We start from the raw sequence: 52,623 nt of genomic DNA, 5'->3' as shown, positions 1-52,623 counted from the left end.
CTCCCCCCCCCCCCCCCCCCCCCCCCCCCCCCCCCCCCCCCCCCCCCCCCCCCCCCCCCCCCCCCCCCCCCCCCCCCCCCCCCCCCCCCCCCCCCCCCCCCCCCCCCCCGGCTAGACGCCGGAGGGGACCAGCAGGTCGACGACGAGCGGCAGGTGGTCCGACGCCCCCGCGCCGTCGAGCACCCGCGCCCCCTTCACGGCGATGCCCCGGGTCACCCACACCTGGTCGATGCGCGTGTGCGGCGACCGCGCCGGGTGGGTCAGGCCCTCGTCGCGCTGCCAGAACCGCCAGCGGGCCTGGTCGTCGCGCTCGGCAGCCAGTTCCCAGGCGTCGGTGAAGTCCGCGCGCAGGGCCGCCAGCTCCGGGGCGTCGGGTGCGGCGTTGAGGTCGCCGACGACGACGCCGGTGGCCATCGGCTCGGTGTGCAGCGCGCGCAGCACCGCGACCTGCTCGGCGCGCTCGGCCGCCGACCGGGTGGTCAGGTGGGTGGTGGTCACCCACAGCGCGCCGCCGTCGAGCTCGACGAGCGTGCGCAGCGCGCTGCGCGGCTCCCCGGTGCCGGGCAGCGGGTGGACGTCGCTGACCAGGATCGGCAGCCGCGACAGCAGCGCGTTGCCGTACTGACGGCGGTCGTCGTCGCCGGGCCGCGGCTCGTCGATGGCCGGGCCCCAGGCCAGCTGCATGTCCAGCGCGCGCGAGAGCAGCAGCGCCTGGTCGACGTCCTCGCTGCGCTTGCCGAAGTGCCGGTCGACCTCCTGCAGGCAGATGACGTCGGCGTCGGCCGCGGCGAGCACCTTGGCCAGCCGGGGCAGGTCGTGGCGGCGGTCCTCGCCGACACCGTGGTGGGTGTTGAAGGTGACCAGGCGGACGGGGATCGGGGGCTGGTCGGGGCCGGGTGCCGGCTTCGTGCCGTGCTCCTGCTCGTGGGGATCGGTCACGCCGTCAGCCTGTCACCCCCTGCGCCCCCACCGCCGCCGGGACGGGGTCGGCCAGCGGCAGGTCGAGCACCTGCTGCAGGCACTCCTCGCCGTTCTCGCGGTGGTCGCTCACGTGCAGGACGAAGCGCGCCGAGCGGCCGTCGAGCACCAGCTCGCCGACCTGGTTGCCGAAGAACGGCCCGGCGGCCTTGGCCCACTCGACCGACGGCGGGCGCACCCGCGCGGCGCGGGCCAGCGCCTGCGTGAACCGCCGCGCCCACCGGCTCCAGCCGATGCGGAAGCCCACCCGGATGGGGTGCGGCGCCTGGTTGTGCAGCGGGGAGACGGTGAGCTGGTGCACCCGGCCGGTCAGGCCGCCGGGCTCGACCACCTCGGCGGCGTAGGCGTGGTGGACGTCGCCGGAGAGCACCACCGCGGTCGCAGGCGCCCGGCCGTGCTCGCCGCGGGCCACCGCCAGCAGCGCGGCGGCCAGCCGGTCGAAGCTGTGCCCGAACGCCGCCCAGTGCTCCAGGTCGGCGGCCTGCCGCGCCGCCTCGGCGGCCCGCCCGACCAGCCGGCCCTCGTGGCGCACCGCCAGCGCCTCGTCGACGCGCTCGATGGAGTCGATGGCGTGGGGGAGCAGCCAGGGCAGCGACGTGCCGACCAGCAGGTGCGAGACACCGTCCCGCACCGCCTGCCGCATCTGGTCCTCGATCCAGGCGAACTCGTCGTCGTCGACCATCCGGCGGGCCTGCTCGTCGAGCACCCGGCCGGCCCGGCTGTCGACCACGAGCAGCCGGGCGTCGCCCCACTGCCGGGCGTAGCTCCAGCGCACCGTCCGCGGGTCGCGGTCGGCGGCGAGGGCCATCTCGCGCAGCAGCGGCCCGGCGTCGGCGTCCTCGGGCAGTGCGCGCACCGCCTGCCAGGTCGCGTTCTCCGCCAGCTCGGCGGGGGAGAGGTTGCCCAGGTGCTGGTAGACCCAGTAGGTGGCCAGCCCGCCGGCGATCCGCTCGTCCCACCAGCCGGTGGCGGTGACCCGGCGCCGCCAGGCCGCCGAGGTGTTCCAGTCGTCGATCATCTCGTGGTCGTCGAACACCATCGACGACGGGATGGTCGACAGCAGCCAGCGCACCTGCGGGTCGGTCCAGGACTCCGCGTAGAGCCGGGTGTACTCCTCCAGGTCGCGGGTCTGGGCGTCCTCGGGCACCGCCTCGCCGCGGCGCACCCGCAGCCACGAGCGGGTCGCCGGGGTGAGCTCGTCGGCGTAGACCTGGTCGCCCAGCAGCACCAGCGCGTCGGGCCACTGGTCCTCGGGCAGCCGGGCGACCCGCTGCGCGTAGGCGTCCAGGGCGTCGGGCGGGATGCCCTCGGCGACGTCGACGGTGCTCGGTGCGGCGTACCGGCAGGAGCCGAACGCCAGCCGGAAGGGACCGGGCCGGCCGGGGGTGCGGATGCGGCTGGGCGGGAACGGCGAGCTCGACTCCGGCCACACCCGGACGCCGTCGGTGCCGTCGGTGGAGAGCCGCACCTCGTAGGGCGTGGTGCTACCCGGCTCGAGGCCCTCGACGACGACCAGCGCGTACCAGTGGCCGCCGACGCGGAAGGTCCGCGCGGTCCGGCCGAGGACGTCGACGGTGCAGGGCCGGTCGGTCTCCACCCACACCGTGGCCGACACCGGGTCGACGTGCCGCAGCAGGGGTCCGAGCAGCAGGGCGGGGGTGTCCCGGTCGGGTGGCGGCATGGGTTCAGCGTGGCCCACGGTCCGGGTTCCGCCCAGACCCGGCTGCACGGCGGCTGGGAGACTGACCGGCATGGAGTTCGTGCTGATCGCGATCGCGATCCTCCTCGTGGCCCTGGTCGCCGGGGTGAGCCTGCTGGTCGGCCGCGGCCGGCGCACCACCCGGCTCGACGACGACGCCGTCGCCGGCACGACGCTCACCCGCCCGCGCCCGCCCAGCGCCCCTCCCGCCCCGCCGGAGGACCGGCCGGCCGGCGCGACCGCCTCCGGTCAGGGCCTGGCGCCGGCCGAGCCCGACGCGGTGACGCCCGAGGCACCGCCGCCGGTCGACCTGCCCCCGGCGGTCGCCGAGCCGGACGTCGTCTTCGAGACGCCGCCGCCGTCGGCCGGCCGGCTGGTGCGGCTGCGCTCGCGGCTGGCCCGCTCGCAGTCCTCCCTGGGCCGCGGCCTGCTCACCGTGCTCGCCCGCGAGCGGCTCACCGAGGACGACTGGGAGGAGGTCGAGGAGACCCTGCTGGCCGCCGATGTCGGCGTCGCGGCCACCCAGCAGATCGTCGACCGGCTGCGCACCCAGTCGATGGTGCTCGCCACCGCGTCGCCCGCCGACCTGCGCGCGCTGCTGGTCCGCGAGCTGACCGCCGTGCTCGGGCCCGACCTGGACCGCCGGCTGGGCACCGACCGGCGCGAGGGGCGGCCCGGCGTCGTCCTGGTCGTCGGGGTCAACGGCGCGGGCAAGACGACGACGGTCGGCAAGATCGCCCGCGTGCTCGTCGGCGACGGCCGCAGCGTCGTGCTCGGGGCCGCCGACACCTTCCGCGCCGCGGCCGCCGACCAGCTCGAGACCTGGGGCGAGCGGGTCGGCGTGCTCACCGTCCGCGGCCGCGAGGGCGCCGACCCGGCGTCGGTGGCCTTCGAGGCGGTGCGCACCGGCGTCGAGGCCGAGGTCGACACCGTCGTCGTCGACACCGCAGGCCGGCTGCACACCAAGTCCGGCCTCATGGACGAGCTCGGCAAGATCAAGCGGGTCGTGGAGAAGCAGAGCCCGGTCACCGAGGTGCTGCTGGTGCTCGACGCCACCACCGGCCAGAACGGCATCGTGCAGGCGCGGGTGTTCACCTCCGCCGTCGACGTCACCGGCGTGGTGCTCACCAAGCTCGACGGCACCGCCAAGGGCGGCATCGTCGTCTCGGTGCAGCGCGAGCTGGGCATCCCGGTGAAGCTGATCGGGCTGGGGGAGGGCGCCGACGACCTCGCGCCGTTCGAGCCCGAGGCGTTCGCCGAGGGCCTGGTCGGCGCAGCCGACTGAGAGCCGGGTTCCGGTCACCTCCAGTCGCGTCGAGTGAGCAGCTGAGGTCGCCGACACGGCGTGACTCGCCGCCGGAGCCGACCGGAACTGCTCACTCGGCCCGCCCGGCCGGTCAGGGCACGGTGCGCGGGTCGAACCCGTAGGGCAGCTCCAGCCGGTGGGCGGCCAGCAGGTCGGTGTCGGCGAGCACCTCGCGGGTCGGCCCGTCGGCGACCACCACGCCGCCGTCGAGCACCACCGAGCGCGGGCACAGCTGCAGCGCGTAGGGCAGGTCGTGGGTGACCATCAGCATCGTCACCGGCAGGCTCGTGAGGACCTCGGCGAGCTCACGGCGGCCGGCCGGGTCGAGGTTGGACGACGGCTCGTCGAGCACCAGCACCTCCGGGTGCATCGACAGCACCGTGGCCACCGCGACCCGGCGGCGCTGGCCGAACGACAGGTGGTGCGGCGGGCGGTCGGCCACCCCGGCCATGCCCACCTGGTCCAGCGCCGCGGCGACCCGGGCGGCCACCTCCGGCTCGGGCAGGCCCAGGTTGCGCGGGCCGAACGCGACGTCCTCGCCGACGGTGGGCATGAACAGCTGGTCGTCGGGGTCCTGGAAGACGACGCCGACCCGCCGCCGGACCTCCCGCAGGCTGCGCCGCTCCACCGGCAGACCCGCGACGCTGACCCGGCCCCGGCCTCCGCCGAGGATGCCGTTGAGGTGCAGCACGAGCGTCGTCTTGCCGGCGCCGTTGGGGCCCAGCAGCGCCACCCGCTCGCCGCGGTCGACGCGCAGGTCGACGCCGAACAGCGCCTGGTGCCCGTCGGGGTAGGCGAAGGCCAGGTCCTCCACCAGGAGCGAGGGCTGGGGGCCGGTCACGCCCCGAGCATCCCCGTCGCCAGCACGGCCCCGGCGGACAGGGGCAGCGCCAGCCCGGTCAGCCACACCCGCGCGGGCACGGCGACCGCGGGCCCGGCGGGCAGCCGGCCGTCCCCGCCGCGCGCCAGCATCGCCAGGTGGACCCGCTCGCCGCGCTCGTAGGAGCGGACGAACAGCGCACCCGCGGTGCCGGCGACGACCCGCAGCGCACCCGGCCCCCGGCCGCGGAAGCCCCGGGACTCGCGGGCCACCCGCATGCGCCGCAGCTCGCCGGCCACGACGTCGGCGTAGCGGACCATGAACGACAGGATCTGCACCAGCACCGCCGGCAGCCGCAGCCGCTGCAGGCCGCGCACCAGGTCCTGCGGGGGAGTGGTGGCCGCGAGCACGGTGGCGGCGAGCACCGACAGCGTCGCCTTGGCCAGCAGCCCGCCGGCGGCGACCAGGCCGCTCTCCGACAGCGACAGGCCGAGCACCTCCACCCGCGGGCCGCGGGCCACCAGCGGCAGCAGCAGCGCGAAGACCACGAAGGGCACCTCGACGGCCAGCCCGCGGGCCAGCCGGGCGGCGGGCACGCGCGCCAGCGCCGCCGCGGCGAGCACCAGGACGGCGTACCCGGCGTAGGCCAGGGCCCAGGCCGGCCGCACCGGGGTGGCGACGACGACCAGCGCGAAGCCCAGCACCGCGACCAGCGAGACGTGCGCCGGCAGCCGGTGGACGACGGTGTCGCGCGCGACGTGGGCCGCGCCCAGCGGGCCGCCGTGCCCGGCACCCACGGGTCAGTCCCGGGTGCCGGAGCGGCCGCGCCGGCGCAGCAGCAGCGCGAGGCCGCCGGCGAGCGCCAGGGTGACCGCGACGCCGACGACGCCGGCCAGCCCGCCCGAGACCCGGGCGTCGTCGACCCCGGCGACGCCGTAGTCGGCCAGCGGCGAGCCGACGGCCGCGCTGTCGCGGGCCGTGTCGGCGAAGCCCGACTCACCGGCGGCCCACTCCAGGCCGTCGGGGGAGGCGCTGGCGTAGGAGCTGAGGACCCCGGCGACGAGCAGCGTCAGCAGCAGGCCGGCGAGCCAGAACGCGCGGCGGCGGTTCACCGGAGGGCCTCCTCGGCGCGCAGGCCCGGACGGGTGGCGAGGTCGGCGCTCCGGCGCAGGTGGGCGGCGCCGTGCACGAGGTCGGGCCGCACCGACAGGACCGCGCCGAGCACCGCGACGGTGATCAGCGCCTCCCCGATGCCGATGAGCAGGTGGATCCCGCCCATCGCGGCCAGCACCAGGCCGAGGGAGACGTCGGCGACCCCACCGGCGGCGAACAACGCGACGAACGCCAGCGCCGCGGCCGGCACCGACAGGAAGGCGCCCGCGCCCGCGGCGGCGAGCAGGCCGGTTCGGGTGCGCGGCAGCAGCCGCAGGAGCAGGCGGAACACCCCGTAGCCGACGCCGACGGCCACGACCGCCAGCAGGGTCACGTTGGTGCCCAGCGCGGTCAGGCCGCCGTCGGCGAACAGCAGCGCCTGGACGAGCAGCACGACGGTCATGCAGAGCACCGCCGTCCACGGGCCGACCAGCACCGCGGTCAGCGCGGCCCCCACCAGGTGGCCGCTGGTGCCGGCGCCGACCGGGAAGTTGACCATCTGGACGGCGAAGACGAAGGCCGCGGTCAGCCCGGCGAGGGGAGCGGTGCGCTCGTCGAGCTCGCGGCGGGCGCCGCGCAGGGCGACGGCGACCGCGCCGGCGGCGACGGCGCCGGTGGCCAGTGACGTGGGGGCGTCGAGATACCCGTCGGGGACGTGCACGCGGACCTCCCGGGACCGGCTGGGCGCGGGGCGGCCGGACGCCGTCCCCCGGGCACCTTATTGCAACCGAGTTGCACCTGCACCCGTCTCGCACGGGGCCGGTGCGGGCGGACCGGGGCGGGCCGCAACACGGCGGACACACGGGGGGCGGACACGCGGCGCGGAGTTCACCGTCCGGAAACGGCCGGACGACGGCTCCGGAAACACCGGCCCGGCACGGTGGTCGCCGCACCCCCCGGGCTCTCCAGCGCGCTCCGGGTCCGTCCTGTGGCCTGCCCCGTCGCACGGCCACACCACACGTCAGGAGGTTGCCGTGGACACCGGCGACACCGCCTGGGTCCTGGTCAGCGCCGCGCTGGTGCTGTTCATGACCCCCGGTCTGGCGCTCTTCTACGGCGGCATGGTCCGCGCGAAGAGCGTGCTGAACATGATGATGATGAGCTTCGGGGCACTCGCGCTGATCAGCGTGCTGTGGGTGCTCTACGGCTACTCGATCGCCTTCGGCGACGACGTGGGCGGCGGCCTGCTCGGTGACCCGACCGAGTTCTTCGGCCTGTCCTCGCTGATCGGCACCGCGGGCCTGGAGGGCGCCTTCGCCCCGGACAACCTCGTCTTCACCATCCCCTCGCTGGCGTTCGTCGCCTTCCAGGGCGTCTTCGCGATCCTCACCGTGGCGCTGATCTCGGGCGCCGTCGCCGACCGCGCCCGCTTCGGCCCGTGGATGGTCTTCGCCGGCATCTGGGCGACGCTGGTCTACTTCCCGGTCGCGCACTGGGTCTTCGCCTTCGACGGCGCCGAGTCCGAGACCGGCGGCTGGATCGCCAACGACCTGCTGGCCATCGACTTCGCCGGCGGGACCGCGGTGCACATCAACGCCGGTGCCGCCGGGCTGGCGCTGGCGCTGGTGCTGGGCCGGCGCCGCGGCTTCGGCCGGGACCCGATGCGGCCGCACAACCTGCCGCTGGTGATGATCGGCGCGGGCATCCTGTGGTTCGGCTGGATCGGCTTCAACTCCGGCTCGGCCCTGGCCGCCAACGGGCAGGCGGCCGAGGTCTTCGTCACCACGCTCGCGGCCACCGGCGCGGCCACCCTCGGCTGGCTGCTCACCGAGAAGCTGCGCGACGGGCACGCCACCTCGCTGGGCGCGGCCTCCGGCGTCGTCGCGGGTCTGGTGGCCATCACCCCGGCCTGCTCGTCGGTGACGCCCCTGGGCGCGATCGCCATCGGCCTGGTCGCCGGCGCCGTCTGCGCCCTCGCCGTGGGCCTCAAGTACCGGCTGGGGTACGACGACTCGCTCGACGTCGTCGGTGTCCACCTCGTCGGCGGCCTGTGGGGCACCCTGGCGGTGGGCCTGTTCGCCTCCGGCGCCACCACCGCCGGCGTCGACGGGCTGTTCTACGGCGGCGGGGTCGACCAGCTGTGGCGGCAGGCGCTAGGCGCGCTCGCGGTCCTGGTCTACTCGTTCGTGCTGACGCTCGTCATCGGCACCGCCATCGCGAAGCTGATGCGCTTCCGCATCACCGAGGAGGACGAGGTCGCCGGCATCGACGGCGTCGTGCACGCCGAGACCGGGTACGACCTGGCCTCCCTGGGTGGCGGCGGTGGCGGCTCGGCTCTCGCGGCCGCCGGCCAGACCCGCGCCGAGGCGCGGGGTACCGACCTCACCGACAGGAGCCGGGTGTGAAGCTCGTCACCGCCATCATCAAGCCGTTCAAGCTCGACGACGTGAAGAACGCCCTCGAGCTGATCGGGATCACCGGCCTCACGGTCAGCGAGGTCCAGGGCTTCGGCCGCCAGCGGGGTCACACCGAGGTCTACCGCGGTGCGGAGTACCAGGTCGACTTCGTGCCCAAGGTGCGCATCGAGGTCGTCGTCGGCGAGATCGAGGCCGCCCGGGTGGTCGACGCCGTCGTCGAGTCGGCCTCCACCGGCCAGATCGGCGACGGGAAGGTGTGGGTCACCACGATCGACGAGATCGTGCGGGTCCGCACCGGCGAGCGCGGCGAGGACGCGCTCTAGGGGGACCCGGGTGAGCAGCGTCGGCCGGGGTGGCGGGAGGACCGCCGTCCCGGCCGACGCCGTCCCGGCCCCGACCCACCGACCCGACAGGGGGGACCGTGCCCGACCTCGGGTCGCTGCCCGAGCTGACCCGCGCGGAGCGGGTGCAGCAGCTCGACGCCTGGCTGGGCGGCCTGCTGACCGCCGCCGTCGCCGGGACCCCGCCGTCGCGGCGGGGCCGCGGTGCGGGTGGGCGGGCAGCGACACCGCCGCGCACCGGCACCGACGGCGTCGCACTGGTGGCCGTGGGCAGCCTGGGCCGGCGGGAGCCCCCGCCGCACGGCGACCTCGACCTGGTGCTGGTGCACGACGGCCGCCCCGAGGTGGCCGCCCTCGCCGACGCCGTCTGGTACCCGATCTGGGACGCGGGCGTCCGGCTGGACCACTCGGTGCGCTCGGTGCCCGAGGCGGTCGCGGTGGCCTCCACCGACGTCAAGGCCGGCCTCGGCCTGCTCGACGCCCGCCTGGTCGCCGGGGACGCCGGCCTCGCGGCCGCGCTGCGCACCGCGACGCTGGCCAGCTGGCGGCAGTCGGCGTCCCGGCTGCTGCCGCAGCTGCGCGACCTGCGCCGCCAGCGGGCACGGCAGGTCGGTGAGCTGGCGTTCCTGCTCGAGCCCGACCTCAAGGAGGCCTACGGCGGGCTGCGCGAGGGCCAGGTGCTGCGCGCGGTCGCCGCCGCGCAGCTGGGCGACGAGCCCGCCGCGGAGGTGGAGGCGGCCTACGCCCTGCTGCTCGACGTCCGCGACGAGCTGCGCCGCCGCACCGGCCGGTCCTCCGACGTGCTGGTCCGCCAGGAGCAGCGGCCGGTCGCCGCCGCGCTCGGCTTCGGGACCGACGGCGCCGCCGACGAGGACGTGCTGCTGCGCGAGGTCAGCCTCGCCGGGCGGCGGCTGGCCTTCGTCGCCGACGACACCTGGCGGCGGGTCGAGGCGGCACTGGTCCGCCGGCCCCGTGGCCGCTACCGCCGGGTGCGCCGCGAACCGCTGGCCGAGGGGGTCGTGCGGCAGGGCGACGAGGTGGTGCTCGCCCGCGACGCCCGCCCGGCCACCGACCCGGGCCTGGCCCTGCGCGGTGCGGCCGCCGCCGCCCGGATGGACCTGCTGCTCTCGCCCTACACGCTCAAGGTGCTCGCCGTGCACTCCCCGCCGGTGCCCGAGCCGTGGCCCGCGGAGGTGCGCTGGTCGTTCCTGCGGCTGCTGGCCGCCGGCCGCCCGGCGGTCCCGGTCATCGAGCAGCTCGACCAGGAGGGCCTGCTCGGCCGGTTCCTGCCGGAGTGGGAGCAGGTGCGGTCGCTGCCCCAGCGCCATCCCTGGCACCGGTTCACCGTCGACCGGCACCTGGTGGAGGCCGCGGCGGCCGCCGCCGAGCTCACCCACGACGTCGACCGGCCCGACCTGCTGCTGGTCGCCGCGCTGCTGCACGACATCGGGAAGGGCCGGCCCGGCGACCACAGCGTCGTGGGGGAGCCCGTCGCCCGCGGCATCGCCGCCCGCATGGGCTTCGCGCCGGCCGACGTCGCCGTCGTGGGCACGCTGGTCCGCCACCACCTGCTGCTGCCCGACACCGCCACCCGCCGCGACATCGACGACCCCGCGACGATCGAGCGGGTCGCGGCCACCATCGGCGCCGACCCGCAGGTCCTGCAGCTGCTGCACGCACTCGCACAGGCCGACGGCGCGGCCACCAGCTCCTCGGCGTGGTCGCCGTGGAAGGCCCACCTGGTCGCCCAGCTGGTCGCCCGCGTGCAGGCGCACCTGGGCGGGGCGCCGGTGGCCGATCCCGACCCCGTCCTGGCCCCGACCGAGCCCACGGTCACCCAGTCCGGCGGCGACGGCGCGGTGACCGTGGGCGTCGAGGACGTCGCCGACGGCCAGCAGGTGACCATCGGGGCGCCCGACGAGCAGGGCCTGTTCAGCCGGCTCGCCGGGGTGCTGGCGCTCAACCAGCTCGACGTCCGCGCCGCGAAGGTCGACGTCACCGACGGCCGGGCGACGGCGGTGTTCGCCGTCCGCCCCCGGTTCGGGCGCGCGCCGCAGCCGGCGATCCTGGCCGACGCCGTCCGGGCCGCCCTGGAGGGGACGCTGCCGCTGGCCGAGCGGCTCCGGCAGCGCGAGGCCGACTACCGGCAGGACGCCGCCCGGTCGGCGCCTCCGCGCATCTCCTGGCACGACGCGGAGGTCAGCGGCGAGGCGACCAGCATCGTGGAGGTCCGCGCGGGCGACCGGGCCGGCCTGCTCTACCGGCTCACCGCCGCGCTGGGGTCGGAGGGGCTCGACGTCACCTCCGCCCGCATCGAGACCCTCGGTGCCGACGCCGCCGACTACTTCTACGTGAGCAACCCCGACGGGGGCCCCCTCGACCCCGGCCGGCGGGCGCGGGTCGAGGCGGCGCTGGTCGCCGCGGCGCGGGGGGCGGTCCTCGACCCGGCGTACAGCGGGGGAGCGGACACGCCGCGCTGAGGTGCGCGGGACTGTCGGTGGCCCGTGCGACCGTCGGGCTCAGTCGCGGGACGGAACGGTCCCGCCACCGACGGCGAGGGGGAGTCGACGTGCACGACCAGCAGACCTGGCCCTGCTCCACCTGCGGGGAGGACACGGTGTTCGAGCAGCCGCCGTGCGCCGACGGGCACACCGACGAGGGCGGCGAGTGCCCCGAGTGGATCTGCACCGGGTGCGGTGCCGGGTTCCTGCTCGGCGCGCTCGAGCCGGTGCTCGAGGCGGCGGTCCGCCGCGCCGCGTGACGAACGGCCATCCTTCCCCCCCACGCCCTCGCTCCGCTCGGCGCGGGTCCCTGGAGGGTGGCCGTTCCAGCACCTCACCTGAGAGCGAGGGCGACCCGGCCGGCGTCGGCGAGGGCGCCGTCGGCCACGAACGCGATCCACCCGCCGCGCAGCAGCACCGTCTCGATCAGCTCGTCCACGACATCGTCGACCACGTCGGGGTGCTCGACGTCGTCGGCGGGGACCAGGAAGTCGCCGTCCGCGCTGAGCCGGGCGGCGAGGGTGAAGCCCTCCTCCACCGCGAGCATCTCCGGCCGTTCCCGCCGGGCGGCCAGCCAGGCGGCGTCGATGCCCTCCACCACGGCCGAGCGGGACCGCCGCCGGTCCAGGTGCGCCAGCGCCTCGTCCTGCCGCGACAGCAGGTAACCGTCGAGCACCTCGCGCACGCGCGGCACGAGCACCGACAGGGGTGCGCGGGTGAGGTTGCCCGTCACCGTGCCCGCCAGCCGGCCGGTGTTGCGCGACAGCCGGCGGAACCGGCCGACCACCCGGTGCCCGCCCACCAGCACCAGCGGGGCGGGGTGCAGCCGCAGGAAGGTGCCCAGCGCCCGGTCGACGCGGCGCAGGAACGCGTCGCCGGCGTCGTCCTCGGCCCGCAGCGGGAACGGCGAGCGCCGCGGCGGGCGCAGCGTCCCCGCGCCGCCCTCGAGCAGTCGCGCGTCCTGCTCCGAGAGCAGCAGCACCACGTGCCGCGGGATCCGGTGCAGCGCCCGCACCAGGTCGCGGGTGGCGAAGGTGGGGTCGACCACCACCCGGTCGGGGACCGGCACCGGCAGGCGCACCACCTGGCGCAGCGCCCGGTTGACGTACAGCGCGATGCCCGCGCCGGTCGGCTCGGTGCGGGCGGCGGCGACGAGGTCCTCCAGCGCGGTGGCGAGCTCGGCGGGCGCGCCGTCGCGGGCCAGGCGGGCCCCGGCCTCGCCGGCCAGCCGCTGCAGCGTCCGCGCGTCGGCGTCGGTCATGCGGGGTGCAGGGGTGGTCGTCGCCAGCAGGGACACGCAGGGCTCGTCGCGCACCGACTGCAGCAGGACGACCTGCTCGGGGGAGGGGCCGGCGACCCGCCGGGGCACGGTGGCGGTCACGGGACCGGCCACCCGACCGGGACGGCGTCCAGCCGCCGGGCGAGGCGGGCGACGGCGCGGTCGAGGACGCGCTCCCGGCGCCGGCCGCGCAGGCCGCCCAGTCGGTGCACGGTGATCCGCGCGGGCAGGCCGGCCGCCGCGGCGCGCTGCGTGGTCAGCGCGACGAGGTCGGCCACCTCACGCTCGACCTCCTCGCCGAGCCGGGCGGCCACAGCGGCATCCAGCGCGACAGCGGTGCGGGGCAGCAGCAGCGCGGTGTGCACCTCCGCCCCGGTCTCCCTCGCGCGGGCGTGGGCCTCGTCGAGGACGGCAAGGGCGCCCTCCTGTCCGGTGAGGACGGCCAGCAGACGGGGCGGGTGTCCCTTGGCCGGGCGGCGGAGCGGCGCGGCTACCGGCGCCAGGGGGACGGGTGGGGCGAGAGCGGCCACGGGACCTCCTCCGGGGCGGCGAGGTCTCCCCCGGTCCCGGAGGACCGGCCGCGCCCGGGCCGGGGCCGGGACTGACGGGCGGCGGCTTCGCGGATGCGGTCGGGTACTCCCCTCGCACGAAACACGATACAGGAAATCAACTTCTGTGACGAGGGTCGCGCCAGGCCGTGACGAGTACGGTGCTGCCCGTGGCCGGCTCCGCACCCGGGTGGACGTTCCTGTCGAACCACGGCCACGTCCTGGTCAGCCTGGCGGCCGATCCCGACGCCCGGGTCCGTGACGTCGCGCAGCGGGTCGGCATCACCGAGCGCGCGGTGCAGATGATCGTCGCCGACCTCGAGGAGGCCGGCCACGTCGTCCGGGAGCGCGTCGGGCGCCGCAACCGGTACACGGTGTCCACCGAGGGCCACTTCCGGCACCCCCTGGAGGCACACGTGCGCACCCGGGACTTCCTGGCGCTGGTGCTCGGTGACGGGGCCGTCGGGGACTGACTCCGCCCGGCGCCACCTGTCGCCGGCCCGCTCGGCGCGTCGCGGTCGATACGCTGGGGACAGGAGGCGCGAGGACCCGGCCGGGTCCGAGCCGTGTCGCCGGTCGGTCTGACCGGCGGGCCCGCGCCCGCGACACCCGACGAGGACGTGCTGTGTTCGAGACCCTCTCCGACCGCCTCGACAAGGTCTTCACCGGCCTGCGGGGCAAGGGCCGGCTGACCGACGCCGACATCGACGCCACCGCGCGCGAGATCCGCATCGCGCTGCTCGAGGCCGACGTCGCGCTGCCGGTCGTGCGGGCGTTCATCGCCGCCATCAAGGAGCGGGCGCGCGGCGCCGCGGTCTCGCAGGCGCTCAACCCGGCCCAGCAGGTCATCAAGATCGTCAACGAGGAGCTCATCGAGATCCTCGGCGGCGAGACCCGCCGGCTGCGCCACGCCAAGCAGTCGCCGACGGTCATCATGCTCGCCGGTCTGCAGGGCTCGGGTAAGACCACCCTGGCCGGCAAGCTCGGCCGCTGGCTCAAGGGCCAGGGCCACACGCCGCTGCTGGTCGCCGCCGACCTGCAGCGGCCGAACGCGGTCAACCAGCTCACGATCGTGGCGCAGCAGGCCGGCGTCGACGTCTACGCGCCCGAGCCCGGCAACGGCGTCGGCGACCCGATCCGGGTGGCCGCCGACTCGATCGACCACGCCCGCCGCACCCTGCACGACGTCGTCGTCGTCGACACCGCCGGCCGGCTGGGTATCGACGCCGAGCTGATGGCCCAGGCCGCCGGCATCCGCGACGCCGTGCAGCCCGACGAGACGCTGTTCGTCGTCGACGCGATGATCGGCCAGGACGCCGTCACCACCGCCGAGGCCTTCCGTGACGGCGTCGGCTTCTCCGGTGTCGTGCTCACCAAGCTCGACGGCGACGCCCGCGGTGGTGCCGCGCTCTCGGTCCGCTACGTGACCGGGCAGCCGATCATGTTCGCCTCCACCGGCGAGAAGCTCACCGACTTCGACGTCTTCCACCCCGAGCGGATGGCCTCGCGCATCCTCGGGATGGGCGACGTGCTCACCCTCATCGAGCAGGCCGAGCAGGCCTTCGACGCCGACCAGGCCGAGAAGATGGCCGGCAAGCTGGTCAGCCGCGAGGGCTTCACCCTCGAGGACTTCCTCGAGCAGATGACGGCCATCCGCAAGATGGGCCCGATCGCCAACCTGCTCGGCATGCTGCCCGGCGCGGGCGCGATGAAGGAGCAGCTCAAGCAGGTCGACGACCGCGACCTGGACCGCACCGCGGCGATCATCCGCTCGATGACCCCCGAGGAGCGGGTCAACTCGAAGATCATCAACGCGTCGCGGCGGGTGCGCATCGCCAACGGCTCCGGCGTCACGGTCACGGAGGTCAACCAGCTGCTGGAGCGCTTCGCCCAGGCGCAGAAGATGATGGGCCAGATGGCCGGCAGCATGGGCCTGCCCGGCATGGGCCCGATGTCGAAGAAGGCCCGCGGCCGCCAGATGCAGGCGCAGTCGAAGAAGGGCAAGGGCAAGAAGGGCAAGGGCGGCAAGGCCCCCGCCCGCCGGCCCATGGGCGCCCCGGGGCTGCCGACCGGCGCCGGGTTCCCCGGGCAGCTGCCCGGCGGCATGCCCTCGCTCCCGCCCGGGCAGGCCCTGCCCGACCTGTCCAAGCTCGACTTCAGCAAGTTCGGGGACGAGCGGCCCGGGCGGTGAGCACGCCCGCGCTGCACCTCTCCGGTGTCGTCCTCCCCGAGGGCGAGCACCGCGACCTGTGGGTTCGCGACGGCCGCATCACCACCGAGCCGGTGCCCGGCGCGGAGACGGTCACCCGCGGCGGGTGGCTGCTGCCGGGCCTGGTGGACGCGCACTGCCACGTCGGCATCGGCCGCGGCGGGGTGCTCGTCGAGGACCTCGCCGGGCTGCGGGAGCAGGCGCTGGCCGAGCGCGCCGCGGGTGTGCTGGCGCTGCGCGACTGCGGCTCCCCGGTCGACACCCGGGCGCTCGACGACGAGCCCGACCTGCCGCGGATCGTCCGGGCCGGGCGGCACATCGCCCGCACCCGCCGCTACATCCCCGGGCTCGCCGTCGAGCTCGAGCCGGAGGACCTCGCCGCCGAGGTGCGGGTGCAGGCCCGTCGCGGCGACGGCTGGGTGAAGCTCGTCGGCGACTGGATCGACCGGTCGGTCGGCGACCTGGCGCCGGAGTGGCCCGCCGAGGCGGTCCGCGAGGCGATCGCCGCCGCGCACGAGGAGGGCGCCCGGGTCACCGCGCACACCTTCGGCACCGACGCGCTGCCCGACCTGGTCCGCGCCGGCATCGACTGCATCGAGCACGGCACCGGACTCACCGAGGACCTCGTCGCCGAGATGGCCGCGCGCGGCACCGCCGTCGTCCCCACGCTGGTCAACGTCGAGAACTTCCCCGAGTTCGCCGCGGCGGGGGAGAAGCGCTTCCCCAGCTACGCGAGCACCATCCGGCGGCTGTACGCGACCTCCGGCGCGGTCGTGCGGGCGGCGTACGAGGCCGGGGTGCCGGTGTTCGCCGGCACCGACGCCGGCGGCGGCATCGAGCACGGCCGGATCGCCGACGAGGTCCGCGCCCTGTGCGCCGCGGGGCTGCCCGCCGAGGCGGCCCTGGGGGCGGCGTCGTGGGCCGCCCGCGCCTGGCTGGGGCTGCCGGGTCTCGAGGAGGGCGCGCCGGCCGACGTCGTCGTCTACGACACCGACCCGCGCGCCGACCTCGACACCCTGGCCCGGCCGCGCCTGACCGTGCTGCGCGGCCGGGTGGTCTGAGCCCGCGCCACGATCAGGTGACCTGATCGTGCGGCGTCCTCCCTCACGGTGGGCGGTGAGGGAGGACGCACTGCGGTGAGGGTGGACGAGCTCAGACGCTCACGCCGGCCGCGGTGCAGGCGGCGCCGAAGTCGGTGACCGGCTGGGTGAGGCCCTCGAACGCGGCGAACACGTCGGTGCCCGACTCGATGTCGCCGATCGCGGCGTCGGTGGCCGCGGACACCTCGTCGGCGGCGGTCAGCAGCGGGGCGCTGGCGTCCTGGTGGTCGGCGGGGGCGTCGCGCAGCGCCTCGAGCAGCGGGACGACGTCGGCCGGGTCGACGTACCCGGTCTCGTCCACCGAGATCAGCGCCAGGCCGGCGTAGCCGAACCACCCGGCCACCGCCTGGCACAGGCCCAGGTCGCCGGGGACGCCGGCGCCGGGCACGGGCAGGTCCTCGCCGGGGTCGGCCGGCACGGACCCCCCGGCGGGGTCCTCCGCGGGCCCCTCGGGGGTCGGCTCCTCGGGGTCCGGGTCGGTGACCGGCTCGGGCGGGGTCTCCGCGCTGCCGGGGGCGGTCTCCGGGGCGGGGGCGGCGAGCGTCGCCTGCCCGGCCACCGACGAGGTGCAGGCGGTCAGGGACGCGCCGGCGGCCAGGGCGAGCGCCAGGCCGGCGACGCGGGAACGGGTGCGCATGCGGGGACTCCGGGGATCCAGGGCCACCGGTCGGTGGCTCGCTGGCCACGACGCTCGCCCGGTCCCCTTGCGGCGCGATTGCGAGCGACTGGCAGGGACGTGCACCGGTGTCCGCAGAACCGGCTCGCGCGGCCTGGGAGACTCTCCCCGTGCTGTTGCGGATGTCCACGCTGTTCCTGCGCACCCTGCGCGACGACCCGGCCGATGCCGAGGTCCCCAGCCACCGGCTCCTGGTCCGGGCCGGCTACATCCGGCGGGCCGCGCCGGGAGGCTTCACCTGGCTGCCCCTGGGCTACCGGGTGTTCCGCAACGTCGAGCGGGTCGTCCGCGAGGAGATGGACGCGATGGGCGCCCAGGAGGTGCACTTCCCGGCGCTGCTGCCGCGGGAGCCCTACGAGGCGACCAACCGCTGGACCGAGTACGGCCCCAACCTCTTCCGGCTCCAGGACCGCCGGGGCACGGACCTCCTGCTCGGGCCCACCCACGAGGAGATGTTCACGCTCCTCGTGAAGGACCTGTACTCGTCGTACAAGGACCTGCCCCTGTCGCTGTACCAGATCCAGACCAAGTACCGGGACGAGGCCCGGCCGCGGGCCGGGCTGTTCCGCGGCCGCGAGTTCACGATGAAGGACAGCTACTCCTTCGACGTCGACGACGCCGGCCTCGACGCCTCCTACGCCGCGCACCGCGCCGCCTACATCCGGATCTTCGACCGGCTGGGCCTGGACTACGTCATCGTCTCGGCGATGTCGGGGGCCATGGGCGGCTCGAAGAGCGAGGAGTTCCTGCACCCCACCGAGATCGGCGAGGACACCTTCGTCCGCTCGCCCGGCGGGTACGCCGCCAACGTCGAGGCGGTCGGCACCGTCGTCCCCGACCCCCTGCCGATCGACGGCCTGCCCGAGGCGCACGTCGAGGACACCCCCGACACCCCGACCATCGAGACGCTGGTCGCCGTCGCCCGGCAGCTCTTCCCCGATGCCGGGTACACCGCCGCCGACACGCTGAAGAACGTCGTCGTCACGCTGGTGCACCCCGACGGGACCCGCGAGCCGCTGGTCGTGGGTATCCCCGGCGACCGCGAGGTCGACGCCAAGCGGCTCGAGGCCCAGGTGGCTCCCGCCGAGGTGGATCCCTTCACCGACTTCGAGCGGCACCCCGCGCTGGTCAAGGGCTACATCGGCCCCCAGGTGCTGGGCAAGGACAGCGAGTCGGGCATCCGCTACCTCGTCGACCCGCGGGTGGTGCCCGGCACCCGGTGGGTCACCGGCGCCAACGCGCCCGGCAAGCACGTGTTCGACCTGGTCGCCGGCCGCGACTTCTCCTGGGACGGCACCGTCGAGGCCGCCGAGGTGCTGCCCGGGGACCCCGCGCCCGACGGCTCGGGCCCGCTGGAGCTGGCCCGCGGCGTCGAGATCGGGCACATCTTCCAGCTGGGCCGCAAGTACGCCGAGGCCCTGGACCTGCAGGTGCTCGACGAGAACGGCAAGCTCGTGACCGTCACGATGGGCTCCTACGGCATCGGCGTCTCCCGTGCCGTGGCCGCGATCGCCGAGTCCATGCACGACGAGCTCGGCCTGGTCTGGCCGCGGGAGATCGCCCCGGCCGACGTCCACGTCGTCGCCACCGGCAAGGACGCCGCGGTCTTCGAGGCCGCCGAGGCCCTGTCCGGGGAGCTGGTCGCGGCCGGGCTGACGGTCCTCTACGACGACCGGCCCAAGGTGTCGCCCGGCGTGAAGTTCAAGGACGCCGAGCTGCTCGGCATGCCGACGATCGTCACCGTCGGCCGCGGGCTGGCGCAGGGCGTGGTCGAGGTGCGCGACCGGGCCACCGGGGAGCGGAGAGAGGTCGCCGTGGCCGACGCCGCGGCCGCCGTGCTCGCCGAGGTCCGGGGCGGATCCGCGTCAGCGGGCGCCTGACCGTCGGAGGCGTGGCGGAGCCGACCCCGCCTGGTTCCTGCACGTCCCGCCGCGTCTGGCATCATGGACGGTCGAACACGGCGGCGCGCGGCCCTCTCACCGACGTCGGCCGTGTCCCTGGCTCCGCCCCGGCGTAACCCCACGCGTCCGTCCGGCGAGCACCGACGAACAGCGTTCGAGGAGAATCCGAGCCACCGTGGCCACCAAGATCAAGCTCATGCGTCTGGGCAAGATGCGTGCTCCGTACTACCGCATCGTCGTCGCCGACTCGCGCACCAAGCGCGACGGCCGCTCGATCGAGACGATCGGCAAGTACCACCCGAAGGAGGACCCCTCCTTCATCGAGGTCGACAGCGAGCGCGCGCAGTACTGGCTCGGCGTCGGCGCCCAGCCCACCGAGGCCGTCGCGGCCATCCTCCGCGTCACCGGTGACTGGCAGAAGTTCAAGGGCGAGCCGGCTCCGCCGCCCATGAAGGTCGCCGCCCCCAAGCCCGACCGCAAGGCCCTCTACGAGGAGGCCGTCCGCAGCTCCGGCGAGGAGCCGGCCGCGGGTGCCACCACCCCGAAGAAGAAGGCCGCCCCCAAGGCCGACGCCGCCGGGGACACCGCCGCCGCCGACACCCCCGCCGGTGACGCCGCGGCCGAGACGCCCGCCGAGTAAGACGTGCTCGAAGAGGCGCTCGAGCACCTGGTCAAGGGCATCGTCGACCACCCGCGCGAGGTCACCGTCGACCTCGTCGGCGGTCGTCGCGGCAAGACCCTCGAGGTCCGGGTCCACCCCGACGACCTCGGCAAGGTGATCGGCCGTGGCGGCCGCACGGCCAAGGCCCTGCGCACCGTCATGGCCGGGGTCGGCGGCCGCGGCCTGCGGGTCGACGTCGTCGACACCGACGGGCGCTGAGCCCCCTCGTCCCGCACGTGGGACCCACTCCACCGGACACCGTGGTGGTCGGCCGCATCGGCCGGCCCCACGGTGTCCGCGGTGAGGCCACCGTCGAGGTCCGCACCGACGACCCCGACGCCCGGTTCCGTCCCGGCGCGGTGCTGCGCACCGACCCCGCCGGCCGTGGACCGCTGACCGTCGCCGGCGCCCGCTGGCACCGCGAGGTGCTGCTGCTCGCCTTCGAGGGGTACGACAGCCGCGAGGCGGTCGAGACGCTGCGCGACACCCTGCTCGAGGTCCCGGTCGAGGAGCTCCCCGACCTCGAGGACCCCGACACGTACTACGACCACCAGCTCGTCGGGCTCGCCGCGCGGCTCCCCGACGGCTCGCCGCTGGGCGAGGTCACCGCCGTCCGCCACGAGGGCGCCGACCTGCTGGTCGTGCGCCGCACCGACGGCGGCGAGCTGCTGGTCCCGTTCGTCGCCGCGATCGTGCCGACCGTCGACGTCGCCGGCGGTGTGGTGGTCGTCGACCCGCCCGAGGGGCTGCTCGACCTGTGAGCGGCTTCCGGGTCGACGTCGTCACCATCTTCCCCGAGTACCTGGCCCCACTGCGGCAGTCGCTGCTGGGGAGGGCCGCCGAGCGCGGGCTGGTCTCCGTCGGCGTGCACGACCTGCGGCAGTGGACCGACGACGTGCACCGCACCGTCGACGACGCCCCCTACGGCGGCGGTCCCGGCATGGTCATGCGCCCGGAACCGTGGGCGCGGGCGCTGGAGGCGGTCCGCCCGCCCGGCACGCGGCTGGTCGTCCCGACCCCGGCCGGGCGCCCGTTCACGCAGGCCGTCGCCGCGCAGTGGGCCGCCGAGCCCGGCCTGGTCTTCGCCTGCGGCCGCTACGAGGGCATCGACCAGCGGGTGGCCGAGTGGGCCGCCCGGTCGGGCCCGGTCTCCGAGGTCTCCATCGGCGACTACGTGCTGGCCGGCGGCGAGTCGGCGGTGCTGGTGATGGTCGAGGCGGTGACCCGGCTGATCCCCGGCGTCGTGGGCAACCGCGAGTCGGTGGAGTTCGACTCGCACGCCGACGGCCTGCTCGAGGGCCCCTCCTACACCCGGCCGGCGTCGTGGCGCGGCCTCGACGTCCCGCCGGTGCTGCTGTCGGGCGACCACGCCGCGGTGGCGCGCTGGCGGCGCGCGGAGTCCCTGCGGCGCACCGCCGAGCGCCGTCCCGACCTGCTGGCCGCGCTGCCCGAGGACGCGCTCACCCCGGCCGACCGGGCGGTCCTCGACGGTGCCTGACCGGCCGTGGGTGCGCCCGACCGCGCGGGTCGTCGTCCTCGACCCCGACGGGCGGGTGCTGCTGCTCGGCGCCCGGCTGACCGACCCCGCTGTCCCGCCCGGGGACGTGCTGTTCTGGTACACGCCCGGCGGGGGAGTGGAGGACGGCGAGAGCGTCCGCGCGGCCGCCGCGCGGGAACTGGCCGAGGAGATCGGGCTGGTCGTCGAGCCGGCCGCGCTCGAGGGGCCGGTGTGGTTCCGCCGGCACGTGGGCCCGTTCGCCGGCGTCGACGTCGACAGCCGCGAGACCTTCTTCGTCCTGCGCGACGTCGTCCACGAGGTCGACCCCGCCGGCCGCACGGAGCTGGAGCTGCTCGGTGAGGAGCCGCACCGCTGGTGGACGGCCGAGGAGGTCGCCGCGAGCGACGAGGAGTTCGCGCCCCGGGAGCTGGCCGCCGTGCTGCCCGAGCTGCTCGCCGGGCCGTGGCGCCGGCCACCCCGCGTGGTCGACTGACCTCCCGCGCTCGGCACGCCGGCCCGGATGTGGCACAGTAGAGAGTCGCTGCAGACCGGAGGCGCCCGCCGACGGGCACTCCCTCCCGGAGTCGCAGCCGCACACCTGGTCCGGAGCGTGGGGCACCCCGCTGCCCGGGCCGACGACGAGCCACTGCTGAGACCGAGGAATGCTGCGATGAACACCCTGGACGTACTCGACGCCGACTCGCTGCGCGACGACATCCCCGAGTTCCGCCCCGGGGACACCGTCAAGGTGCACGTCCGCGTCGTCGAGGGCAACCGCTCGCGCATCCAGGTCTTCCAGGGCGTGGTCATCCGCCGCCAGGGCGGCGGGATCCGCGAGACCTTCACCGTCCGCAAGGTCAGCTTCGGCGTGGGCGTCGAGCGCACCTTCCCGGTGCACACCCCGGTCGTCGAGAAGATCGAGGTCGTCACCCGCGGTGACGTGCGCCGCGCCAAGCTGTACTACCTCCGCGAGCTGCGCGGCAAGGCCGCCAAGATCAAGGAGAAGCGCGAGACCGTCGCGCGCTGACGACTCCGCACGACGCCGAGGCCCGGGGCGACCGGGCCTTCCCCCGGCGGGTCCTCCACGGCCGTACGCTGACTCCCGATGAGCAGTGACCGGTCCGGGGGGCCCGCCGACGTCGTCCCGGGGGAGGACCCCCCGCCCGAAGGCACCCCGTCCCGCCGGACCTGGCGGCGCCGGCCCGCCCAGCCGGAGAAGAAGAGCTCGCTGCTGCGGGAACTGCCGGTCCTGCTGGTCGTGGCGTTCGTGCTGGCGCTGCTGGTCAAGACCTTCCTGGCCCAGGCGTTCTTCATCCCGTCCGGGTCGATGGAGCAGACGCTGCACGGGTGCCCGGGCTGCACCGGGGACCGGGTGCTGGTGAACAAGGTCCCGTACTGGTTCGGTGATCCCGAACCCGGCGACATCGTGGTGTTCGAGGGTCCGGACACCTGGGTGCCCGAGGTCCAGATCGAGGAGCCGTCCAACTGGTTCACCGGCGCGCTGCTGTGGCTCGGCCGCGCCGTCGGCGTCGCGCCGCCCAGCGAGGACGACTACGTCAAGCGGGTCATCGCCACCGGCGGGCAGACCGTGCAGTGCTGTGACGCCGAGGGGCGGGTGACCGTCGACGGCGAGCCCCTCGACGAGCCCTACGTCTACGAGAACTCCCCGCTGGAGAGCCGCGCCTTCGGCCCGGTCACCGTGCCCGAGGGCCGCCTGTGGGTCATGGGCGACCACCGCTCGGCCTCCGCGGACTCCCGCTCGCACGTCAGCGACCGCTACGGCGGCACGATCGCCGTCGACGACGTCATCGGCAAGGCCGCGCTCATCGTGTGGCCGATCGACCGCTTCGGCACCCTCGACTCCCCGGACATCCAGGGCCTGGAGGCCGCCGCGGCCGCCGAGGCCGCCGGCGCGGTCGGGCAGGCGGTGCCCCTCGGGATGGGCCTGGCCGGCGCGCTGCCCGTGGCGATCTGGAACCGCAACCGACGCCTGCGCCCGCCACCGGGCTGACCCTCCCCGCCTCCTCCGACGGCGCCGTCCCGCACCAGGGACGGCGCCGTCGCCGTTCCCGGACCGGCATGCCGGACCATTCCCGAAATGGTCATCGCCATGTCGACAATCCCCGGCGGGTCGCCGAGTGGCGTTTCTCCTGTGACTGTCACCGCGCAACCGGGGTCGCAAAGAAAATCCTCAGAAAGCGTTCAAGCAAGGGTCAATACCGCCCGATGGAGTGGGTGAGAACAATCCGGTTCCCGAAATGGAGTAAGTCGTGTCCGCACCCCTGGCGAGCGCCACCCGCGGCGTCACCCGCGTGCTCCTCCTCGCCGACGCCCCCGTCCTGCGCCGCGGCCTGGTCAGCATGGTCAACGAGACCGCCGGCATGCAGTCGGTGGGCACCCCGGGCGAGCTGCGCCGGGCCCTGACCCTCGTCGAGACCGCCCGTCCCGACGCCGTGGTCGTGGAGCTGGGCGCCGGGCGCGCGGCCACCCTCAACGTCGTCCGCGACCTGCGCCGCCGTTTCCCGCGGGTCGCCGTCGTCGCGCTCGCCACCTCCGAGGACCCGGCCGTGGTGAACGAGGCCGTCGCCGCCGGTGTCCGCGGGTACCTGATGCTCAACACCTCGCCGACCCTGCTCGGCTGGGCCATCCTGGCCGCCCGCGCCGGCCGCACCGTGGTCGACCCGCAGATCCGCCGCGTCGAGCCCAGCGCCGCCCCGGTGGGCAAGCCGCTGACCCCCGAGGTGCCGCTGACCCGCCGCGAGTCCGACGTCCTCGACGAGCTCCTGCAGGGCCAGTCCAACCGGCAGATCGGCCGGAACCTGTTCATCAGCGAGGACACCGTCAAGTCGCACGTCAAAGCGATCCTGCGCAAGCTGGGTGCCCGCGACCGGGCGCACGCGGTCTCGCTGGTCCTCTCCTCCCGCGGCTCGGGTGCCTGCACCTGCGGCGCCCACGGCCTGACCGCCCCCTCCCCGGTGGAGGCCTGACGAAGGACTCCTTCGCCCCCGCCGCTCGCTCCGCTAGCGGTGGGCCCCTGCGAAGGAGCCGTTCCGGACCGTCCGCCTCCTCGGCGGTCCGGACCGCGGGCCTCCCGGCCCGCTCCGGTCCGCGGGCCGGTCCCCTCTGACCCCGGGGACCGGCCCGCGGTCGTCCCGCCGGGCGCCGGCCCGGCCCGTCGGTGCGGCGTCGTAGTGTCGGACGGCGATGGCAGGCTGTCTTCCCCCCGCCCACCGGGCCGCCGCCGCACCGGCCGCCCGGACCCGCCGTCCCGCCGTGCTCGCGGCCGCCGGCACCGGCACCCTCGGCGACGCGCTCTACGACATGGAGCGCTCGCTGCGCCGTCGCGGCTTCGCCGCCGTGGCCGGCGCCGACGAGGCCGGGCGCGGCGCGTGCGCGGGCCCGCTGGTGGCCGCTGCCTGCGTCCTGCCGGCCGGCCGCCGCGGCCGCGTCCCCGGGCTCGCGGACTCCAAGCTGCTGACCCCCGCCGCCCGGGAGCGCGTCTACGACGAGGTCGTCGACCGTGCGCTCGCCTGGTCGGTGGTCGCGGTCCCGGTGGCCGAGCTGGACGCCCGGGGCATGCACGTGACCAACCTCGAGGCGCTGCGCCGCGCGGTGAGCGCGCTCGACCCCGCCGCCGACTACGTGCTCACCGACGGCTTCGCCGTGCCCGGGCTGGGCGTGCCCACCCTCGCCGTGTGCAAGGGCGACCGGGTCGCGGCCTGCGTGGCGGCGGCGTCGGTGCTGGCGAAGGTCACCCGGGACCGGATGATGCTCGACCTGCACGAGCGCTTCCCGGAGTACGACTTCGCGGTGCACAAGGGCTACACGACCGACGCGCACACCGCGGCGCTCGAGCGTCACGGCCCCTGCCCCGAGCACCGGTCCCGGTTCGTCAACGTCGTCCGCGCCCGCGACGCGCAGGCCGGACGGAGACTCCAGCTCACCGCCGCGGGCGGCATGGTCGATGATGGGGGCATGCGCACGATCTCCGGAGAGCCGCGATGAGCACCGAGGACCTGGAGAAGTACGAGACCGAGATGGAGCTCCAGCTCTATCGCGAGTACCGGGACATCGTCCGGCAGTTCACCTACGTGGTGGAGACCGAGCGCCGCTTCTACCTGGCCAACGCCGTCGACCTGCAGGTCCGCGAGGCCGGCGGCGAGGTGTTCTTCGAGCTCAAGCTCTCCGACGCCTGGGTCTGGGACATGTACCGCCCGGCCCGGTTCGTGCGCAACGTGCGGGTGCTGACGTTCAAGGACGTCAACGTCGAGGAGCTCGACAAGCCCGACCTCGAGCTGCCCGACGGGCCACGCATCACCTGATCCGATCCGCACGCCCGGGAGGCTGACCGCCCGGGCCGACGGGACCGTCCCCGCCGTCCACAGCCCGGTCCGCCATCCACAGGCGGCGTCCCGGTCCGACTCCCGGCGTCTCGACCGGCGACGGTCGGCGGGTGTCCACGACCACCGAACTCGGCAGCCGCGGCGAGTCGATCGCCGCGACCTACCTCACCGACGCCGGGCTGCGCGTCCTCGACCGCAACTGGCGCTGCCGCGACGGCGAGCTCGACATCGTCGCCCGCGAGGGCGCGGCGATCGTCTTCTGCGAGGTGAAGACCCGCCGCGGCACCGGCTTCGGCCACCCGGTGGAGGCGGTGCCGGCGGCCAAGCGGCGGCGGCTGCGCACGCTGGCCCAGCGCTGGCTGGCCGCCCACGACCAGCACGCGCCGGACCTGCGCTTCGACGTCGTCGGCGTGCTCGTCCCGGCGGTCGGCCCGGCCGTGGTCACCCACCTGCGCGGGGCGTTCTCGTGACCCTCGCCCGCACCTGGTCGGTCGGACTGGCCGGGGTCTCCGGCGCCATGGTCGAGGTCGAGGTCGACATGTCCGCCGGCCTCCCCGGCGTCGTGCTGGTCGGCCTGCCCGACGCCGTGGTGCGCCAGTCGGTCGACCGGGTGCGCGCCGCCGTCGTCAACACCGGCGCTCCGTGGCCGATGCGCCGGATCACCATCGGGCTGTCCCCGGCGTCGATGCCCAAGCAGGGCAGCGGGTTCGACCTCGCACTGGCTGCCGCGGTCCTGGCGGCGGCGGGCACGCTGCCGGCCGACACCGCCGACGGCCTGGTCCTGCTCGGTGAGCTCGGCCTCGACGGCTCGGTGCGCCCGGTGCGCGGCGTCCTGCCGGCGGTGCTGGCCGCGGCCCGGGCCGGGCACGCCACCGTCGTCGTCCCGGCCGGCAACGCCGACGAGGCGGCGCTGGTCGCCGGGGTGGAGGTGCTGGCCGCGGCCACGCTGGGCGACCTGGTGGCGCACCTGTCCGGCCGCGCCCGCCTCCTGCCGCACGTCCGGGGGCCACTGCCGCCCCCGGCACCCGTCCCCGACCTCGGGGACGTCGTCGGCCAGGCCGCGGGCCGGCGCGCGGTCGAGGTGGCCGCCGCCGGCGGGCACCACCTGTTCCTCAGCGGGCCGCCCGGTGCGGGGAAGACGATGCTCGCCGAGCGGCTGCCCGGGCTGCTGCCGGTCCTCGACGAAGCGGCGGCGCTCGAGGTCACCGCCATCCACTCGGTCGCCGGCACCCTGCCGCCGGGTGCGCCGCTGGTGGGCCGGCCGCCGTTCGAGGCGCCGCACCACTCGGCCACGATGGCGGCCCTGGTCGGCGGCGGGTCGGGCGCCATCCGTCCCGGGGCACTGTGCCGGGCCCACCGCGGGGTGCTCTTCCTCGACGAGGCGCCGGAGTTCCCGCGGGCGACGCTGGACACGCTGCGCCAGCCGCTGGAGCGCGGATCGGTGACCATCAGCCGGGCGGCGGGGTCGGCGACCTTCCCGTGCCGCGCGCAGCTGGTGCTGGCGGCCAACCCCTGCCCGTGCGCGAGCGCGGCCGGGGACGCCGCGTGCACCTGCAGCCCGCTGGAGCGGCGCCGCTACGGGTCACGGCTGTCGGGCCCGCTGCTCGACCGGATCGACCTGCGGATCGAGCTGCCGCCGGTCACGCGGGCCGCGTGGCTGGCCACCGACGCGGCGCCCGAGTCCACCGCCGCGGTGGCCGCCCGGGTCGCCGCCGCGCGGGAGGCCGCGGCCGCCCGGCTGCGGGGGACCGGCCTGTCCCTCAACAGCCAGGTGCCCGGCCGGCTGCTGCGCGAGCGCTGGCCGGTGCCGCGTCCGGCGCTGGCCCTGGCCGAGCGGGCGCTCGACCGGGGGATGCTGTCGGTGCGGGGGCTGGACCGGGTGCTGCGCGTGGCGTGGACCGTGGCGGACCTGGCCGGCCGGACGGTCCCGGGTGCCGGTGACGTGGCCGAGGCGCTGGGCATGCGGCTGCAGCGGGCGGCGGCATGAGCGCGCCGGCCCTCGAGGAGGACCTCGCCGCGGCGGTCGAGGACCCGCGCTCGGCCGACGGGGCCGCCGGGCTGCGGCGGGCGCGGGCCTGGCTGACCCGCGCGGCCGAGCCGGGCTCGGTCGACCTCTGGCGCTTCGTCGAGGACGCCGGCCCGGCCGCGGCGGTCGCGGCGCTGCGGGCCGGGACGGCGCCGCCGTCGGTCCGCGGGCTGGTCGGCGCCCGAGCGGACCAGGACGCCAGCCTGGCCGACCTGCGCCGCGCCGAGCGCTGCGGCGCACGGCTGGTGGTGCCCGAGGACGACGAGTGGCCCGCGCTCGCGCTGCACCCGCTGACGCTGGCCGCCTGCGGCGGTGGCGGTGGCGGTGGCGGTGGCGGTGGCGGGGACGGCGACGGGGTCGGTGGCGGTGACGGCAGCGGCCGGCGTGACCGGACGACCGCGCTGGTGCCGCCGCTGGCGCTGTGGGTGCGCGGCGACGCCCGGCTCGACGAGACCGTCGACCGCTCGGTGGCCGTGGTGGGCGCCCGGGCGTCGACCGCCTACGGCGAGCACGTGGCCGCCGACCTCGGCGCGCAGCTGGGCGAGCGCGGCTGGACGGTGGTCTCCGGAGGCGCCTACGGCATCGACGTCGCCGCGCACCGTGGCGCGCTGGCCGTCGAGGCGCCCACCGTCGCGGTGCTGGCCTGCGGCGTGGACCGGGCGTATCCGGCGGCGCACTCGGCGGTGTTCGAGCGGATCGTCGACGGCGGTGGGCTGCTGGTCAGCGAGTGGCCGCCGGGCGCGGCGCCGCACCGGCACCGCTTCCTGGTCCGCAACCGGATCATCGCCGGGCTGACCCGGGGCACCGTGGTGGTCGAGGCCGCCGCCCGCTCCGGCGCCCAGGCCACCGCCCGGCGCGCCCGCGGGCTGGGCAAGCAGGTGCTGGTCGTACCCGGCCCGGTGACCAGCGCGATGTCGGTGGGCTGCCACGAGCTGCTGCGCGAGGAGGACACCGGTGCCCGGCTGGTGAGCAACGCCGCGCAGGTCATCGAGGCGGTCGGCAGCCTGGGCGAGGACCTCGCCGCCCCGGTCGAGCGGCCGGACTCCCCGCGTGACGGCCTGTCCGACCTCGCCCGCCGGGTCCTCGACGCCTGTCCGGTGCGCGTCGGCGTCAGCGCCGAGCGGCTGGCCGCGGTCGCCGGCTGCGACCCGCTGGAGGCCATGCGGGTGCTCCCGGCCCTCGAGGTCGCCGAGCTCGTCCAGTGGACCGGCACCGGCTGGCGCCTGACCCCACCGCCGAAGGAGCAGCGCCGGGTGCGCTGAGGAGGGTGGGACGCCGGTTCCGTCGCGGACGACCGACCGGCGCGGCGCCTTGACCGGGCGACGGCGCCGTCGGACGGTCGGACCGTGACCGCCCGGACCGCCGACGCCCGCGCCGCGCTGCCCCCGGCGCTCGCGGCGGCGCTCGAGGGGTACGAGGAGTTCCTGACCGGTGAGCGGGACCTGTCCCCGCACACCGTCCGCGGATACGTCACCGACGCCGTGTGGCTGCTCGACCACCTGGCCCGGCGCGGCGGCACCCGCGTCGACGAGCTCGACCTCGCGACCCTCCGCAGCTGGCTCGCCCAGGGCCGGACGAAGGGCGCCGGCCGGGCGACCACCGCCCGGCGCGCGGCCGCGGCCCGGTCCCTCACCGCCTGGCTGCGCCGCTCGGGACTCACCCCCGAGGACGTCGGCCTGCGGCTGGTCAGCCCGAAGGCCCACCGCACGCTGCCCGACGTGCTCGCCCCCGACCAGGCCCGCGCGGTCGTCGAGTCCACCGCCGGCGCGGAGGACCCGGCGGGACTGCGCGACGCCGTCGTGCTGGAGCTGCTCTACGCCAGCGGCATCCGGGTGAGCGAGCTGGTCGGCCTCGACGTCGACGACGTCGACCGCGGCCGGCGACTGCTGCGGGTCCTGGGCAAGGGCCGTAAGGAGCGCAGCGTCCCCTACGGCGCCCCCGCCGAGCGGGCCCTCGACGCCTGGCTGGTACGCGGCCGCCCGGCGCTGGCCACCGCGGAGTCCGGGCCGGCGCTGCTGCTGGGGCTCCGCGGGCGCCGGCTCGACCCGCGCGAGGCCCGCCGGACGGTGCACGCCGCCGTCGCCCGCGCCCCCGGTGCCCCCGACGTCGGGCCGCACGGCCTGCGGCACTCCGCCGCCACCCACGTGCTCGAGGGCGGCGCCGACCTCCGCTCGGTCCAGGAGCTGCTCGGCCACGCTAGCCTCGCCACCACGCAGATCTACACGCACGTGACCGTCGAGCGGCTGCGAGCCGTGCACGCCCAGGCCCACCCCAGAGCCTGAGCGGTGCCCCGTGCCCGACGCGATCTCCACCACCGTTCCCCCGCGCCAGCGCGGGGCCCGAGCCCACCACGAAGCGGGGAGTCCTGACGTGCCCGAGGCGACCATCCACCGGATCGGCGGCCACCCCGACGAGGACGCCGACGCCGTCCTCGCCGACCTGTGGGCCCAGTACGTCGCCGACCGCGCGCCCGCGCTGCGCGACCGGCTGATCCTGCACTACGCGCCGCTGGTCAAGTACGTCGCCGGCCGGGTCGGCAGCGGCCTGCCCGCGCACGTCGAGCAGGCCGACCTGGTGTCCTACGGCACCTTCGGCCTCATCGACGCGATCACCCGCTACCAGCCCTCGCGCGAGGTCAAGTTCGAGAGCTACGCGATGGCCCGCATCCGCGGCGCGATCATCGACGAGCTCCGCAGCACCGACTGGATCCCGCGGTCGGTGCGCAACCGCGCCCGGCAGTTCGAGCGCACGGTCGCCGCCCTCGAGAGCCGGCTGCAGCGCAGCCCGACCGACGAGGAGATCGCCGCGGAGATGGACATGGACGTCGAGGAGGTGCGCAAGTTCCTCGGCCAGCTGTCGCTGGTCAACGTCGTCGCCCTCGACGAGCTGCTCACCGACGACGACGGCGGCGCGCCCCGGCTGGTCGACACGCTGCAGGACGCCAACGCGCTCGACCCGCAGGCCGTCGCCGAGCACGGCGAGTCCCGCCAGCTCCTGGCCCGCGCCGTCGAGCAGCTGCCCGAGCGGGAGAAGGTCGTCGTCAGCCTCTACTACTTCGAGGGGCTGACCCTGGCCGACATCGGCCGCGTCCTCGGCGTCACCGAGAGCCGCATCTGCCAGTTGCACACCAAGGCCGTGCTCCACCTGCGCACCAAGCTCGCCGACATCGCCTGAGGCGGCGGTGGTGCTCGAGCACGCGCTCCTCCCGGTCCGCCCCGGCCGGGAGGACGCCTTCGAGGCGGCATCCGCGCGCGCCCGGCCGATCGTCGAGGCGTTCCCGGGGTTTCGCTCGCTGCGGCTGTCCCGCTGCCTCGAGCGCCCGGGCACCTCCCTGCTCCTGGTCGAGTGGGACCGGCTGGAGGACCACACGGAGGAGTTCCGCGGCTCGGCCGCCTACCAGGAGTGCAAGGCGCTGCTGCACGGCTTCCACGACCCGTTTCCGGTGGTCGAGCACTTCACCGACGTGGCGGCGAGCGGGGATCAGGCAGCAACGCGGCGCCGTAGCGCGGCCTCGATCGGCCCGGACAGGAACAGCAGGAACATCGCCCAGTAGTGCACGCCCGGCAGCAGCGTGCCGGCCAACAGGGCGGCGAGGAACAGCCCGCTGGCGACCAGTGACGGCCACGGAGGTCCGACCGGCGCGGCCGCCTCGCGGCGCAGGGCGGGGCGCCGCCACAGCAGCAGGCTGATCGTCGTGAGGCAGAACGAGCTCAGCGTGATCGTGCCGATGTACAGCGCGACCGCGGGCCGGTCGGTGCCGTACCGGGCCGACACCTGGGTGGCGAACGGGAGCAGGACGATCGTGAGGATCCACAGCAGGTTGGCGGTGAGGAATGCCCGGTCGTAGGACCCCACGGTCTCGACCACCCGGTGGTGTACCAGCCAGAGCCGCGCGATGACGACGAAGCTGAGGAAGAAGGCGCCGATCTGCGACGACTCGTCGGCCAGCAGCGTGCCGAGGCCGGTCCGCGGCCCCGCGCCGTCGAGCAGCTCGGTCAGCGGCAGCACCAGCAGGGTGATGGCGATGGCGACGACCGCGTCGAGGAACGTGACGAAACGGTCGAGGCCCCGTTCGGTCTGCACCCCGCGCAGGCTAGGGGCGGCGGCCGGTCGGGCAGCGGTCCGTACGCGTCACCCGACCGGCAGCAGGCGCACCCGCGGCGGGCGCAGCACGGACAGCGGGTCGAGGTAGGTCTCGCCCCGCCGGAGGCCCCAGTGCAGGCACGCCGCGACGGGGCAGCCCTCGTGGCCGGCGACCAGCGTGCCGAGCGGGTCGCCGCGCCGCACCGCCTGCCCGGCGCCCACGGTGGGCGTGACCGGTTCGTGGGTCGTCCGGAGCCCGTCGGGGTGGTCGACGCTGACCACCGGCCGGCCGGCGACCATCCCGGCGAAGGCGACGACGCCGTCGCCGGCCGTCCGGACCACGTCGCCGGGCGCTCCTGCGAGGTCCGCGCCACGGTGCCCGGGCCCGTACGGCGAGGGCGGGGGAGCGAAGGGCCGGGTCACCACCGGCGGGTCGCCGAGCGGGGACACCCACGGCGGGGCGGCGGCCGGAGCGGCCGGCTCGGCGACCGCCGCGACCGGGGCGAGGGCGGCCGCGCAGGCCACGAGGAGGACGAGGAGCAGGCGGGCGGGCACGCGCCCGAGCCTGCGCCGTCTCCGACCCCGGACGGGCCGACCGCCCCCACCTGTGGACGGACCGGACAGCGGGGGAGGAGCCCCATCAGCACGGCGTATGCTGTCCGGTGCGACCCGTCCGTTCGGGTCGACTCCGCGCGTCCTCCTCCCGCCGCACCGGCGGGGCAGCCCCACCTCGGTCCCGGTCTCGCACCGGGTCGGTGGCGCCGCGGGACGCCAGGGCGGGCCGTCACCCGGCGCCCGCGTCAACCGAGGAGCGTGGCCGCCCGGCGGTCGCGCGCAGACAGGAAGGCTGCGGCCATGGCAGTCGTCAGCATGAAGCAGCTGCTCGACAGCGGCGTCCACTTCGGGCACCAGACCCGTCGCTGGAACCCCAAGATGAAGCGGTTCATCTTCACCGAGCGCAACGGCATCTACATCATCGACCTGCAGCAGACGCTCGGGTACATCGACTCGGCCTACGAGTTCGTCAAGCAGACGGTCTCGCACGGCGGCTCGATCCTCTTCGTCGGCACCAAGCGCCAGGCGCAGGAGGTCGTCGCCGAGCAGGCGCAGCGCGTCGGCATGCCCTACGTCAACCAGCGCTGGCTGGGCGGCATGCTCACCAACTTCCAGACCGTCCACAAGCGGCTCCAGCGGCTCAAGGAGCTCGAGGACATGGAGCAGACCGGCGTCATGGCCGGCCTGTCCAAGAAGGAGCAGCTGGGCCTGACCCGCGAGAAGGCCAAGCTCGAGCGCAGCCTCGGCGGCATCCGCGACATGCAGAAGGTGCCCAGCGCCATCTGGATCGTCGACACCAAGAAGGAGCACATCGCCGTCGGCGAGGCCCGGAAGCTGGGCATCCCGGTCGTGGCGATCCTCGACACCAACTGCGACCCCGACGAGGTCGACTACAAGATCCCGGGCAACGACGACGCGATCCGCAGCATCACCGTGCTGACCCGCGTGGTCGCCGACGCCGTCGCCGAGGGCCTCATGGCCCGCTCGGCCGCGCAGGCCAACGCCGGTCGCGAGGACGGCGGCGAGCCGGCCATCGGCGGCGGCGAGCCGCTGGCCGACTGGGAGCGCGAGCTGCTCACCGGCCAGTCCGACGCCGCCCCGGCCGCGGACGCCGAGGCGACCCCGCTGCCCGAGACCCCCGTCGCCCCGCCGGCCGTGACCGCCGAGCAGGTCGCCCCGGTCGAGGGCGTGCCCGCCACCGGCGACACCGCCACCGGCACCCAGGGCGCCCAGAACGGCTGACCCGCCGGCGCCGCAGCCCCGCCCCCACCGGGCCGGGCGGCGGCGCCGCGGCACGTCCGCACCCACCCGCTCCAGATCCGTGAGGAAGTGACATGCCTGCCTTCACCGCCGCCGACGTCAAGCGGCTCCGCGACGCCACCGGCGCCGGCATGATGGACGCCAAGAAGGCCCTGACCGAGGCCGACGGCGAGTACGACAAGGCCATCGAACTGCTGCGCATCAAGGGCGCCAAGGACGTCGGCAAGCGCCTCGAGCGCTCGACGACCAACGGCATCGTCGTCAGCAAGCACGGCGCGCTGCTCGAGCTCGACTGCGAGACCGACTTCGTCGCCAAGAACGCCGACTTCGTGGCGCTCGCCGAGCGGCTGATCGAGATCGTCCTCGAGAAGTCGCCGGCCAGCCTCGACGCGCTGCTGGCCACCGAGGTCGACGGGCAGACCGTCGCGCAGCTCATCGAGGGCGAGTCCGCCCGCATCGGCGAGAAGCTCGTCCTGTCCCGCTTCGCCACCTTCGAGGGCCCGACCGCGGTGTACCTGCACAAGCGGGCCACCGACCTGCCCCCGGCCATCGGCGTCGCGGTGCAGTACCAGGGCGGCGACGAGGAGGCCGCGCGGTCGCTGGCGATGCACATCGCCGCCGCCCGCCCGCGCTACCTCACCCGCGACGAGGTCCCGACCGAGGCGGTCGAGACCGAGCGCCGCGTGGCCGAGCAGACCGCCAAGGAGGAGGGCAAGCCCGAGCAGGCGATCGTCAAGATCGTCGAGGGCCGGGTCAACGCCTACTACAAGGACTTCGTCCTGCTCGAGCAGCCGTCGATCACCGAGCCCAAGCGCACGGTGAAGCAGATCCTCGACGACGCCGGCCTGACCGTGCAGCGGTTCGCCCGCTTCGAGGTCGGCCAGGCGTAACGAGCCGCACAGGAGGACCCCGTCGTCCCCACCCGGCCCCGCTCCAGGGGCCCGCGCCGAGCGCGCGAGGTGGGGGTGGCGGGGTCCTCTGCTGTCCGGCCCCGGCTCGCGCCACCCGGGGCGTTTGGCAGGATCACGCAGAACGACGTCGAGCGAGGGATGAGCAGTTGACCGAGACCGCCGCGCCGCAGACGACCCCCCTGACGCACGCACCGCTGTCCGCACCCACCGCGTTCCAGCCCGCCGACGGCAGGGGCTACAAGCGGGTGCTGCTCAAGCTCTCCGGAGAGGCCTTCGGCGGCGGCAACGTCGGCGTCGACTCCGGCATCGTGCAGTCCATCGCCGGTCAGCTGGCCGCCGTCGTCCGCGGCGGCACGCAGGTCGCCGTCGTCGTCGGCGGGGGCAACTTCTTCCGGGGCGCGGAGCTCGCCGAGGCCGGGATGGACCGCCGGCACGCCGACTACATGGGCATGCTCGGCACCGTCATGAACGCCCTGGCGCTGCAGGCGTTCTGCGAGCAGGTCGGCCTGCAGACCCGGGTGCAGACGGCCATCGAGATGGGCCAGGTCGCAGAGCCCTACATCCCGCGCAAGGCCGTGCGGCACATGGAGAAGGGCCGGCTGGTCATCTTCGGCGCCGGTGCCGGCATGCCGTACTTCTCCACCGACACCGTCGCCGCCCAGCGCGCCCTGGAGATCGGCTGCCAGGTGCTGCTCATGGCCAAGAACGGCGTCGACGGCGTCTACGACGACGACCCCCGCAGCAACCCCGACGCCGTCCTGTACGAGGACCTCGACTACGCCACCGTGCTGGCCAAGCAGCTCAAGGTCGCCGATGCGACGGCCATCAGCCTGTGCATGGACAACAGCATGCCCATCGTCGTCTTCAACCTGCTGAGCGACGGCAACATCGCCCGCGCCGTGGCAGGTGAGAGGATCGGGACGCTGATCAGCTGAGCGGGCGCGCCTCGCGCACGCCGCACCGCAGAGACGGCGGGACGCCCCGCCGCAGGAGGAGAGACCGTGATCGACGACACCCTGCTCGACGCCGAGGAGCGGATGGACAAGGCCCTGTCGGTCGCGCGCGAGGACCTCGGCTCGGTGCGGACCGGCCGCGCCGCCCCGTCGATGTTCAACAAGATCCTGGTCGACTACTACGGCGCCCCGACCCCCGTTCCGCAGATGTCCTCGATCACCGTGCCCGAGGCGCGGATGGCGGTCATCAAGCCCTACGACAACAGCCAGCTCTCGGCGATCGAGCGGGCCATCCGCGACAGCGACCTGGGCGTCAACCCCACCAACGACGGCCAGATCATCCGCGTCGTCTTCCCGCAGCTGACCGAGGAGCGTCGCCGCGACCTGGTGAAGATGGCGCGCAGCAAGGGCGAGGACGCCAAGGTCGCCATCCGCAACGTGCGCCGCCGGGCCAAGGAGGAACTCGACCGCATCGCCCGCGACGGCGAGGCCGGCGAGGACGACGTGCGCCGCGCGGAGAAGGAGCTCGACGACCTCACCGCCCAGCACGTCGCCAGCATCGACGACGCCGTGAAGAACAAGGAGGGTGAGCTGCTCGAGGTCTGAGCCGCTCGCCCGGGCCCTGCCATGACCTCCCGTCCCGACGCCGCCGGGGCCGGCGCGTCGGGCGACGCCGCTGACACCGGGCCGATCCCGGTCGTCCGGCGCGTGTCGCCCCCGCCGCCGCCTCCGCCGCTGTCGGCCACCGCCGCGCGCGGCCCCGCCACCGGTCCGGTCCGGCCCGCCGCGCCGCCCACCAGCCCGCTCGCCGTGCCGCCGGTGCCCTCGCCGGCCACCCAGGAGATCGCCGTCCCGGGGGCGGGCCCCGCGGGGGGCGGGGGGGGCACCCGCGCCCCGCCGCTCGGCGCCCCGGACCCCGAGCCCGACCTGGTGCCGCCCTCGAGCAGCCGCGCCGGCCGCGACCTGGTCGCCGCCATCGCCGTCGGGCTCGGCCTGGGCGCGGTCATCCTGGTCTCGCTGTTCGCCTACCGCCCGTCGTTCCTGGTGGTCGTCGGGGTGGCGGTCCTGGTCGGCGTCGCCGAGCTGGTCCGCGCCCTGGAGGCCGGCGGCGCCCGGGCCCCGCTGGTGCCGCTGCTGGTCGGCACGGTCGCGATGCTGGCGCTGGCCTGGGCCCGGGGCGCCGACGGGCTCGTCGTCGCCTTCCTGTTCACCGTGGTCGCCGTCCTGCTGTGGCGGCTCGGCGACGGGCCGGAGGGATACCTGCGCGACGCCACCACCGGCGTGTTCGTCGCCCTCTACGTGCCGCTGCTCGCCGGGTTCTGCGTGCTGCTGCTGGTCCCCGACGACGGCGCGCTGCGCGTGCTCGCGTTCATCGCCACGGTCGTCGGCAACGACGTCGGCGGGTACACCGCCGGCGTGCTGTTCGGCCGGCACCCGATGGCACCGTCGGTCAGCCCGAAGAAGTCCTGGGAGGGCATGGCCGGGTCGATCGTGGCCTGCGTCGCGGTCGCCACCCCGATCGTCGTCCTCGCCCTCGACGGGCCGTGGTGGGGCGGGGTGCTCCTCGGCGCGGCGCTGGCGGTGACCGCCACGGTCGGCGACCTCGGCGAGTCGCTGATCAAGCGCGACCTCGGCATCAAGGACATGGGCACCCTGCTGCCCGGCCACGGCGGGATCATGGACCGCCTCGACAGCCTGCTGCCCTCGGCCGCGGTGGCCTACCTGCTGCTGTCCTGGGTGGCGCCTCCCGCGGGCTGAGGGCCGGTCACCTCCCACACCGACCCGACCGCGGTGAAGCCGCGGCGGGCGTACCAGTGGCGCGGCCAGTCGTCGGCGAGCGCCTCGAGCACCACCAGGTCGCACCCGGCCCCGGCGGCCACCGCCAGCGCCCGCGCCAACACGGCGTCCCCGTGCCCGCGGCCGCGGGCCGCAGGATCGGTCATCACCGACTCGACCGCGGCCGTCGCGCCGTCGACCCGCAGCTGCCCGGCGGCCAGCACCCGGCCCTCCGCCCGCACCGCCACGTCGTGGACGGCGACCACCCGGCCGGTGCGGTGCTCCCGGCCCACGAGCTGGGCGACGACGGTGTCCAGGTCGGCCGTCCCGGCCAGGTCGCGGCGCCACGTCGCCTCCCAGAGCGGGTGCACCGCGCGCTGGTCGACCACCTCGGCCCGGTCGGCGCCGGGCAGGGCGGGCGTCGCCGGGCGGGCCATGACCACCAGCTCCTCGGCGTGCCACCCCCGCCCGGCCAGCCGCGCGGCGACGTCGCCGGCTCCGGTCCAGGTCAGCGTGGCGGCCGGGTGCGGCAGGCCCGCGTCGACGGCGGCCCGCTCGACCGTGTCCTCGTCGACCGGCTGCCCGAGCACCAGCCGGTTGTCGTCCCGGGAGTGCGCGTAGCGCGGGTCGAGCACCGCCACCCCGCCGGGCACGTCCCGGACCTCGGCGGCCCGGCGGGTCCGCACCGACAGCGACAGCGCCAGCGCGCGGCCCAGGGCGTCCCCGGGTGCGGGGAGCACGGGCTGCGACGGCGGCCGGTACGGGACCACGGCGACCACCGCGTGCGCCGGCACCGGCCCGGCGTCCACCTCACCCTCCCCGTCCCCGGTGGGCCCGGAGCGGGCCGGCAGCCGTGCCGGGTCGGCGACGAGCAGCACCAGGTCCCGCCGGCCCGGGTACAGCCGGGCGGTCAGCCGGTGCACCTGCTCCGGGGGGCACAGCGGTGCGCCCGGCCCGAGGACGCCGGTGTCGAGTGCGGCGCGCCAGTCCGCCGGGTCGCAGGGGCAGACCAGCGGGCTCACGCGGGCGGCGCGTCCGGGTCGACACCGCGAGCGGCCAGCGCCGACTCGACCGCCGCGTTCACCGTGCGGACGACGGCTACCCGCGCGTACCGCTTGTCGTCGGCCGGCACGACCGTCCACGGCCCGCCCGGGTGGTCGGTGCGCTCGAGCATCTCCTCGACCGCGTCCTCGTAGGCCTCCCGCTTGTCGCGGTTGCGCCAGTCCTCGTCGGTGAGCTTCCACGCGCGGTAGGGGTCGTCGCGGCGGGACTCGAAACGGCGCAGCTGCTCCTCGGGGGAGACGTGCATCCAGAACTTGACCAGCACGGTGCCCTCGGCCGCCAGCGTGGTCTCCAGGTCGACGATCTCCTGGTAGGCGCGTTGCCACTGCTCGTCGGTCGCGAAGCCCTCGACCCGCTCCACCAGCACGCGGCCGTACCAGGTGCGGTCGAGCACGGCCATGCCGCCCCAGCCGGGCAGCACCGGCCAGAAGCGCCACAGGAAGTGGTGCCGCTTCTCGTCGTAGGAGGGAGCGGCGAACTGGGCGACCCGCACGTGCCGCGGGTCGAGCTCGTCGACCAGCCGCTTGATCGCCCCGCCCTTGCCCGAGGCGTCCCAGCCCTCGAACAGCACGCACAGCGGCGGACCCAGCTCGCCGGACCCGATCTGACCGCCGAGCAGCAGGCGCAGGTGCACCAGCCGCCGCTGGGCCTGGGCCAGCTGCTGCTTGCCGTCCTTCTTGGACAGCTGGGCGGACAGGTCGACGTCGTCGAGTCGGCTCACCCCGCCGAGCCTGGCGCACCGGGCCGTGGTCGGCACCCGGGCGCTCAGCCCCGCTCCGGGCCGGCGTGCTGCCGGATCCACGCGTGCATCGCGATGCCCGCCGCGACGCCGGCGTTGATCGAGCGGGTGGAGCCGAACTGGGCGATCGACAGCACCTCGCCCGCCAGCGCCCGTGCCTCCTCCGACAGCCCCGTGCCCTCCTGGCCGAACAGCAGCACGCACGCCCGGGGCAGCGCCGCGGTCTCCAGCGGCCGGGCACCGGGCAGGTTGTCGACGGCCAGCACCGGCAGGCCGGCGTCGCGCGCCCAGGCGCCCAGCGCCGCGGCGTCGGGGTGGTGCCGCACCGAGAGGTAGCGGTCGGTGACCATCGCGCCGCGGCGGTTCCACCGCCGGCGCCCGACGACGTGCACCTCGGCGGCCAGGAACGCGTTCGCGGTGCGCACGACGGTGCCGATGTTGAGGTCGTGCCGCCAGTTCTCGATGGCGACGTGGAAGGCGTGCCGGCGCGGGTCGAGGTCGGCCACGATGGCCTCGACGGTCCAGTAGCGGTACCGGTCGATGACGTTGCGCCGGTCGCCGGAGGCGAGCAGCTCCGGGTCGTAGCGGGGGTCCTCGGGCCACGGGCCCTCCCACGGGCCGACGCCGACGCTGTCGAGCGGGACGGGCGTCTCCTCGGCCGGGATCACCCGGCCGACGCTAGCTGGCCGCGCCTCCGGCACCCGGGCCCCTCCGTCGGGCACGATGACTCCACGGGGTGAGCGCAACATGACCAACCGTGACTGCGAGGTGGGATGACGGCACAGCAGGAGGACGACATCCCGGTGACCGAGGTACCGCTCCCGCCGGCGGACGAGGACTGGCAGCACTGGCTGCCCGGGTGGCTGACCGAATCGGCCGAGCCGGTCCGGCCGGAGGACGCTCCGGAGGAGGGCGGCACCGAGGGCGCCGCCCTCGCGGCCGACGGCGGACAGCACGCGGCCGAGGCCGCCGTCGCGCCCGAGGTCGCTCCCGTCTGCGAGGAACCGGACGAGCCCGAGCAGGCGGAGGACCCCGAGCAGGCGGAGGACCCCGAGCAGGCGGAGGACCCCGAGCAGGCGGAGGACCCCGAGCAGGCGGACGCCCCCGGGGGAGCGGACGAGCCCACGATGCCCGAGGTGTCCGACGGGCTCGACGTGGCGGCGCCGACCCCCTTCGACGGCAACCCCGTCGGCGGGACCGTGGTGCCGCGCGTCGTGGTGCGACCGCAGGTGCGGCCGCGACGCCGGATGGGTCTCGCCGTGCTGGTCGGCCTGTTCGCCATCGGCGGCGTCGCGGGCGCCGCCCTGATGGAGACGTCGTCCTCCGGACCGACGCCGTCGTCGGCCGTGCAGTCGCCGCCGAGCGCGGTGGCCACACCCACCCCGGCCCTGCGCCCCGTCCGCCCCTCGGGGATCGCCGACGCGGTCTCGGCGGCCCCGACGAGCAGCGCCCCGGTGCCGACGACCGCGGAGCGGACGGCCCGTCCCACCCCGGTGACGCCATCCAGGGCCGCTCCCCGCGCCACCGCGCCGGTGCCCACCCCGGCCGCCGAGGCGCCGCTGCCCGCGGTGGTCGCCCAGGTGCTGCCCGACGCGCCGCCCCCGCCGCCGGAGCCCGCGCCGCCCGTGGCGCCGGAGGCGGCTCCCATCGCGGGGCCGGTGGTCACGCCCCAGGAACCTGCTGACGAGTCCGGGGAGGCCCCGACGGAGGAGCCGGTGGAAGACGGCAGCGGCACCGATCCGGTGACCGATCCGGGAACGGGCCCGACCGATCCGCTGGACCCGGGAACGGGTCCGATCCATCCGGGGACCGACCCGCAGACGCCGACGGAGGACACCACGGTCGATCCGGGGACCGGGGCCACCGGTGATGGGGGCTCGACCGACACGACCGGGACCGGCTCGCAGACCCCGGTCACCTCGCCGCCGACCCTGCTGGACGTCCTGCTGCCGCCGTCCTGAGCGAGCGACCTCACCCGCGCAGCGGCCCGGAGCGCGCACGCGGGTGGGACGATGGGGATGCCATGACTGCCCTGCCGCTCGTCTTCGACGCCCCCCGCCGGGGCAAGCCGCCGCGTCACCTCGCCGACCTCACCCGCGAGGAGGCCCGCGCCGCCGTCACCGAGCTCGGGCAGCCGGCGTTCCGCGCCGACCAGCTGGCCCGGCACTACTTCCGCGGGGTCACCGACCCGGCGCGGATGACCGACGTGCCCGCCGCCGTGCGCGAGACCCTCGGTGAGGCCCTGCTGCCGGGGCTGCTGACCCCCGTGCGCACCCTGAGCGCCGACGGGGGACGCACCCGCAAGACCCTGTGGCGGCTGCACGACGGCGCGCTGGTCGAGAGCGTGCTCATGCGCTACCCCGACCGGGCCACCGTCTGCATCTCCAGCCAGGCCGGCTGCGGCATGGCCTGCCCCTTCTGCGCGACCGGCCAGAACGGGCTCACCCGGAACCTCTCGGCCGCGGAGATCATCGGCCAGGCGGTCGCGGCGGCCGCGGCGATGGCCGACGGCGAGGTCCCCGGCGGGCCGGGGCGGCTGTCCAACGTCGTCTTCATGGGGATGGGCGAGCCGCTGGCCAACTACGCGCGGGTCCGCAGGACGCTCGACGCCCTGGTGACGCCGGCACCGCACGGCCTGGGTCTGTCCCAGCGCTCGGTGACCGTCTCCACCGTCGGCGTCGTCCCGGCCATCCGGCGGCTCACCGAGGAGGGGCTGCACGTCACCCTGGCGGTCAGCCTGCACGCGCCCGACGACGAGCTGCGCGACACCCTGGTGCCGATCAACACCCGGTGGAAGGTGGCCGAGGTGGTCGAGGCCGCCGACGCCTACGCCGCCCGCACCGGCCGCCGGTACTCGGTGGAGTACGCGCTCATCCGCGACGTCAACGACCAGCCCGAGCGGGCCGACCTGCTCGGCCGCCTGCTGGCCGGGAAGCGCGCGCACGTGAACCTCATCCCGCTGAACCCGACGCCGGGCAGCCCCTGGGACGCCAGCCCGCTGCCCGCGCAGCGGGAGTTCGTCGCGCGGCTGCGCGCCGCGGGGGTGCCGACGACGGTGCGCGACACCCGCGGTCAGGACATCGACGGCGCCTGCGGGCAGCTGGCCGCGGCCGACCGGGTCGAGGGCGTCCCCGCCGTGGCCGTCCCCGCGCCGTCCCTGGAGCCGCCGGTGGAGCTGGGCGCCGAGGCCGACGGGTGAGCTCGGAGGCGCCGGCCGCCGAGGCCCACGAGCACAGCCACGCCGACGTCTCGGGCGGGTGGCTGCGGGCCGCCGTCTTCGGCGCCATGGACGGGCTGGTGACCAACACCGCGCTGGTGGCCGGCGTCGGCGGCGGGGGTGCCTCGTCCCGCGCGATCGTGCTCTCCGGGGTGGCGAGCCTGGTCGCCGGCGCCATCTCCATGGCGCTGGGGGAGTACACCTCGGTGCGCACGCAGAACGAGCAGCTCGACCTCGAGGTGGAGAAGGAGCGGCGCGAGCTCGAGCGCAACCCGGGCGGTGAGCTCGCGGAGCTGGTCGAGATGATGCGGGCCCGCGGCGTCGACGCCGACCTGGCCCGGCAGGTGGCCGTCCAGCTGCACCGCGACCCCGACACCGCGCTGCGACTGCACGTGGTCGCGGAGCTCGGGCTCAACCCGGCCGACAAGCCCTCGCCGTGGACCGCGGCGGTGTCGTCGTTCCTCACCTTCGCCACCGGGGCGGTGGTCCCGCTGCTGCCCTTCCTGTTCGGCTTCTCGCTGCTGTGGGTGGCGCTGCTGTGTGGCGGGATCGGCCTGTTCGCCGCCGGGGCGCTGTCCTCGCGCTTCACCCCGCGGGCCTGGTGGTACGCGGGGCTGCGGCAGCTGCTGTTCGGTGCGCTGGCCGCGGGGATCACCTACGCCGTCGGCGCGGCGATCGGGGTCACGGCCACCTGAGACGCGTCGACCCGGCCCGGCAGAGCCGGACCGGGTCGCGTGGGGTGCCGGAACGATCCTCTGTTAGGGGCGCCAGGCCGTGCGCTTGCGCCGCAGGTCCCACAGGAGCGAGCCGGCCATCAGCCCGGCGATGGCGAGCAGCCAGAGGTCCTCCATGCGGGCCTCGTGGTTGCCCCACAGGTAGGACAGGATCGCCAGGGTCATCAGCCAGCCGACGATCTGCGCCCACTTGCCGGCGCGGCCGTGCCAGCCCCAGTCCTCGGGGCGCTCCTCCTCGATCGGGTGCTCCCCGGCCCGGACGACGCCCTCCTCGCGGTTGGGCTGGTTGACCCGCGTGGTGGCGGGGTTGTGCTGGCGGACCCCGGGACCGTGCTGCTCGCTCACGAGGCCCATCCTGCCAGCCGGGACCGGCCACCACCGGGCGAGGTCGGATGCTGTACGCCGGGCGCGTCGGGGAGGATCAGGGCATGAGCGAGCCGCGCGAGGTCACCGTGCTGGGCTCGACCGGCTCGATCGGCCGGCAGGCGATCGCGGTCGCCGAGCAGAACCCCGACCGGCTGCGGATCACCGCACTCGCCGCCGGCGGCGGCGACGTCGCCCGGCTGGCCGAGCAGGCGCTGACCCTCGGCGTGCGCACCGTGGCCGTGGCGCGGGCCACCGCCGCGCAGGACCTGCAGCTGGCCTTCTACGCCGCCGCGTCGCAGCGCGGCTGGGCGAGGGGCGAGTACGCGCTGCCGGAGATCCTCGCCGGGCCGCGCGCCGCCGAGGAGCTGGCCGCCCGCCCCGCCGACGTCGTCCTCAACGGCATCACCGGCTCGATCGGCCTGGGCCCCACGCTGGCCGGGCTCCGGGCGGGCAACGTCGTCGCCCTGGCCAACAAGGAGTCGCTGGTCGCCGGTGGCGACCTGGTCACCGCGGCGGCCGGGCCCGGCCAGCTGGTGCCGGTCGACTCCGAGCACTCCGCGCTGGCGCAGTGCCTGCGCGGCGGGCACCGGAGCGAGGTGGCCCGGCTGGTGCTCACCGCCAGCGGCGGGCCGTTCCGCGGCCGCAGCGCCGCCGACCTCGCCGACGTCACGCGCGAGCAGGCACTGGCGCACCCGACCTGGGACATGGGCCCGGTCGTGACGATCAACTCCGCGACCCTGGTCAACAAGGGCCTCGAGCTCATCGAGGCCCACCTGCTCTTCGGCGTCCCCTACGCCGACATCGACGTCGTCGTGCACCCGCAGTCGATCGTGCACTCGATGGTCACCTTCGCCGACGGCGCCACCATCGCCCAGGCCAGCCCGCCGGACATGCGGCTGCCGATCGCGCTGGCACTGGCCTGGCCCGACCGGCTGCCGCACGTGCAGCCGGCGCTGGACTGGTCGACGGCGAGCACCTGGGAGTTCGCGCCGCTCGACGAGGAGGCGTTCCCGGCGGTCCGGCTCGCGCGCGCCGCGGGCGAGGCCGGCGGCGTCGTCCCGGCGGTGTTCAACGCCGCCAACGAGGAGGCGGTCGCGGCGTTCCTCGCCGGCCGGCTGCGTTTCCCGGACGTCGTGGGCCTGGTCGCGCGTACCCTCGACGACGCGCCGGACCTCGGCGCCCCCACCTGCGTGGACGACGTGCTGGCCGCCGAACGGTGGGCCCGGCAGCACGCCCGCGCCGCCCTCGTCGGAGGCCCGAGCTGAGCACCCTGCTGACCGTCCTCGGCATCGCCGCGTTCTTCGTCGGGCTGCTCGCCTCCATCGCGTTCCACGAGGCCGGTCACTTCTGGTGGGCCCGGAAGTTCGGCATGCGGGTGCCGCAGTTCATGGTCGGCTTCGGCCCCACGCTGTTCTCCCGCCGCCGCGGCGAGACCGAGTACGGCATCAAGGCCATCCCGCTCGGCGGCTACGTCCGCATCGTCGGCATGATCCCGCCGGCCGAGGAGGGCGAGAGCGTCCGCGCCACCCGGATGCGCAGCTTCATCGCCGAGGTGCGCGGCCAGGCGCTCAACGACGTCCGGCCCAGCGACGCCGGCCGCGTGTTCTACGCCAAGCCCTGGTGGCAGCGCGTGATCGTCATGGCCGCCGGCCCGCTGCACAACCTCGTCCTGGCGGTCCTGTTCTTCACGATCACGCTCACCGCCATCGGCACCAACGTCATCACCACCCAGGTGCAGACCGTCCCCGCCTGCGTCGTGCCCGCGGGCGCCGAGAGCATCGCCGTCGCCGAGGCCGAGCGCCGGGACGTGTGCGACATCCCGATCGTCACCAGCGGCGCCGGTGCCGGGCAGGTCTGCGAGGAGGGCAGCGCGAACTGTGCCCGGCCGGTGGCCAGCCCCGCGGCCGAGGCCGGCCTGCGCCCGGGCGACACGATCGTCGCGATCGACGGCCGGGCGGTCGACCCCACCGCCCACGACAGCTGGACCGTGGTGCAGCAGGCGATCCGCGGCTCGGCGGGGGAGCCGCTGGCGCTCACCGTCGAGCGCGACGGCGCGGCCCGCGAGCTCACCGTCACCCCGATCGAGAACGTCGTCGCGACCGAGGACGGCACCGTCACCGCCGGCTACCTCGGCGTCGGTCCGGTGGTCGGCTTCGCCCGCCAGTCCGTCGCCGACCTGCCCGGCTACTTCGGCATGGTGGTCAGCCAGTCGGTGCAGCGGCTCGTCGAGATCCCCGAGAAGGTCCCGCAGCTGTTCCGCGCGGCCTTCCTCGGCGAGGAGCGCGACGAGAACGGGCCGATCGGCGTCGTCGGCGTCGGCCGGATCTCCGGCGAGGTGTTCGCCATCCAGGAGTTCAGCGGCGCGGAGAAGCTCAGCTTCTTCCTGAGCCTGCTGGCCAGCGTGAACCTCGTGCTGTTCCTGTTCAACCTGCTGCCGATCTACCCGCTCGACGGCGGGCACGTGGCCGGTGCGCTGTACGAGAAGGCCCGCTCGGTCGTCGCCCGGCTGCGCGGCCGCCCCGACCCCGGCCCGTTCGACATCGCGCGACTGATGCCGGTCGCCTACGTGGTGGCGGGCCTGTTCATCGCCCTGTCCGGGCTGCTGCTCGTCGCCGACGTCGTCAACCCGATCACACTCCAGTAGTCGTCGGCACCGACCCCGTGGGACCGGGGATACTCGCAGGCATGGCGACCTCCGTCGGTCTCGGCATGCCCGCACTGCCCCCGCCCGTCCTCGCGCCCCGGCGCAAGACCCGCCAGCTGATGGTGGGCGACGTCGGCGTCGGCAGCGACCACCCCGTCAGCGTGCAGTCGATGACGACGACCAAGACCGCCGACGTCAACGCGACGCTGCAGCAGATCGCCGAGCTCACCGCGTCGGGTTGCCAGATCGTGCGCGTCGCCGTCCCCGACACCGACGACGCCGAGGCGCTGCCGATCATCGCGCGGAAGTCGCAGATCCCGGTCATCGCCGACATCCACTTCCAGCCGCGCTACGTGTTCGCCGCGATCGACGCCGGCTGCGCGGCGGTCCGCGTCAACCCGGGGAACATCAAGAAGTTCGACGACAAGGTCGGCGACATCGCCAAGGCGGCCAAGGCCGCCGGCATCCCGATCCGGATCGGCGTCAACGCCGGCTCGCTGGACAAGCGGCTGCTGGCCAAGTACGGCAAGGCCACCCCCGAGGCGCTCGTGGAGTCGGCGCTGTGGGAGTGCTCGCTGTTCGAGGAGCACGACTTCCGCGACATCAAGATCTCGGTCAAGCACAACGACCCGGTGGTCATGGTCCGCGCCTACGAGCTGCTCGCCGCGCAGTGCGACTACCCGCTGCACCTGGGCGTCACCGAGGCCGGCCCCGCGTTCCAGGGCACGATCAAGTCCGCCGTCGCCTTCGGTGCGCTGCTGTCCCAGGGCATCGGCGACACCATCCGCGTCTCCCTCTCCGCCCCGCCCGCGGAGGAGGTGAAGGTCGGCACGCAGATCCTCGAGTCGCTCAACCTGCGCCAGCGCGGCCTGGAGATCGTCAGCTGCCCCTCCTGCGGGCGCGCGCAGGTCGACGTCTACAAGCTCGCCGACGAGGTCACCGCCGGCCTCGACGGGCTGGAGGTGCCGCTGCGGGTCGCGGTGATGGGCTGCGTCGTCAACGGTCCCGGCGAGGCCCGCGAGGCCGACCTGGGGGTGGCCTCGGGCAACGGCAAGGGCCAGATCTTCGTGAAGGGCCAGGTCGTCAAGACCGTGCCCGAGTCGCAGATCGTCGAGACGCTCATCGAGGAGGCCATGCGGATCGCCGGTGAGCAGCTCGACGACGGCGTCCCCTCCGGCCCGCCCGTCGTCACCGTCTCCTGACCCTCCGCTCCCACCGTGCTCCGCTCGACCGGGTCGTCCACCCGCCCCACCACCCCGACGGCTCGCGTCCTCGACGAGGGCGACGAGCCGGCCGTCCGCCGGCTGCTGTCCGCCGACCCGGTCGCGGCCTGCGTCCTCGCCGGCCGGGTCGAGGCGGCCGGCACCGGCCCGGCCGCGCTGGGCGCGCCGCTGTGGGGCATCGGCAGCGGCCGCACCCTCGACGCGGTCTGCCTCGCCGGGGCCAACCTGATCCCGTTCGCCGTCCCCGGCGCCGAGCGGGCCGCCGCCACCGCCTTCGCCGATCGGGCCCGCCGGGCCGGCCGGCGCTGCTCGACGATCGTCGGCCCGGCCGCCGCCGTCGGCCCGCTGTGGGAGCTGCTCGAGCCCTCCTGGGGTCCGGCCCGCGACCACCGGCCGCGGCAGCCGCTGCTGGCCATCGAGGGCCCGCCGGCGGTGGTGCCCGAGCCGCGGGTGCGGCCGGTCCGGCCGGCCGAGGTCGACGTCCTCCTGCCGGCCTCGGTGGCGATGTTCACCGAGGAGGTCGGGGTCAGCCCGCTGCGGGTCGACGGCGGCGCCGGCTACCGGGCGCGGGTCGAGGACCTCGTGCGCGCCGGCCAGTCGCTGGCCTGGATCGAGGACGGCCGGGTGCTGTTCAAGGCCGAGATCGGGGCGGTGTCGCGCGCGGTGTGCCAGGTGCAGGGCGTGTGGACCGCGCCCGAGGCCCGCGGCCGGGGGATCGGCGCCGCCGGCATGGCCGCCGTCGTCGAGTACGCCCGGACCTCGATCGCGCCGGTCGTGAGCCTCTACGTCAACGACTACAACGCCCCGGCCCGCGCGGTGTACCGCCGCGTCGGCTTCCGCGAGGTCGGCTGCTACGCCAGCGTCCTCTTCTGAGCCTCCCGCGGATCATCGGCGCGGTCTGACAGGGTGTGCCGACGTGGCAGCACGACGCACGGCGGTCCTCGGCACGGTCCTCACCCTCCTCTCGGCGCCGGTCCTCGTGGCCTGCTCGGGCAGCTCCGAGGACGACGTCCGCGCCGCCGCGCAGGCCTTCCTCGACGACTGGGCCGGCGGGGACACCGGTGCCGCGGCCGAGGCCACCAGCGACCCCGCCGCGGCCACCGCGCTGCTCGAGCAGACCGCCGCCGACCTCCCCGGGGCCACCCTGTCCGCCGACCTCGGGGACGTCACGGTCGAGGACGGCACCGCCACCGCCGGCTGGACCGCCACCTGGGACCTCGCCGCCGCCCCCGACTGGACCTACGACGCCGCGCTGGAGCTGCGCGAGGCCGACGAGGGCTGGCAGGTCGTGGCCGCGCCGACGCTCGTGCACCCCGAGCTCGGGGAGGGCCAGCGCCTGCAGCTGGCCCGGTCGCTGCCCGAGCGCGCCGCGATCACCGACGCCGCCGGCCGGCCGCTGTTCACGCCCACCGAGGTGGTCAACGTGGGCGTCGACCCCGCCCAGGTCACCGACCTGCCGGGGCTGGCGGCCGCGCTCTCGGCGGCCACCGGCGTCGCGGCCGAGGAGATCACCGCCGACGTCCAGGCGGCCCCGCCCGGCCAGTTCGTCCCGGTCATCACCCTGCGCCGGCCGGACTTCGAGGCCATCCGCGCGCAGGTGTTCGACCTGCCCGGTGCTGTGTTCCCCACCGACACCCGGCTGCTCGCCCCGTCCCCCCGGTTCGCCGCCGCGCTGCTGGGCCGGGTGGGCGACGCCACCGCCGAGGTGATCGAGGAGACCACCACCGACGGGGTCGCCGCCTATGCCGCCGGCGACGAGCTCGGCCTGTCGGGGCTGCAGCGCGCCTTCCAGGAGCAGCTCACCGGCACCCCCGGCTTCACCGTCTCGGTGGCGAGCACCGACGAGGCCACCGGCGACCCCGGCCGTGAGGTGGCCGCCGTCGAGCCCGTTCCCGGCCGGCCGCTGCAGACGCCGATCGTGCGCGAGCTGCAGGAGACCGCCGACGCGGCCGTCGCGACCCAGCCGCTGCCCACCCACCTGGTCGTCGTGCGGCCGGGCACCGGCGAGGTCCTGGCCGTGTCCGCCAACGAGGCCGCAGCGGCCGGCAACGCGCTCACCGGGCAGTACCCGCCCGGGTCGAGCATGAAGGCGATCACGGCCACGGCGCTGCTGTCGGCGGGGACGGTGACCCCCGACGCGGCGGTGCCCTGCCCGGGGACGACGGCGGTCGACGGCCGCGAGTTCGAGAACCAGGACCGCTTCGACCTCGGCACCGTCCCCTTCACCGAGGCCTTCGCGCAGTCGTGCAACACGACCTTCATCCAGGCCGGCCTGCAGCTCCCCGACGACGCCCTGGCCACCGCGGCCGCCTCCTACGGCGTGGGCAGCGACTGGCGGCTGCCGGTCGAGGTGTTCTCCGGCAGCGTCCCCTCCGACTCCACCGGGACGACCAAGGCGGCGAACGCGATCGGCCAGGGCGAGGTGCTGATGAGCCCGGCGCAGCTGGCGCTGGTGGCCGCCGGCATCGCCAGCGGCACGCCGGCCGGGCCGGTCGAGGTCGTGGGCGCCGAGCCCGCCGGCGCCGCGCCGGAGGGGCCGGGACCGGCGGTGCTCGACCAGCTGCGGCCGATGATGCGCCAGGTGGTGCTCAGCGGGACGGCGACCGAGCTCGGCGACCGCGGCGAGGTCCACGGCAAGACCGGTACCGCGGAGTTCGGCAGCAACACCCCGCCGGACGCCCACGGCTGGTTCATGGGCTACCAGCTCGCCGGGCCCCAGGGGGACATCGCCTTCGCGACGCTGGTCGAGGGCGGCGGGTCGAGCAGCACCGCGGTCGCCGTCACCGACGCCTTCCTCGGCGGCCTCTGACGCCTACGAGTCCGCCTACGAGTCGATGCCCGGCAGCGCCGTGGTGGTCTCCGGCCGCCCGGCCGCGGCGCGCCAGGCGACGGCGCGGACCTCCGCGGCCGCCAGTGCGTCGAGTGCGAGCCGGCGCACGTCCAGCTCCTCCGCGGCGCCGAGCAGCGCCACCAGGCTCTCCGACACGCCCTCCTCCAGGACGGCGCCGAGCGTGGCGGCGTCGACGGGGGACAGCACCGGGAACGGCAGCTCGTAGCCGGCCCCCGCCGGCACCGGGTCCGCGCCGCGCTCGTCGACCAGCGCGGCCAGCCGGTCGCGGAGGTCGCGGTGGGCCTGCTCGCCGCCGACCGCGGCGGCGCGCCCGCCGGGTGGCAGCGCCGCGCCGACGACGCCGTAGCCCCACACCGCCGCGTGCTCGGCGGCCAGCGCCTCCCGCAGGGCGCCGTCCTCGCCCCCGGCGGGGGCCCCGTCACCGGCCACGTCGGTCCTCCCTCACGCGGGTCCTCCGGACGCCAGCGCGGCCTCGTGGCCCCGCAGCCCGGCCGCCACGGAGCCCAGCAGCGCCGCCCGGCCGCCGGAGACCTCCAGGCAGGCGCCGGCGTGCGAGGCGGCGGCCGCGGCCACCTGCTCGCGCAGCCAGCCCGTCACGTCCGTACCGGCCGGTGGCGCGGGCGGGGGAGCCGTCGCCGTGGCGGTGGCCGTGGGGACCGCCGCCCGCAGCCGGTCCAACTGCGTGCGGGCCTGCCCGGCGAGGGGCGCCACCCGGCCGCCGAGGGCGGGGTCGGCGGCCGCGGCGGCGTCGTAGGCGGCCACCACCGCCTCCTGCACGGGCAGCTGGCCGGCCAGCCGGTCGTCCTGCGCCGCGGTGCGCCCGGCGCCGGCCGCCCCGCCGGCCGATCCGCCGGAGGTGCACCCGGCCGCCAGCATCGCCAGGCCGGCGGCGCCGGCCAGCAGGCGGCGCCGGGAGAACCCGGCGGGGGAGGAGGTGGACATCACGGCCATCCTCCCAGGCGCCCCGTCCCGCCCCCGGCAGCGACGGGCGGGCCGCCCGCCGTGGGCCGCGGGCCCGGAGCGGCCGGGGCCGACGCGGTGGGGGAGCGGTAGCCTGACCTCTTCCCGGGTACGCCGCCGGAAGGCGTGCGCGCCGCCGTCCGCGGTCCCCGGGGTGCGGTCCGCCGAGCACGAGCTCCGACCGGTGCAGGAGGGGAGGGGAGCCCGTGTCCGCCACGCGACAGCAGGACCCGGCCGCCACGAGGCTGGCGGGCTGGATCGAGCCGGTCGTCGCCGAGGCCGGGTACGACCTGGAGGAGCTGGTCGTCACCCCCGCCGGCCGGCGCAGCGTCGTCCGGGTCGTCGTCGACCGCGACGAGGGCGTGTCCCTCGACGACGTCGCCGAGGTCAGCCGCGCGGTCTCGGCCGTGCTCGACCGCAACGACGGCGAGCTCGGCCGCGCGCCCTACGTGCTCGAGGTGACCAGCCCCGGCGTCGACCGGCCGCTGACCGAGCCGCGGCACTGGCGGCGCAACACCGGCCGGCTGGTCACGGTCGCCGTCGGCCCGGCCGGCTCGGCCGAGCAGGTGACCGGCCGGGTCACCGCCGTCGACGACGCGGGGGTCACCCTCGCGGTCGAGAAGCCGGGCAAGCCCGGCGCGCGGAAGAAGCCGCCCGTCGAGCGGCAGGTGCCGTGGGCGGAGCTGGGCGCCGGCCGGGTGCAGGTCGAGTTCGGGCGGCCCGGCCGCGACGACGACGCGCAGGACGACGCGCACGACGACGCGCAGGACGACGTGCACGACGACGTGCACGACGAGCCGGTGGACGCGGACGACGACGAGGGCGACGACGGAGGAGGACAGTGAACATCGACGTGACCGCCCTCAAGGCGGTCGAGCGGGAGAAGGGCATCCCCGTCGACACGGTCATCGAGGCGATCGAGACGGCGCTGGTGACCGCCTACCGGCACGCCGACGGCGCCGCCAAGCACGTGCGGGTCCACGTGGACCGCAAGAGCGGCGAGGTCGCGGTGCTGGCCCAGGAGCTCGGCGCCGACGGCGAGGTCGTGCGCGAGTGGGACGACACCCCGTCGGACTTCGGCCGGATCGCGGCCAGCACTGCCAAGCAGGTCATCGTCCAGCGGCTCCGCGACGCCGAGCACGAGCAGACCTTCGGCGAGTACGCGGGCAAGGAGGGCGACATCGTCAGCGGTGTGGTCCAGGCCGACGCCCGCCGCAACGCGCAGGGCTCGGTCCTGGTCGACATCGGCAAGGTCGAGGCGGTGCTCCCGGCCGCCGAGCAGGTGCCCGGCGAGCGCTACCCGCACGGCAGCCGGCTGCGCGCCTACGTCGTGTCGGTCGCCCGCACCTACCGCGGCCCGCAGGTGACCGTCTCGCGCACCCACCCCAACCTGGTCCGCAAGCTGTTCGCCCTCGAGGTCCCCGAGATCGCCGACGGCAGCGTCGAGATCGTCGCCGTGGCCCGCGAGGCCGGCCACCGCTCGAAGATCGCCGTCCGCACGTCCGTCCCCGGCCTGAACGCCAAGGGCGCCTGCATCGGGCCGATGGGCCAGCGGGTGCGCAACGTCATGAGCGAGCTGCACGGCGAGAAGATCGACATCGTCGACTGGTCCGACGACCCGGCCACCTTCGTCGCCTCGGCGCTCAGCCCGGCGCGGGTGGACTCCGCGACCCTGGTCGACCCCAAGGCCCGGGCCGTGCGGGTGGTCGTCCCCGACTACCAGCTCTCGCTCGCCATCGGCAAGGAGGGGCAGAACGCCCGCCTCGCCGCCCGGCTGACCGGCTGCCGCATCGACATCCGCAGCGACGCCCAGGCCGACGACGCGGAGCCCTCGCCCGGGGTGGGCCGCCCGCCGCTGCGCTCGGGCCCGCCGCCGGTGCGCGCCGGCGCGCCC

57 protein-coding genes are annotated in these 52,623 nt (G+C 75.9%); 40 read left to right on the top strand and 17 right to left on the bottom strand.

The genetic code is table 11. The annotated features are described in order from the left end of the window. Positions 1-111 precede the first annotated feature (111 nt). Positions 112-939 carry an endonuclease/exonuclease/phosphatase family protein gene (locus ACI79O_RS17840; RefSeq protein WP_456891451.1) on the bottom strand — a complete coding sequence of 276 codons (828 nt, stop codon included), beginning with the start codon at positions 937-939 and terminating at the stop codon, positions 112-114. A 4-nt stretch (positions 940-943) separates the two neighbouring features. After that, the gene (locus ACI79O_RS17835) at positions 944-2,659 is read right to left on the bottom strand and encodes an alkaline phosphatase D family protein (protein ID WP_456891449.1); all 1,716 of its coding nucleotides are present in this window, start codon (positions 2,657-2,659) and stop codon (positions 944-946) included. A gap of 70 nt (positions 2,660-2,729) precedes the next feature. Here ACI79O_RS17835 and ftsY point away from each other — a divergent pair, with 70 nt between their 5' ends. Beyond that, positions 2,730-3,962 carry a signal recognition particle-docking protein FtsY gene (gene ftsY, locus ACI79O_RS17830; RefSeq protein ID WP_456891448.1) on the top strand — a complete coding sequence of 411 codons (1,233 nt, stop codon included), beginning with the start codon at positions 2,730-2,732 and terminating at the stop codon, positions 3,960-3,962. A 112-nt stretch (positions 3,963-4,074) separates the two neighbouring features. On the opposite strand, the gene ACI79O_RS17825 is transcribed toward ftsY, so the two are convergent. Genes ACI79O_RS17825 through ACI79O_RS17810 form a run of 4 tightly spaced genes read right to left on the bottom strand, consistent with a single transcriptional unit; the run spans position 4,075 to position 6,616 of the window. Then, positions 4,075-4,824, bottom strand: a complete 750-nt coding sequence (locus tag ACI79O_RS17825) for an energy-coupling factor ABC transporter ATP-binding protein (protein WP_456877040.1) — start codon at positions 4,822-4,824, stop codon at positions 4,075-4,077. Further along, on the bottom strand, positions 4,821-5,600 hold the full coding sequence (gene cbiQ, locus ACI79O_RS17820) for a cobalt ECF transporter T component CbiQ (RefSeq protein ID WP_456914810.1): 780 nt from the start codon (positions 5,598-5,600) through the stop codon (positions 4,821-4,823). Before cbiQ ends, ACI79O_RS17825 begins: the two co-directional genes overlap by 4 nt. 3 nt (positions 5,601-5,603) lie before the next feature. After that, a complete protein-coding gene (locus tag ACI79O_RS17815) occupies positions 5,604-5,915 on the bottom strand; it encodes a PDGLE domain-containing protein (RefSeq protein ID WP_456891444.1) in 312 nt (103 codons plus the stop codon). Next, positions 5,912-6,616: an energy-coupling factor ABC transporter permease gene (locus ACI79O_RS17810; RefSeq protein WP_456891442.1), complete on the bottom strand. Its 705-nt coding sequence runs from the start codon at positions 6,614-6,616 to the stop codon at positions 5,912-5,914. Before ACI79O_RS17810 ends, ACI79O_RS17815 begins: the two co-directional genes overlap by 4 nt. A gap of 313 nt (positions 6,617-6,929) precedes the next feature. On the opposite strand from ACI79O_RS17810, the gene ACI79O_RS17805 reads away from it, so the two are divergent. From ACI79O_RS17805 to ACI79O_RS17790, 4 genes are all read left to right on the top strand, one after another. Further along, positions 6,930-8,300 (top strand): ammonium transporter, encoded by a 1,371-nt coding sequence (locus ACI79O_RS17805; RefSeq protein WP_456891440.1) that lies wholly within the window; start codon positions 6,930-6,932, stop codon positions 8,298-8,300. Beyond that, positions 8,297-8,635, top strand: coding sequence for a P-II family nitrogen regulator (locus ACI79O_RS17800; RefSeq protein WP_073421809.1), 339 nt, complete (start codon positions 8,297-8,299; stop codon positions 8,633-8,635). Before ACI79O_RS17805 ends, ACI79O_RS17800 begins: the two co-directional genes overlap by 4 nt. A gap of 98 nt (positions 8,636-8,733) precedes the next feature. Then, entirely contained in the window at positions 8,734-11,133 is a 2,400-nt protein-coding gene (locus tag ACI79O_RS17795) for a [protein-PII] uridylyltransferase (protein ID WP_456891438.1), read from the top strand. Positions 11,134-11,222: 89 nt separating this feature from the next. Continuing rightward, the gene (locus tag ACI79O_RS17790; protein ID WP_456891437.1) at positions 11,223-11,414 is read left to right on the top strand and encodes a hypothetical protein; all 192 of its coding nucleotides are present in this window, start codon (positions 11,223-11,225) and stop codon (positions 11,412-11,414) included. Between the two features lie 74 nt (positions 11,415-11,488). Here the strand turns inward: ACI79O_RS17790 and ACI79O_RS17785 are convergent, their stop codons facing one another. Continuing rightward, complete coding sequence (locus ACI79O_RS17785; protein WP_456891435.1) at positions 11,489-12,535, bottom strand: baeRF3 domain-containing protein; 1,047 nt, start codon at positions 12,533-12,535, stop codon at positions 11,489-11,491. Continuing rightward, positions 12,532-12,963, bottom strand: coding sequence for a hypothetical protein (locus tag ACI79O_RS17780; RefSeq protein WP_456891433.1), 432 nt, complete (start codon positions 12,961-12,963; stop codon positions 12,532-12,534). Before ACI79O_RS17780 ends, ACI79O_RS17785 begins: the two co-directional genes overlap by 4 nt. Positions 12,964-13,151: 188 nt before the next feature. Between ACI79O_RS17780 and ACI79O_RS17775 the strand changes: the two genes are divergently transcribed. From ACI79O_RS17775 to ACI79O_RS17765, 3 genes are all read left to right on the top strand, one after another. After that, a complete protein-coding gene (locus ACI79O_RS17775; protein ID WP_456891431.1) occupies positions 13,152-13,454 on the top strand; it encodes a helix-turn-helix transcriptional regulator in 303 nt (100 codons plus the stop codon). A 152-nt stretch (positions 13,455-13,606) separates the two neighbouring features. Beyond that, positions 13,607-15,172 carry a signal recognition particle protein gene (ffh, locus tag ACI79O_RS17770; protein WP_456891429.1) on the top strand — a complete coding sequence of 522 codons (1,566 nt, stop codon included), beginning with the start codon at positions 13,607-13,609 and terminating at the stop codon, positions 15,170-15,172. Continuing rightward, complete coding sequence (locus tag ACI79O_RS17765) at positions 15,169-16,251, top strand: amidohydrolase family protein (protein WP_456891427.1); 1,083 nt, start codon at positions 15,169-15,171, stop codon at positions 16,249-16,251. Before ffh ends, ACI79O_RS17765 begins: the two co-directional genes overlap by 4 nt. A gap of 91 nt (positions 16,252-16,342) precedes the next feature. On the opposite strand, the gene ACI79O_RS17760 is transcribed toward ACI79O_RS17765, so the two are convergent. Then, entirely contained in the window at positions 16,343-16,927 is a 585-nt protein-coding gene (locus ACI79O_RS17760; RefSeq protein ID WP_456914809.1) for a hypothetical protein, read from the bottom strand. 149 nt (positions 16,928-17,076) lie between these two features. Between ACI79O_RS17760 and ACI79O_RS17755 the strand changes: the two genes are divergently transcribed. From ACI79O_RS17755 to ACI79O_RS17675, 17 genes are all read left to right on the top strand, one after another. Further along, on the top strand, positions 17,077-18,846 hold the full coding sequence (locus ACI79O_RS17755; RefSeq protein WP_456914808.1) for a proline--tRNA ligase: 1,770 nt from the start codon (positions 17,077-17,079) through the stop codon (positions 18,844-18,846). Positions 18,847-19,042: 196 nt separating this feature from the next. Next, positions 19,043-19,507: a 30S ribosomal protein S16 gene (gene rpsP, locus ACI79O_RS17750; RefSeq protein WP_456877026.1), complete on the top strand. Its 465-nt coding sequence runs from the start codon at positions 19,043-19,045 to the stop codon at positions 19,505-19,507. A 3-nt stretch (positions 19,508-19,510) separates the two neighbouring features. Then, positions 19,511-19,747 carry an RNA-binding protein gene (locus tag ACI79O_RS17745; protein WP_456877025.1) on the top strand — a complete coding sequence of 79 codons (237 nt, stop codon included), beginning with the start codon at positions 19,511-19,513 and terminating at the stop codon, positions 19,745-19,747. Between the two features lie 17 nt (positions 19,748-19,764). After that, positions 19,765-20,289, top strand: a complete 525-nt coding sequence (rimM, locus tag ACI79O_RS17740; RefSeq protein WP_456891421.1) for a ribosome maturation factor RimM — start codon at positions 19,765-19,767, stop codon at positions 20,287-20,289. Further along, on the top strand, positions 20,286-21,026 hold the full coding sequence (gene trmD, locus ACI79O_RS17735) for a tRNA (guanosine(37)-N1)-methyltransferase TrmD (protein WP_456891419.1): 741 nt from the start codon (positions 20,286-20,288) through the stop codon (positions 21,024-21,026). Before rimM ends, trmD begins: the two co-directional genes overlap by 4 nt. Continuing rightward, positions 21,019-21,519, top strand: coding sequence for an NUDIX hydrolase (locus ACI79O_RS17730; protein ID WP_456891417.1), 501 nt, complete (start codon positions 21,019-21,021; stop codon positions 21,517-21,519). Before trmD ends, ACI79O_RS17730 begins: the two co-directional genes overlap by 8 nt. A gap of 177 nt (positions 21,520-21,696) precedes the next feature. After that, positions 21,697-22,053, top strand: coding sequence for a 50S ribosomal protein L19 (gene rplS, locus ACI79O_RS17725; RefSeq protein ID WP_456877021.1), 357 nt, complete (start codon positions 21,697-21,699; stop codon positions 22,051-22,053). 78 nt (positions 22,054-22,131) lie between these two features. Continuing rightward, positions 22,132-23,037 carry a signal peptidase I gene (gene lepB, locus ACI79O_RS17720; RefSeq protein WP_456914807.1) on the top strand — a complete coding sequence of 302 codons (906 nt, stop codon included), beginning with the start codon at positions 22,132-22,134 and terminating at the stop codon, positions 23,035-23,037. Between the two features lie 259 nt (positions 23,038-23,296). Beyond that, entirely contained in the window at positions 23,297-24,013 is a 717-nt protein-coding gene (locus ACI79O_RS17715) for a LuxR C-terminal-related transcriptional regulator (protein WP_456877019.1), read from the top strand. 286 nt (positions 24,014-24,299) lie between these two features. Continuing rightward, positions 24,300-25,031 (top strand): ribonuclease HII, encoded by a 732-nt coding sequence (locus ACI79O_RS17710; RefSeq protein ID WP_456914806.1) that lies wholly within the window; start codon positions 24,300-24,302, stop codon positions 25,029-25,031. Next, the gene (locus ACI79O_RS17705) at positions 25,028-25,348 is read left to right on the top strand and encodes a DUF2469 domain-containing protein (RefSeq protein ID WP_387993427.1); all 321 of its coding nucleotides are present in this window, start codon (positions 25,028-25,030) and stop codon (positions 25,346-25,348) included. Before ACI79O_RS17710 ends, ACI79O_RS17705 begins: the two co-directional genes overlap by 4 nt. Positions 25,349-25,479: 131 nt before the next feature. Beyond that, positions 25,480-25,839: a YraN family protein gene (locus ACI79O_RS17700; protein WP_456877017.1), complete on the top strand. Its 360-nt coding sequence runs from the start codon at positions 25,480-25,482 to the stop codon at positions 25,837-25,839. Beyond that, on the top strand, positions 25,836-27,356 hold the full coding sequence (locus ACI79O_RS17695; RefSeq protein ID WP_456914805.1) for a YifB family Mg chelatase-like AAA ATPase: 1,521 nt from the start codon (positions 25,836-25,838) through the stop codon (positions 27,354-27,356). The genes ACI79O_RS17700 and ACI79O_RS17695 overlap by 4 nt, the downstream gene beginning before the upstream one ends. Beyond that, entirely contained in the window at positions 27,353-28,657 is a 1,305-nt protein-coding gene (gene dprA / locus ACI79O_RS17690; RefSeq protein ID WP_456914804.1) for a DNA-processing protein DprA, read from the top strand. The genes ACI79O_RS17695 and dprA overlap by 4 nt, the downstream gene beginning before the upstream one ends. 84 nt (positions 28,658-28,741) lie before the next feature. Beyond that, positions 28,742-29,677: a tyrosine recombinase XerC gene (locus ACI79O_RS17685; protein ID WP_456914803.1), complete on the top strand. Its 936-nt coding sequence runs from the start codon at positions 28,742-28,744 to the stop codon at positions 29,675-29,677. An 88-nt stretch (positions 29,678-29,765) separates the two neighbouring features. Then, positions 29,766-30,569 carry an RNA polymerase sigma factor WhiG gene (whiG, locus tag ACI79O_RS17680; protein WP_456891403.1) on the top strand — a complete coding sequence of 268 codons (804 nt, stop codon included), beginning with the start codon at positions 29,766-29,768 and terminating at the stop codon, positions 30,567-30,569. 10 nt (positions 30,570-30,579) lie between these two features. Beyond that, positions 30,580-30,948, top strand: coding sequence for an antibiotic biosynthesis monooxygenase family protein (locus ACI79O_RS17675; protein WP_456914802.1), 369 nt, complete (start codon positions 30,580-30,582; stop codon positions 30,946-30,948). On the opposite strand, the gene ACI79O_RS17670 is transcribed toward ACI79O_RS17675, so the two are convergent. Beyond that, a complete protein-coding gene (locus ACI79O_RS17670; RefSeq protein ID WP_456914801.1) occupies positions 30,876-31,478 on the bottom strand; it encodes a TMEM175 family protein in 603 nt (200 codons plus the stop codon). The genes ACI79O_RS17675 and ACI79O_RS17670 overlap by 73 nt on opposite strands. Positions 31,479-31,526: 48 nt before the next feature. After that, positions 31,527-32,033: a M23 family metallopeptidase gene (locus ACI79O_RS17665; RefSeq protein ID WP_456914800.1), complete on the bottom strand. Its 507-nt coding sequence runs from the start codon at positions 32,031-32,033 to the stop codon at positions 31,527-31,529. A 300-nt stretch (positions 32,034-32,333) separates the two neighbouring features. Here ACI79O_RS17665 and rpsB point away from each other — a divergent pair, with 300 nt between their 5' ends. The 5 genes from rpsB to ACI79O_RS17640 all read left to right on the top strand — a co-directional run bounded on the left by rpsB (position 32,334) and on the right by ACI79O_RS17640 (position 36,915). Beyond that, positions 32,334-33,275 carry a 30S ribosomal protein S2 gene (gene rpsB, locus ACI79O_RS17660; RefSeq protein ID WP_456891395.1) on the top strand — a complete coding sequence of 314 codons (942 nt, stop codon included), beginning with the start codon at positions 32,334-32,336 and terminating at the stop codon, positions 33,273-33,275. Positions 33,276-33,367: 92 nt separating this feature from the next. Continuing rightward, on the top strand, positions 33,368-34,183 hold the full coding sequence (gene tsf / locus ACI79O_RS17655) for a translation elongation factor Ts (RefSeq protein WP_456914799.1): 816 nt from the start codon (positions 33,368-33,370) through the stop codon (positions 34,181-34,183). A 167-nt stretch (positions 34,184-34,350) separates the two neighbouring features. Then, positions 34,351-35,139 (top strand): UMP kinase, encoded by a 789-nt coding sequence (pyrH, locus tag ACI79O_RS17650; protein ID WP_456877007.1) that lies wholly within the window; start codon positions 34,351-34,353, stop codon positions 35,137-35,139. A 66-nt stretch (positions 35,140-35,205) separates the two neighbouring features. Then, positions 35,206-35,763 carry a ribosome recycling factor gene (gene frr, locus ACI79O_RS17645; protein ID WP_456877006.1) on the top strand — a complete coding sequence of 186 codons (558 nt, stop codon included), beginning with the start codon at positions 35,206-35,208 and terminating at the stop codon, positions 35,761-35,763. A 21-nt stretch (positions 35,764-35,784) separates the two neighbouring features. Then, on the top strand, positions 35,785-36,915 hold the full coding sequence (locus ACI79O_RS17640) for a phosphatidate cytidylyltransferase (protein ID WP_456914798.1): 1,131 nt from the start codon (positions 35,785-35,787) through the stop codon (positions 36,913-36,915). On the opposite strand, the gene ACI79O_RS17635 is transcribed toward ACI79O_RS17640, so the two are convergent. Genes ACI79O_RS17635 through ACI79O_RS17625 form a run of 3 tightly spaced genes read right to left on the bottom strand, consistent with a single transcriptional unit; the run spans position 36,876 to position 39,402 of the window. Further along, a complete protein-coding gene (locus tag ACI79O_RS17635; RefSeq protein ID WP_456914797.1) occupies positions 36,876-37,955 on the bottom strand; it encodes a GNAT family N-acetyltransferase in 1,080 nt (359 codons plus the stop codon). The two genes, ACI79O_RS17640 and ACI79O_RS17635, sit on opposite strands and share 40 nt — an antisense overlap. Then, entirely contained in the window at positions 37,952-38,716 is a 765-nt protein-coding gene (locus tag ACI79O_RS17630) for a polyphosphate kinase 2 family protein (protein WP_456891385.1), read from the bottom strand. The genes ACI79O_RS17635 and ACI79O_RS17630 overlap by 4 nt, the downstream gene beginning before the upstream one ends. Before the next feature lie 44 nt (positions 38,717-38,760). Further along, positions 38,761-39,402, bottom strand: coding sequence for a TrmH family RNA methyltransferase (locus tag ACI79O_RS17625; protein WP_456891383.1), 642 nt, complete (start codon positions 39,400-39,402; stop codon positions 38,761-38,763). A gap of 105 nt (positions 39,403-39,507) precedes the next feature. On the opposite strand from ACI79O_RS17625, the gene ACI79O_RS17620 reads away from it, so the two are divergent. The 3 genes from ACI79O_RS17620 to ACI79O_RS17610 all read left to right on the top strand — a co-directional run bounded on the left by ACI79O_RS17620 (position 39,508) and on the right by ACI79O_RS17610 (position 42,646). Next, positions 39,508-40,695 (top strand): hypothetical protein, encoded by a 1,188-nt coding sequence (locus ACI79O_RS17620; protein ID WP_456914796.1) that lies wholly within the window; start codon positions 39,508-39,510, stop codon positions 40,693-40,695. Between the two features lie 62 nt (positions 40,696-40,757). Then, positions 40,758-41,933 carry a 23S rRNA (adenine(2503)-C(2))-methyltransferase RlmN gene (gene rlmN / locus ACI79O_RS17615; protein ID WP_456891379.1) on the top strand — a complete coding sequence of 392 codons (1,176 nt, stop codon included), beginning with the start codon at positions 40,758-40,760 and terminating at the stop codon, positions 41,931-41,933. Then, positions 41,930-42,646, top strand: coding sequence for a VIT1/CCC1 transporter family protein (locus ACI79O_RS17610; protein ID WP_456891377.1), 717 nt, complete (start codon positions 41,930-41,932; stop codon positions 42,644-42,646). Before rlmN ends, ACI79O_RS17610 begins: the two co-directional genes overlap by 4 nt. 63 nt (positions 42,647-42,709) lie before the next feature. Here ACI79O_RS17610 and ACI79O_RS17605 read toward each other — a convergent pair whose 3' ends face one another. After that, positions 42,710-43,030, bottom strand: a complete 321-nt coding sequence (locus tag ACI79O_RS17605) for a DUF2631 domain-containing protein (protein ID WP_456877681.1) — start codon at positions 43,028-43,030, stop codon at positions 42,710-42,712. A gap of 83 nt (positions 43,031-43,113) precedes the next feature. On the opposite strand from ACI79O_RS17605, the gene dxr reads away from it, so the two are divergent. Genes dxr through ACI79O_RS17580 form a run of 5 tightly spaced genes read left to right on the top strand, consistent with a single transcriptional unit; the run spans position 43,114 to position 49,727 of the window. Then, a complete protein-coding gene (gene dxr / locus ACI79O_RS17600; protein WP_456914795.1) occupies positions 43,114-44,316 on the top strand; it encodes a 1-deoxy-D-xylulose-5-phosphate reductoisomerase in 1,203 nt (400 codons plus the stop codon). Continuing rightward, on the top strand, positions 44,268-45,695 hold the full coding sequence (locus ACI79O_RS17595) for a M50 family metallopeptidase (protein ID WP_456914794.1): 1,428 nt from the start codon (positions 44,268-44,270) through the stop codon (positions 45,693-45,695). Before dxr ends, ACI79O_RS17595 begins: the two co-directional genes overlap by 49 nt. 41 nt (positions 45,696-45,736) lie before the next feature. Further along, positions 45,737-46,897: a flavodoxin-dependent (E)-4-hydroxy-3-methylbut-2-enyl-diphosphate synthase gene (ispG, locus tag ACI79O_RS17590; protein ID WP_456877678.1), complete on the top strand. Its 1,161-nt coding sequence runs from the start codon at positions 45,737-45,739 to the stop codon at positions 46,895-46,897. 15 nt (positions 46,898-46,912) lie between these two features. Then, the gene (locus ACI79O_RS17585) at positions 46,913-47,791 is read left to right on the top strand and encodes a GNAT family N-acetyltransferase (RefSeq protein WP_456914793.1); all 879 of its coding nucleotides are present in this window, start codon (positions 46,913-46,915) and stop codon (positions 47,789-47,791) included. 43 nt (positions 47,792-47,834) lie between these two features. Then, positions 47,835-49,727 carry a penicillin-binding transpeptidase domain-containing protein gene (locus ACI79O_RS17580; RefSeq protein WP_456914792.1) on the top strand — a complete coding sequence of 631 codons (1,893 nt, stop codon included), beginning with the start codon at positions 47,835-47,837 and terminating at the stop codon, positions 49,725-49,727. 15 nt (positions 49,728-49,742) lie between these two features. Here ACI79O_RS17580 and ACI79O_RS17575 read toward each other — a convergent pair whose 3' ends face one another. Both ACI79O_RS17575 and ACI79O_RS17570 read right to left on the bottom strand, forming a co-directional pair. After that, the gene (locus tag ACI79O_RS17575) at positions 49,743-50,198 is read right to left on the bottom strand and encodes a ferritin-like domain-containing protein (RefSeq protein WP_456914791.1); all 456 of its coding nucleotides are present in this window, start codon (positions 50,196-50,198) and stop codon (positions 49,743-49,745) included. Positions 50,199-50,210: 12 nt separating this feature from the next. Further along, positions 50,211-50,711, bottom strand: coding sequence for a hypothetical protein (locus tag ACI79O_RS17570; protein WP_456914790.1), 501 nt, complete (start codon positions 50,709-50,711; stop codon positions 50,211-50,213). Between the two features lie 224 nt (positions 50,712-50,935). On the opposite strand from ACI79O_RS17570, the gene rimP reads away from it, so the two are divergent. Beyond that, positions 50,936-51,574, top strand: a complete 639-nt coding sequence (rimP, locus tag ACI79O_RS17565; RefSeq protein WP_456914789.1) for a ribosome maturation factor RimP — start codon at positions 50,936-50,938, stop codon at positions 51,572-51,574. After that, positions 51,571-52,623: transcription termination factor NusA (nusA, locus tag ACI79O_RS17560; protein ID WP_456914788.1), on the top strand; the 1,053-nt coding region annotated here is incomplete at its 3' end. The genes rimP and nusA, both read left to right, overlap by 4 nt.

The sequence above is a fragment of the Geodermatophilus sp. SYSU D00696 genome (genome assembly GCF_054050235.1).
Note: the sequence above shows the minus strand (reverse complement) of the source record. Positions and strands in the feature narration are given on the sequence as shown.

Coding starts and splice junctions, on each gene's coding strand:
- ACI79O_RS17835 (WP_456891449.1), bottom strand. CDS start 2,659: ATGCCGCCACCCGACCGGGACACCCCCGCCCTGCTGCTCGGACCCCTG.
- ftsY (WP_456891448.1), top strand. CDS start 2,730: ATGGAGTTCGTGCTGATCGCGATCGCGATCCTCCTCGTGGCCCTGGTC.
- ACI79O_RS17760 (WP_456914809.1), bottom strand. CDS start 16,927: ATGCGCACCCGTTCCCGCGTCGCCGGCCTGGCGCTCGCCCTGGCCGCC.
- rplS (WP_456877021.1), top strand. CDS start 21,697: ATGAACACCCTGGACGTACTCGACGCCGACTCGCTGCGCGACGACATC.
- lepB (WP_456914807.1), top strand. CDS start 22,132: ATGAGCAGTGACCGGTCCGGGGGGCCCGCCGACGTCGTCCCGGGGGAG.
- ACI79O_RS17705 (WP_387993427.1), top strand. CDS start 25,028: ATGAGCACCGAGGACCTGGAGAAGTACGAGACCGAGATGGAGCTCCAG.
- dprA (WP_456914804.1), top strand. CDS start 27,353: ATGAGCGCGCCGGCCCTCGAGGAGGACCTCGCCGCGGCGGTCGAGGAC.
- rpsB (WP_456891395.1), top strand. CDS start 32,334: ATGGCAGTCGTCAGCATGAAGCAGCTGCTCGACAGCGGCGTCCACTTC.
- tsf (WP_456914799.1), top strand. CDS start 33,368: ATGCCTGCCTTCACCGCCGCCGACGTCAAGCGGCTCCGCGACGCCACC.
- ACI79O_RS17640 (WP_456914798.1), top strand. CDS start 35,785: ATGACCTCCCGTCCCGACGCCGCCGGGGCCGGCGCGTCGGGCGACGCC.
- ACI79O_RS17620 (WP_456914796.1), top strand. CDS start 39,508: ATGACGGCACAGCAGGAGGACGACATCCCGGTGACCGAGGTACCGCTC.
- rlmN (WP_456891379.1), top strand. CDS start 40,758: ATGACTGCCCTGCCGCTCGTCTTCGACGCCCCCCGCCGGGGCAAGCCG.
- dxr (WP_456914795.1), top strand. CDS start 43,114: ATGAGCGAGCCGCGCGAGGTCACCGTGCTGGGCTCGACCGGCTCGATC.
- ispG (WP_456877678.1), top strand. CDS start 45,737: ATGGCGACCTCCGTCGGTCTCGGCATGCCCGCACTGCCCCCGCCCGTC.
- ACI79O_RS17570 (WP_456914790.1), bottom strand. CDS start 50,711: ATGTCCACCTCCTCCCCCGCCGGGTTCTCCCGGCGCCGCCTGCTGGCC.